The sequence below is a fragment of the Pedobacter ginsenosidimutans genome (assembly GCF_001442625.1).
Classification (GTDB): domain Bacteria; phylum Bacteroidota; class Bacteroidia; order Sphingobacteriales; family Sphingobacteriaceae; genus Pedobacter; species Pedobacter ginsenosidimutans.
On the sequence record NZ_LMZQ01000022.1, the window covers coordinates 1 to 40,734 of the forward strand.

The following is a 40,734-nucleotide window of genomic DNA, read 5'->3' on the forward strand; positions in this document are numbered from 1 at the left end:
CATACCAGATTATATAAAGCAGCCAGGATTTAAAAAACCTGGCTGCTTTTGTTTTGATAAGAAGAGGCTGGATCAAAAAGTTAAATTCTATTGGCATTGTTACGTTGAGTTTGTCGGAACGCCCTGCCAAAGCTATTTAATCTAGTCCTTCGACAGGCTCAGGATGACAACCATATTTACGAGATAGCATTTTCTTCGAATACAATGCATATCTTACCCTTATGAAACAAAGTGCCGGAATATTGCTCTTCAGAAGAAAAGATCAGCAGTTGGAATTTTTTCTGGTTCATCCGGGCGGACCGTTCTTTGCCAAAAAAGATCTCGGTTTTTGGACAGTGCCCAAAGGAGAATTAAATGAAAGTGAAGAAGCTTTAACGGCTGCAATCCGCGAATTTAAAGAGGAAACGAGTCAAAGCTTAACCGGCGATTTTATTGAATTGACTCCTATTGTACAAAAGGGAGGTAAAAAAGTGCTGTGCTGGGCATTAGAAGGAGATCTTGATCCTTCAACAATTGTTAGCAATACCTTCGAAATAGAATGGCCGCCACAATCGGGTAAAAAGCAAAGTTTCGCCGAAATAGATAAAGCGCAGTGGTTCGTTTACTCCAATGCTGTTAAATACATTAATGAAAGGCAGATCGCTTTGCTTGATGAATTAAAATCCAAACTAAGCCGTTAATTCGAAGTGTGAAATTTCCTTTTCAGCACCGTTGATGATCATCGAAATCTGATGATCACCCAGATGAAATTTACGTGTAGTAATCAACACGAATTTTTGCTTGCGGATAATGTTTACTGCTGCACCTGCAGGATAAATCCGTTCAGAAATTTTATACACTTTTTTGGTGTTTTGGCCGTTTTGCTTTTTATAGTAAATGGCGTATTCCAACCTGACTTTTTGGTCGGAAGGATTTTCGTTCAGAATAGAAAACGAAAACTCCAGACTTTCGCCAATTTTGATCTGAGGCGTTAAGATTTTGAAATCTTTTAATAAAATTCCTGCATCATCTAAGCCATAATGTTTAAGGATATCGGCATGGCCTTGTTTAAGTAATGTACGGCTGCCATGTTTAATAATGGCATCTGTTTCGGCACTCAAACCCGACCAGTTTTTAGCCACATTTAAAACAACCTGAGGATGATCTTTTGCAATATCGTTTAAGCTATTGGCAACGCTCCGCCTTACGTATTCAGACGGATCTGTTTTAAGTTTTTCCAGTATAGGTAAAATAGATGTAGGATCTTTTTTAAGAAAGGGAATAGCCATGGCCCAGGGTAAGCGCGGGCGACTGCCTTCGCTGGCGAGCCTTCTCACTTTATGGCTTTCGTGCAGCGACCATTGCTGCATCTTTAAAATCATCTCATTTTCGTATTTTAAAATGAAAGGACGAACCGCAAATTCGCAGCTTACAAACTGCGTAACAAATTCGAGTGCTTCAACGGAGCCTTCGAAATCATCAATCCCATAAGTTTCAATGTAGTCAGGAAGGAACATATAAGCCAGGCCATCTTCTCCAACACCCTGAATCCTTAATTGTGCTATTATCTTTTTAATCAGCGCTATCGTTTGAGGGTAATCTTTGGGTAAAAAACCGTGTAATACCTTCGAGGTATGTTTCATCCGCTCTTTTAGCTCTTTTGATTCAAAGTCAGTAGTGAAAATCTTTTCGATAAATTTTCCTTTGTCGAAACCTGGAACGGTAACCGTTAATGCGTGGGCTAATCTATCGTAAAATGAAGGAGAATATAGATCTTTAAGCGGGCTGGCCATATTATTGGTAATTACAGAGTGGTATTTTATTTTAATGCAGCTAATTTACTAAAAATATTAGTATTTTTTATAATACTTCTTCAAATAATTATTTCATCCTATCATTTTTACGTAGTGTTTAAGAATTTCAGCTTTTTCTTTGGCACATTTGTTTATTATAAAAATAACGAAATGAATACAACAAAAATAGGTTGGATCGGGCTAGGGAATATGGGTATCCCGATGGTAGAGCAATTGATAAAAGCAGATTATACAGTTACAGTTTATAACAGGAGCAAGGGCAAGGAAGCTTCGTTGAAAGAAATGGGTGCATCTATCGCTGAAACACCTAAAGCGCTAATTGTAGCTACTGATGTGGTAATTATTATGGTTTCTGATGATGCTGCAATAGAACATATTTTTAAGGGAGAAGAAGGTCTTTTTAGTGGAGAAACTTCCGGTAAGATCATTATCAATATGAGCACGGTTTCTCCTTCAATTTCAAAAGAAATGGCAACGCTGTGTAAAGCAAAAGGCAACCTTTATTTAGATGCACCAGTTTCAGGGAGTGTAAAGCAGGCAGAAACCGGTCAGTTGGTTATTATGGTTGGTGGTGAAGAGGCTGCTTTTAACCAGGTAAAACCTATCCTCGAAAAAATGGGCAAGCTTGCCAAACTTGTTGGCGGAAATGGTGCGGGCAACAGCGCAAAACTGGCCATCAATTCGCTTTTGGCTTTATATGCACAAGGGTTGGCCGAAACCGTTTTGTTTGCTAATGAACAAGGGATTAAAACTGGCGATTTGTTAGAATTGATCAATAATGCAGCCATTGGTAATATTTTTACCAAAATTAAAGGTGATGCTATTATTGCGGATCATTACAAAGCTGCTTTCGCCCTTAAACATATTGTAAAGGATTTGAACCTGGCAAAAGAAGAGGGTATTTCATCGCCATTGGCTAAAACAGCACTGAATACTTTCGAAGCGGCTGCTTCAAAATATGGAGAAGAGGATATTATTGCAGTTGTTAAACAGCTTAAGGGATAAAAAATTGCTGTAACAATCAATAAGGATCATAGCTGAAAATACCATTTTAAATGATGCATTTTCAGCTATTCTGATAGATTGCAATAGTAGAGCTATATTTTTAATCCGCCAAAAGTGCTGCCTAGAATAATTGCCAATACAATTAAGGTAATTACGACATAAAGTTTATCCTTTTCTAGTATAAAAGAAAACAGCGAGAATACAATGCGCATAATTGGGGTGATGATTAAAAGCAATACTCCAAACTGTATAATGGCCATTGGTTTAAACGTAAAAAGCCCCATAAAAATACCGTCGAAAGTGATGAAGTCGTTTTCTTCGCCTTTAAAGATGTGGTAATCAGGTCGGCCTTGCGCTCCACTTTGTACCAAGAAAAGTATGCCGCCCAATAAAACAACCAGGCTAGCCGTGATTACACCAAACCTCAATAGTTTGCCCACGATTTTTTCGACATCGCGGTCTTGTATAAGATGTGTTGAGATGATATTTTTCATTTGTTTTTAACTTAAAATTTGTGATGGTAACCATTGTAGATCATTTCGAGTGCAACGAAGGTGATGGCAATACAGAAAATAATCCTTAAGGTTGAAGGATTAATCTTTGTTAATAATTTTGCACCTGTAAATGCTCCTCCCAATACACCAAGTACTACCGGGAATGCAATTCCTGGATCCATATATCCGCGCTGCAGATAAACTACAGCACTAGCTGCTGCGGTAACACCAATCATAAAATTACTGGTGGTTGTACTTACTTTAAAGGGTATTTTCATTGCCGTATCCATTGCCAGTACTTTTAAAGCACCGGAGCCGATACCCAACAAGCCCGACATTACACCTGCTACCGTCATAATCGAAAAGCCTGCCCCAACGTTTTTGAGTTTATATTCAATGGTGCCAGTTTGGGTGGGGTAACTGCTATTAAGTTTCAGTATTGCAGATAACCTGCTGCCTTCGGTTAAGGCTTCCTGGTTCTTTTTTCTTAAGGTCATTGCAGCAGAAAATAGAAGTACAGTACCAAAAAGAATGGCAATGGTATTAGTTGGTGTATATATCGCAATTAACGCACCTATTACAGCGCCAACGGTGGTGGCTATTTCTAAAAACATACCCAGCCTGATGTTGGTAATACCTTCTTTAATATAAGCACTTGCCGCACCCGATGAATTGGCGATGGAAGCCAGCAGGGCAGCACCAATGGCATAACGGATATCGACATGAAAAACGAGCGTAAGCAAAGGAATTACGACTACCCCGCCACCGAGTCCGGTTAACGAGCCTACAAGGCCTGCAAGGTAGGCCCCGAGTATTAAGATCAGGGTAAAAGTTAAAATTGACATGATTTTATATTTAATGATTGTTGTTCAATATAGTTGTGGTGATTTCGCGGGCAGCATCAGCACTCCTTTTATTTATGGCATCAAATAATGACTGGTGTAAATGATGGCTCATCGCAAAATGGGCAATACCAGAAGGTGCACGTTTGGCAAAAAAATCGCGGATAATTACGGTGAAGCTTTCATAAAGATCACTTAATACACGGTTTCCGGATGCCAGTGCAATGGCGAGATGAAATTCGATATCCGCATTGGCACACGCTGTTCTCGACTCGTTTTTGATGGCCAGTTTTCGTTTTTCAAGTGCTTCGCCAATGGCTTTTAAATCGGCATCGCTTCTGTTTTGCGTAGCTAAACGCACAATTTCCTGTTCCAGCAATGCCCTAACCTGATTAATTTCTTCAAAATCGGAACTGCGTAAACGCTGCTCGATGGGCTCGGCAGGGGCGGCATTAACTTTTGTTCCGGAACCTTGCTGAACGGTGAGGATTCCTGATAAGGTTAGCGATTTTATTGCTTCCCTAATGGTAGAGCGGCCAACGCCATATAACTCCATTAGCGCAGGCTCTGATGGAATTTTTTCGCCCACTTTAAATTTTTCTTCTTTAATATCCTGACGGATTTTAACTGCTATCTGCTCGAAAAGCTTATTCTCCTGTTTCATAGTTTTGAATCTACGGTACAAACATACGATGTTTTATTTAAACATCGTATGTTTTGTGTATGATCAGCATCATTTTATTTTGAAATAGGGTTAATCTGGTACTTACTTTCTGGCCAAGTTTCAGATCGATAAGGTCAAGAAATAGGTTGTATTTAATGAAAATGCTATCAGGAGATATTATTCGTGATGATTAATGAATGATGGTATTTTAATTAGACCCGCTGTTGAATAGATGCGGTTTATATCCTGCATTATTCAACAGCATTTTTGTGATTGCCTAACAGAGAAATTGCTCTTTTTAATACGTGATCTTAGAAATTAGTAAGTACATCCTTGCTATATATAACTATTTATTTGCAAGTTTTGCTTAGGTGTTAAGCTTAAATCAATATCAAGATAGGAGAGAAGCAAGTCAGTGGGGATTTGGTCAAATAGTCCAGGATAAATACGTTTAAATAACGATATTCTGTTTTCGGTATTCTGCAGTCTAAATAAGATGTTTCTATTGTTTACATCAGATATGGCAGTTTGGAGAAAATAAACATTAAATAATGAATCAAGAACAGGATACCATGTGCAGCCTTCCTCCAGTTCAGTTTGGTCTATCAAAAAAACGATAGTATCCTTTATGGCAAAAAGATTGAAGTTCCCGTCTGTTTGTTTAAAACCATTCCGGATATACACACTACCTCTTGTGCCCAACCATATATTGGCCTGCTCTGCCTCTTCATTTACCAAATAGCCATTAACCAGGCCATCTGCTACAAGTATAATCTTACCGTTGGCAGCTGAGCTGTTTGGTTTAAAAAGCGTTTCTCCTTTGCGGATACTGAGAAAGGCCGTATGTCTGTACATAAAACGAATAGCTGCTCTATCTTTCTTCCGATCTAACAATGGAAGAAATACCTTTAAAAAATATTTGATGTAGTTTACTTCCATGTTGATTAATTAAGTTTTGAGGTTAACATATTAATTTGTTTTTTTATTAAGTAAATTGCATTTACAAACTGATCATGCCCAAAGCTCAGATTCATGCCCAAATTAATAGGGTAGGTTTCTTATCAGGTTTCAATGGCACTGCAACGTGTTGTTGGGAGGATAATCAGTTAGAAACTATCTGTCCACCCGAAGCATTAGCTTTTTAAATGCCTTCACACCATCTAAATCGATTTAGTATTTTCGTGTGCGGCTATCGCTTTAGTATTATGCTAACCCCACTTAAAATCGGCTACAACTAAATTCTATATTAAAAATTAATTTTCCTCTGATTTTGATCAAGACTTATCTTGATCTTACTCATCGCTAAAACTAGGTAGCAATGTGGGGAGAATGATAAGTTTTCAGCTGGATATTCCAGATAAGCGTATGCTAATTTTTCATCGTTTTCAAAGCATTCATATTCAGTATGATAATATTATTACCGTCTTTTTCAATTAAGCCCTCTTTGGTGAAATCTCCAAGCACCCTGCTCAGGGTTTCGGTTGCAATGCCTATCAAGGATGCCAGATCATATCTGGGAAGCATAAATCTATTATTCTCTGCAGACTCGTGGTTTAGTTTAGTCAGTTCAATAATTGCTTTTGCTATCCTCTTCCTTACAGAGTAATAGGCGATATTCAGTAACTTTTCATCACGGTTGTTCAAGCCATTGGCAAGCGCTTTAGCAAAAAAGCTGAACATGTCTGGGTAGTCTGTAATTAAAGTCTGGAGATCTGTATAAGGGATGGTCAGTATTTCAACACTATCGATGGCTTCTGCAATTTCCTTATTTTCAGTACCTAGTAGTGCGCCCTGAAGTCCGAAATATTCATGCGGGCCATAAATGCCAGTGATAAATATGTTGCCGGCAGAATCGGCTACATAGGTTTTTATCTTTCCTGATAAAATGTAATGTAATCCGAGCGATCGTCTCTCACCCCTATAATAAAGAACCTGGTTTTTTTTAAAAGATCTGGGCAAATAATCTTCAAATCTTGATCTTAACCAGGATAATTCATCGCCGCTTTTATAAATATTCTTTAATTGAGTATGCCGTTTTAAAAATAATTCATGTTGAAGCCTTTTTTTTCTGAGCCTTACCTCTACATGATTAAGCAGCTCGCCATCATCAAAAGGAGTCATGAGGTAGCCATCTGCGCCCAATTCCATCACTCTGCGGGCAAGGTCATAATCCTGATTGTTCAATACCATAATAAAACTGATGCCCGCAGTTTCCATAAATTTATTAACAACACGCAATACCCCAATTCCGTCCATTTCAGCTACATTTACCTCCGAAATAATTACATCTACCGGACTTTTTCTGATAATGTCGATCGCTTGCTTACCGCTATTTGTTGATTTTACATTGTATTTCCCGATTGTTAGTATTTCGGTGATTTTTATCCTTAGATCGAAATCCTCAAGTATAATCAAGATTTTAGATCCCTCCATTTAAATTTTATGTTTAATCCTGAAGGCAATAGTTTCCTTTAGATTGGCAAAACAGGCGTTAAACCTGATTTCCGGACCTTGTTGTTACGTTATTTAAAGCTTTTCGATAGACTAAATTATGGTCTGCGTGAAAAGAAGATAGACAATTGGAAATAATAAGGGGTAGCAAAAAACTTCAGCCGCTGGGTGGAAAAACTATCTTGACGGAAGTGAAGATAATACTGAAGGCTTTGTTAAAAAAATGATACAGTTTTTTAACAAGCATTTTTAGAAAAGGCATTTATTAAAGGTTTTTATAGGGATTAACGGACAAATATCAAATAAAAATCGTTATTATGATGGATAAAAGGCTTGATAATTGTCAAATACATGTTTGATTGTGATCAATATGGTGAAAACAACTAATTAAAAAGTCTGGTGAATGCTAAGAATTAGTTCAAATAACCGTTTTTTAGTTTTTAGGGAGGATAATACTTCTTTGTTGATTAGGTGAGTAATAAAACTCAAAAGATGTTGTATTGCCAATAAAAATAACACCGTTATCTACCGATGAGGAGTTTAAGTCTTTAAGGATATTTGTGTTTTTTTTGTTGTTTAAACAATTCTGTGCTTCCAGATCGATCCTTCCAAGTACAACAATGGTTGTGATCAGGCAGCTAGTGATGAAGAAATGAAATGACAAATAGCTGAACTGAAACATCCTAACATGAAAAAGAATAATCCATAACAACAATAAAAGAAAAAGGGTGATGCCGAGCAACACCATTAAGAGCTTGGTATCCTGAAAGCTAATGAGGAATGGTAAAAACGTAAATGGCAATACGCCGATCAGAAAGGCAAAATTTCTGGTAAATAGCTGGTTGGTTATATCGTAGATCCAGTAGTGAATGATAAAACCTGTGGTAATGATAAACGGTAAAAAGATTAAAAAAGCGCATTTTTCCCAATACGAAAGCCCTCTTTGTGATAATAAGAGGTCGGCAACGCCATCAAGGTTTAAGATCTCGATATTAAACCTGATAAAAAAATAATATTCACCAAAGATGGCCAAGAACACAAGGTAAATCACTGATAATATCAAATATTTGATGAACAGAATATAAATGGAATTTATTTTATCTGTCATCTTAATTTTTATAAGCGATAAAATGTAACCATAAAACAAAAATATGCGACATAGGATAGATTTTGATTTCCAAATTTGCTGAAGCATTACCTTATTTCCATTGATAAGAATTAATGCGATTAATGATTGTTGTCAAAGCACCTTCTATTCCTGAGTTACTTATACTTCTAGATCCGGTTGGATTAATAAAATTGCCTGATTCTAAAGATTTAATACCTGCATGTCTAGTCTTTAAATAACAAATAATTTTTAATTCGTTAAAAATCAACACTTTAATTATTTTTTTAAAAAATAATAAACATAATATTTGTATCGTACGAAAACAATCGTACCTTTAGGGTATGAAAAGTAATCAAACTGAGAATAATCTGCCCGAACCTACCAAAGCTGAATTAGAAATTCTTCAGGTATTATGGGAATTCGGGCCATCTACAGTTCGGTTTGTAAACGATAAATTGAACGAACAACGGGAGGTGAATTATACCTCAACTTTAAAGCAGATGCAGATCTTAACCGAAAAAGGAATATTAAAACGTGATGAAAGCCAAATGAAGCACATTTATATTCCTGTTGAGGCTGAAGAGAAAACCAAAGTGCAGTTGTTAGACCGTTTTGTAAATACCTTATATAAAGGATCTGCTTCGCAGTTAATGATGCAGCTTCTGGGTAACGAAAAAACCTCTAAACAGGAAATAGAAGAGATTAAGCGGCTATTGGATAGCATGGAATAATTAATAATAACAGATTCTAAAGAACCACAGTGATGGAATTTAAGTTAATTAACCTTTTACCTGAAAATTGGCTTCATGCCCTCGGTGCTACTTTGTTCCATTCGCTATGGCTTGGGGTAATATTGGCCTTGCTTGCTGGTTTGGTTATGTTTACTACCCGAAAAGCAAGTGCGGCAATGCGCTATAATCTACTCACTGTATGTTTAGCGTTGTTTGTTGTGGCCATATTCTTCACCTTTTACAAAGAACTGCAAAAGCCTATAGGTTCTATAACTGATCAGGTTGTAATTAATCTCCCTGGTGGGACCACCGATCAGCCCGTAATTGCAAACGTTCAGCATGATGTGTATTCGGGAATGAACAAAATTCTTTCTTTATGGAATGCATATGCTTATCAGATTGTACTGATCTGGTTTTTGATTATATGTGCGAAAAGCATTCAGTTAATGGTAGGTTTAAATGGTGTATATCATTTGCGTAAACATAAAACCTATGCTGCAGGTAAACAGTGGGATGAAAAGTTAGCTATGCTAGCCAAAAAACTAGGTTTAAATCAATCGGTTAAAATTATGCAGTCGGGTATTGCGCAGGCGCCAATGGTTGTGGGGCATTTTAAACCCTTAATCCTGATTCCATTAGGTTTGCTTACAGGTTTGTCAAATACAGAAGTTGAGGCTATTCTTTCTCACGAACTGGCGCATATTAAACGTAAAGATTACCTGGTAAACCTATTACAAAGTTTTATCGAAATCGTTTTCTTCTTTAACCCAGCGGTACTTTGGGTATCACAATTAATAAAAACAGAACGCGAACATTGCTGTGATGATTTGGCCATTACCTGTGTAAGCGATCGCAAAAACTACGTTCAGGCCCTCGTATTCTGTCAGGAGTTTAAGCAGCGTGCACCTGCTTACGCCATGGCGATAACGGGTAAGAAAGGTAGCCTGCTGCATAGAGCAAGCAGGATGTTATTCAATACCAATTCAACTTTAAACAAAATGGAAAAGACAATATTAACCATCGCCCTGGTATCGGTTGTGGTTTGCAGTGCCGCCTTTAAAAGCGTAGGCAGTGCAAAAACAGTTACCAGAAAAAAAATATCTACTTCAATACAAGTTTTACAGGATACAGCTAAAAAGTCTAAGCTTGTTGAAGGAAAATCTGCCGATCAATTAGAAAAGGAAATCAATTCGAAAATGGATCGTCAATTGAAACAGTTAAACGAAAAAAGCAAAAGCCGCGAAACAGCAGAAGATGTAAAAGCGAGAATTGCTGATCAGCATGCCAGAAAAGACGATGCTGGAAAGGCGGTAGCGGATGAGAGAATGCGGGAAGAAGACGCCAAAGCTAGAATAGCCGATGAAAAACTCCGTATCGCCGATGAGAAATTAGCTAAAGAAGATGCTAAATTAGCTAAGGAAGACGCAAAATGGGCAAAAGAAGATGCCAAGTGGACAAAGGGAGTTGATAAATGGGCAAAGGAAGACGCTAAATGGGTTCAAGAGAATAAAGGTGGCGATGGTCCACGTGTACCAAGAGCACCACGTCCGCCGCGCCCGCCTAGAGCACCAAGGGCACCTCGTGCAGCGTATGCTGTACCGCCAGCACCACCGTTGCCTTCAATTCCGTCAGCTCCAACCAATCCACCAGCTCCACCTACGCCTCCAACGCCCCCTGTATATAACCCAAAAACAAGTACCAGAATAGGTGTGCAGCGTACGGTTACCTCGAAAACCGTAACCAATGGTGATGGACACGATTATACCAACGAAATCAATCAGGAATTGATGAAAGACGGCATTATTAACAGCACCAATAAATTATCGTACAAGCTCAATAAAGACGATTTAATTGTAAACGGCGTTAAGCAAAATGCTGATGTGCAGAAGAAATACAAGCAAAGGTTTTTGAAGAACGAAAATCATTCGCTGATGTATAATTTCCTGATCGAAAACAACAAAAACTAAGTTCTAAAAGCGCTAACCCAATTCACATCATGAAATTTAAGCTCATGGCTTTTTTAGCCGTATGGATGAATATTGCCCTTACCTTTGCTCAAGCTCAAACTCCTCAATCCAGAATTTATGGTCGTGTATTGGATGCCGATGGAAAAAATATAGAATTTGCCACAGCTGCACTGCTTAAAGATTCGGCGTTGCTTAAAACGACTTTCACCGAAAAGGATGGACTGTTTAGTTTTGATAAGCTCAGTTATGGAAAATACCTCATCAAGGTATCGGTTGTAGGTTCGCCGATTTATCAAACCGATACCTTGGTTTTAACCGCCAATCGCGCTGTTATCAATTTGGCCGACATCAAGATCAAAGCTGGAGCGACCAATTTGAAAGAGGTAAATATTTCGGGCCAAAAGGCTTTCGTAGAGCGGAAAATAGACCGTACTGTTGTCAATGTTGATGCTCTGATCTCGAATGCGGGTACAACCGCAATGGATGTGCTAAGTAAATCGCCTGGTGTAAATGTAGATCAGAATGGAGTAATCTCGCTCAAAGGCAAGAGTGGTGTGGCTATTTTCATTGATGATAAACCAACCTATTTATCGGGCGCCGACCTGGATAATTACCTGCGTTCGTTACCTTCCTCTTCGCTTGACCAGATTGAACTGATGACCAATCCACCAGCTAAATATGATGCTGCAGGAAACGGAGGGGTAATTAATATCAAAACCAAGAAAACCAAAATCGCTGGGTTTAACGGAGGGATTAACCTGAGTTTGAACCAGGGGGAGTTAAGTCGCTCGAACAACAGTTTCAACTTTAATTACCGCAAGGATAAGATTAACGTTTTTGGTAACCTGAGCTACAACCTTAACAACAGTTTTACCGATCTCGATCTGAACCGGAAATATAAAAATGACGATGGTAGTGCCAAATCCTACTTTAATCAGAATTCTTATTTCCGCAGGCACGGCAATACTTTTAATTTAAAAACCGGACTTGATTATTATGCTTCTGAGAAAACCACATGGGGTATTGTACTTACCGGAATGAACCGGATTTCCAAACAGGTAAACAACAATACCAGTAATCTGTCCAATGCTTCTATGCAGTTAGACTCGGTAATCAGGGCTGAAAATATCGATCAGATCAAATATCAGAATGCGGGTGTAAATTTAAATTACAGGCACAAATTTAAGCAGGCAGGACGAGAATTGACCTTTGATGCGGATTATCTGCTTTATCGAAATCAAACCGATCAAACTTATTACAACTTCAGTTATCTGCCCAGTGGAGCCTTAAAATACCAGGATATTTTAACAGGTAACCTGCCTTCAAATATTGATATCTATACCGCTAAAGCTGATTATTCACATCCACTGGAAAATAAGTGGAAGCTGGATGCAGGAGTTAAAACCGCTTATACCAAAACCGATAACATTGCCGATTACTTTAATACCGCAAACGGGAAAACCAGTGCCGATTATGAAAAGAGCAATCACTTTTTATATGAGGAGAATATCAATGCGGTTTATCTGAATATGAGCAGGGAAGGGAAGCGGTTTTCGCTCCAGGCTGGCTTAAGGTATGAAAACACGGTTTCTAACGGGCACCAATTAGGCAATCTGATCAAACCCGATTCGAGTTTTAAAAGAACCTATAACAGTTTATTTCCAACGCTTTACTTCTCCTATAAACTCGATACTGCCGGAAACAATCAACTTGGACTGAACTATGGGAGAAGGATCGATCGTCCGTATTATCAGGACCTCAATCCATTCTTTTCTCCTTTGGATAAGTTTACTTATTATGTTGGCAATCCTTTTTTAAAACCTTCTTTTACGCAAAGTATCGAACTGTCGCATACTTATAAAAGTAAGATTACCACAACTTTTGGTTACAGTTGGGTGCGGGACGAGGTGAACGAAACCATCGAAATTTTAAATGGCACCTATTACAGCAGGCCAGCAAATGTGGGCAAAACAAGAGTGGCCAATGTTTCGGTAAATGCAGAGATCGACCTCACGAAATGGGCAAAATTAAATGCCTATATGGAGTTTGCTAAAATAGTTTCAAAAACCGATTTCTATACCGGTTTTTTGGTTACCAATGGCAGTTACTTTAGAACAAACCCGAATGTGCAATTTAAAATCAGCCCTACGTGGAATGCTGAGGTAAATATGAGTTACCAGAGTAAGTTGTCAAATGTTCAGTTTTTACTGGGTTCGGTGCATGAGTTTGGTGCAGCAGTACAGAAAAAGCTCTCTGCAAAAAGCACTTTGAAATTAACTGCAAATGATATTTTCAGAGACCGGATATTTAATGGCGTAATTAACAATCTTGCTGCAACTGAAGCCAATTGGAAAAACAAGCAAGATTCGAGAAACTTTGTTTTGAGTTATAGTTATCGTCTTGGTAAAGCTTTTTCTTCGCCGGCTAAACACGAATCTTCTGGTGCAGATGCAGAAAAGAATAGGGTGAAGAATTAATGGAACAATTCGTCATCCCAACTGAAAGCGAAGCGAAATGGAGGGATCTATAGCGTTGACCATTTTTTTTGGAAAGCAGTGTCTGTAGTGCTTCGGTTCCGCTAGTCCCGCCCTTTGCTTAATTCCGTGAAGGACGAAATAACGCTGTCGGTCGGGTTTGATTTACCTTGGATAGCAGTACTATTTAGGCCTCCTAAACCCGACCGGAGCCGGATTGTTTTAATCCTAAAAGCTCATGCAATTGCTTTCCAAAAAATAATACAAGGGATAGGTCGTCATTGCTGATTGGAGCAAGTGTAATGGAGAATAAGCGTTTGATAAGAGTGGTCAACTTACCAACGATATGGCTATTAAAAGTTTACAACTCTATTTTCCCCTTACACAAACTGATTAAGCACTAACACCCCAACAAGCCCTAGAACAGAAACCAGGCTTTCCATCATGGTCCAGGTGCTAAAAGTTTCTTTTAGGCTGAGGTTAAAATATTCTTTAAACATCCAGAAACCTGTGTCGTTTACATGAGAAAACATTAAACTCCCTGCACCGACCGATAATACCATTAATTCTGGAGGTGTTCCGGGCCCTATTAAAGGGAGTACCATACCTGAAGCGGTTAGCGCGGCCACTGTTGCTGATCCCAGGGTTACCCTAAGCGATGCGGTGATTAACCATGTGAGTAATAATGGCGATAAATTTAGACCACCAGTAAGCTGTTTTACGGTTTCGCCCATACCACTATCAATCAGAATCTGTTTAAAGGCGCCTCCTGCTGCAATAATGAGAATAATCATGGCAATACTTTTAACACCCTCGGCGCACGATTCCATTGCTTTTGTAATGGAAGTTTTCTGAACCGCTAAAGCAATAATAACCGAAATTAATAAGGCAGCAGTAGGATCGGCTAAAAATATAAACAGCGGCTTGCCGATATAATCTATTTTGAAGCTGCTTCCTATGGTTCCGGCGATGATTAAAAATACCGGGAGCAATGCAGTAATGAAACTCCTTGAAGCAGAAGGAAGGTTTTCTTCTTCGTCGATGCTAAAGTGCTGAACAGTTACCGATTGATCGCGTTTGAGAATCAATCGTGGAAAATAGATTCCGGCAATAACCGCAATAGGTACGCTTAAAGTTAAACCGTAAATTAATGTTTTACCAATATCGGCATGGAAAATGCCAGCTAAAGCAACGGGACCAGGGTGGGGCGGTAAAAAACCATGTGTTACCGAAAGAGCTGTGGCCATCGGGATGCCGATGTATAATTTTGATAATCCTGTTGTGGCTGAAATGGCAAAAACCAAAGGGATTAATACCACAAAGCCTGCATTGTAAAACAAAGGAATCCCCACCAATAAACCAGTTAACAGTACGGCCCATTGAATATTCTTTTTGCCAAAAGCTCCAATTAATATGAAAACAATCTTTTTTGCCGATCCGCTATCTTCAATTAATTTGCCCATCATCGCACCGAGTGCCAAAACCATTACCATACTGCCCAGCGTGCTACCTATACCATTGCTGATAGAGGTCATTACCTTTGTGGCAGGCATGCCCAATAAAAGGCCTGTAATAATTGCCACAGCAATTAGGGCAATCATTGGGTTGATCTTTTTCAAGATTAGCACGAAAAGCAACAGGATGCCGAAGAGTAGAATAAATAATGACATTTGGTTAGGGTTTAGGTAATGTGATTAAATGTAGCTTTTACCACAGATGCACGCAGATAAACACTGATTTTAATAATTATCTGTGTCTATCCTTTTTATCTCCCGAAAGTCGGGACAGGTCGTGGTTAATTTTTCATTTTTAGCGCTTTTTACTTTTTAACGGTAATGGTTCTGCCGGTAACGAGATGAAACTCATAAACCCGGTACAGGCCATCATCACTAATTTCTATATTTTCAACGAGGCCGGTTTTGCTAAAGGTATCGGTTACCATATCGCCGATTTTCACATCCTGAAGAATATCGCTTGGTGTATCACTGTTTAATCTGATCATGATGTAAAAGTATTATAATTTGCCAAAAGCTGCATAAAAGAAAAACTTAACAGGAACTGCCTGATTAAAATCAAATTCAGAACCTATAATCATTTAGACCAGCGTATTAAATTTTGATTCGATGTGGTTTCTTGCCTCTTTTTGAAATTCTTCGGGCGTTTGGCCTGTCTGTTTTTTAAAGAAACGGCTAAAATAAGGCCGGTCTGAAAAACCCAGTTCGTATGCAATTTCTTTGATGGTATGTGCACTATGGATGATTTTCCTTTTTGCCTCCAGGATGATGCGATCGTGGATGATCTGCATTCCTGTTTTGTTTAGTTTTTCTTTTAAAATCTGATTTAACCTTTTGGAACTGATGCCGATTTTACCGGCATAGAAATCGGTGTTCCTAACCTGCTGGTAATTGCTTTCGAGTAACATCAAAAATTCGTAGACTCTTTTTTGCTGTACATCATGGCTGGTAAATTCGTGTTCTTTTACCTGGATCAGTTTTAATAAAAATACCTTCAGCAGTGCTTTGGTAATGATAAAAGTATTGCCTGCCTTCTGGTATTCATCCTCAATTAATTTGTAAATATTGCTGAGCTCAGCAGCCGTTTCCTGATTTAGCCTTAAACAGGAAAATTCGCCCTGAACATTAAAGATCTTAAACAGATCGAGGAGGAATTCTTTTTCTTCCCCTTCGAGAACAGATCTTTTAAAAGAGATTAATACACCATTTTTACCGGCTTTGTTAAGCTGGTGCACACGGTAGGGTGGGATGAGGTAAATCCAGTCTCCTTTACTGTCGAATTCTGATGCTTGCAGTGCGTGTAAGGGTTCTTCATTTTTTAACCAAACGATTTCGAAGAACTCTTTTCTGCCCGGATCATTAAGATAGCTAGGCGGGCAATTGCTCAGATCGCGGATATAGATAATGGATTTTTCCAGATGTGTTGCTTCGGGTAATAAACTCATGATGGTTAAAGTTAAACACTTAATTTTTTATCGGTTGGATTAACAGATAATTCTGGTGGACTATTCGGAAACAGTGCTTTTAATATGGCTAATGGATGACTTTTGCCGTGATATGTTTCCTGATTGTCCCATATAAGTGGCTAAATGTATAACCATGCTTGTAAAGAGCTGTCATACCTTTGGGCAAATAAACAGCGCGTGTAAAATGGATTTGAAAGCACCAGTAGAAAATACAGATAGCCAGTTAGCGATAGATAGCCTTGATAACCAGCAGCTGGCCTGGGATCTGCAAATGAACCTGGATAAGATTATTGAGGAGAATACCCGATTGGCCAGACAGATGGAATTAGACCAGTTGATCCCTTTTGTATATCACATTCAGCAGGCAAAACGGATTTTTATTACTGCGGCAGGCCGTTCGGGTTTTGCCATGCAATCGGCAGCAATGCGTTTAATGCATCTTGGACTTACTGTTTATTATGTCGGCGATACCATAAGTCCGGCAATTGAAGCCGGCGATTTATTAATTGCTGCCTCGGGTTCAGGATCAACCGGATCGATTGTAAGGGCGGCAGAAAAATCAAAAGCGGTAGGTGCGGAAGTTGTAGCCATTACTACAAATGCCGGATCGTTATTGGCAAAACTGGCCAGCCATGTGGTACTGGTACCGGCAGCAGAAAAAGAAGACCACAGTGCAAAAATATCTACCCAGTATGCAGGAAGCCTGTTCGAGCAGTTTTTGCTTTTACTTAACGATGCCGTTTTTCAATCGCTTTGGAAACTGAGCGGGCAAGCAGCAGAAACATTATGGAAGAGACACGCCAATCTTGAATAACAATTAATTATAATATAAATAAAATAGAATCATGGCAAAATTACAAGTAGCAATAGATTTATTAACAACTGAAGAAGCCTTAGCATTGGCAGCAAAAGTAGCCCCATACGTAGATATTATTGAATTGGGCACTCCGCTGATCAAGAATATGGGTTCTACAGTAATTACCGCAATGAAAGCTGCACACCCTGATAAACTGGTTTTTGCAGATTTAAAAACCGCAGACGCGGGCGAATTAGAGGCTGATATCGCATTTAAAGCAGGAGCTGATTTGGTTACCGTAATGGGGGCTGCAGGAAATGCAACGATTATTGGTGCTGTTAAAGCTGCAAAAGCGCATGGAAAAGGAGTAGTGGTAGATACCATTGGTTATCCTGACCGCGTTAAAAGAGCACAAGAGGTTACTGCATTAGGTGTTGAATTTGTAGAACTACACGCAGGTTTAGATGAACAGTGGACGGCCGGTTATTCTATTCAAGTGCTTATTGATGAGGCTGCAAGAGCTGGAGTTCCGGTTTCTATTGCTGGTGGGGTAAATATTGATAACGTTTCTGCAGTTATACAGGCAGGTGCTATAGTTGCCGTTGCAGGTGCTGCAATTTATGGTGCTGAAGATCCTGCTGCTGCGGCAAAAGCGCTTCGCGAAGCAATTGATGCTGCATAGTTATTAGTGGATAATCTGTTAGCATAGGCCCTTGGTTTATGCTAACAGATTATATTTTACTATACTAATGATAGGGTCTATTTATTAGATTGCCCTACCATAAGTTAACTCTCCGTTCTCAATATCTTTAATGGTGGTTGGTTCAGGATGCTTCTTGTGCTTAGTACACCCGTAATTACCACGAGTAGTACAATTGAGGCGAATAACAATAAGGTTGGTACAAATGGAGGCACAAAGGCTGCATCGAAAGTGAATTTAGCCAATGCCCAGCTTCCGCTGATGGCTAAAATTAATCCGGCACCTGCGGCAAAAGCACCTAAAAAGAAATATTCAATTGCGTTTATTGCTAAAATCTGCTTTCGGCTAGCACCCATGGTCCGCAACAAAATACTTTCTTTTATCCGCTGGTTTTTACTGGTTAATACCGAAGATATTAAAACAATCCAACCGGTAACCATGCTAAAGCCAGCCATGAACTGAATCACAAAACCGATTTTGCTTAATAGCTCATCTAAGAGTTTTAATACCAGATCTAAATCGATGACCGAAACATTTGGAAATTTTTGCACCACTTCTCCCTGAAAACGGGCTGAAACTTCGCCCGATGGTACCCTGGTCATCAACACATGAAACTGTGGTGCTTCTTCTAATACGCCTGCCGGAAAAACAACCCTGAAATTGGTCTGCATCCTGCTCCAGTTTACTTCCCTCAAACTTCCAACAACCGTTGGGATCATCATACCCTGCACATTAAAAAGGATTTTATCATTTAGCTCAACATGAATCTGCTGGGCATAACGCTGATCCAGTGAAATATAAACCGTTTCATTTGGTTTTATTTTTCCGGTCCATTTGCCTGCTGTAATTTTCTCTGCTGCAGTTAAAGTATCCTGGTAGGTAGCCCTGATTTCGTTGCGATAAGCCCTTCTGTTATTGGTATCTGCACTGGCTTTCTTCCCGTTAATTTCTTCAATGCGCATGGTAATTACAGGCACCCGGTTCATTAGCGGTAATTTGAAAGCTTTGGTTAAACTGTCTAATCCTTCTTTTTGCGTGTTCTGGATATCGAACATCACCATATTGGGCTGGTTAGCGCCTGATGAAAGCGTAACGCGACTCATTAATATCCCCTGAACAAAAAACAGGGTACAGATAAATGCAGTTGATAAGCCTATAGAAACGGTAAGCATCAGGGTTTGGTTATTTGGCCGGTAAAGGTTAGCAAAACCCTGTCGCCATAAATAACTGGATGAATTGGGCAAGAGTTTTCTCACCAGGAACATCAACAGTTTAGACAGTATGATCAACAGCACAAAAGCAATGGCAATACTTGCAGTAAAAGCCAGCGTTTGTATCCATGTTTTCATCTGCAAGTGCGTAAAAGCCGTAATAAAAACCGCCATAAGCAGATACACCAACCAGGTTAGCGGATCTCTTTTTCCAGTTGCTTTTTCGAAAGATATGCGGATGGCATTTAATGGCGAAATTCTTCTAACGGATAGGAGTGAGGGAAGGGCAAAGAGGATCGAGATGATCAGGCCAAGTAACAGCCCCTGACCAACAGCGGGCCACGAAACCTGCATGGTGATCTCCACAGGTAAAAAATCTTTTAGTACCAGTGGAAGCAAAAATTGTATACCCGTGCCTAAGGCTGCGCCTAAAACAGCGGCAATTAAGCCAATAAAAAAGACCTGGATAAGGTAAATTAAAAATGCATGACGCGATTTTAGCCCTAAACACCTCAGCGTAGCAATCGCGCTTAACTTTTCCTGGATATACACATGGATAGCGCTACCTACACCAACACAACCCAGCAGCAAAGCAATAAAACCCGAAAGGGCAAGAAAACGGTTTACATCTTTAAATGATCTTCCGGTCTGTTCTTTTCTCGATTCAACCGTATCGGCATCGAAACCTTCTTTTTCTAATTTGCTATCCTGCTTTTTTACCCATTCATCTATTTTGGAAGGATCATTGTACCTGAAATAAAATTTATTGTTGATCCGGCTTCCGGTTTTAATCAGATTTGTTTTATCGAGGGTTTTTAGTGGAATATAAACCGTAGGGGCAATACTTGCACCAATACCGGTTTGGCCCGGGGCTTTGGTTAAAGTGCCCAGTATGTTGAAATTGAGATCGCCGATTTTTACCGAATCGCCAACTTTAGCATTAAACTGCAGCATCAGAGTTTGATCTACCAATGCATTTCTTCCCGATTGAAAATGTTTTGCTGCGGCTAAAGGAATGCTCTCTATTGCACCATAATAGGGGTAATTCCCTTCCAGTGCTTTCATCTGTACCAAACGGCTGCCCCCACCTTTCTGGAAATAGATCATCGAAGCAAAGGTTTTCTCCTGCGATCGTTCATCGCCTAGTGTATCGAGCATTTTTTGCATCGCTTTGCTTACACCTTTCCGGCTATCTAAAACCAGATCGGCTCCTGTAAGTTCTTTTGCCTGTGCATCGATATCCTTTTGCAGGTTATCTTTAAACGAATAAACTGCAACGAGGGCTGCAATGCCCAAAACAATGGATGAGATAAAGAGCAATAAACGCGCACGGTTTTTCCTGCTATCACGCCAGGCCATTTTAAACAGCCATGAAAACTTAATGGATTGTTTTGGGAGGCTATTAGGCATAAGTAGGATTTTCGTCTGAAATGATTACACCGCCTTTAATTTTAATGCTCCTTGCTGTTCTGGCAGCCAATTCAAGATCGTGTGTTACGATGATCAGTGTGGTTCCGGCATCTTTATTTAAATCAAAAAGCAATTTGATCACTTTTTCACTGGTTTCTGCATCAAGGTTTCCGGTGGGTTCATCTGCAAAAAGAATAGCAGGTTGGTTCGAAAATGCCCTTGCCAGCGAAACGCGCTGTTGCTCACCACCTGATAATTGTACAGGATAGTGATGCGAACGGTCGGCAAGGCCAACTTTATCCAGCAGTTCCAGCGCATGCGCACGGATGTTTTTTGCTCCTCTCAATTCTAAAGGTACCATTACATTTTCGAGTGCAGTTAGAGTGGGCAACAGTTGAAAGTTCTGAAAAATGAAACCCACATATTGATTTCTGATCGCTGCCCTTTCATCTTCATTCAATTTCTCTAAGGCAATGCCATTCAGTTCAACCGTTCCGCTACTGGCCCTGTCCAATCCGGCACATAAACCAAGTAAGGTTGTTTTTCCGCTTCCTGAAGGACCTGTTATGGCTACCGTTGAGCCAGCTGTTATCGAAAAATTAATGTTATCCAAAACGGTGAGTTCCCGTCCGGCACTTTGATAAATTTTGCTTACATTTCGGATGTTCAATATGCTTTCCAATAGCTGAATTTTTAGGGTTTGCGTATAGATTGTGGCCAAACATAACGAGGCAATGCCTGTTAAGATAATGGTTTAAACAATAATTAGATATAGATTACTTAGATATGTTACGAAAACGATTAATGGGGCTATTTGTTTTGAGCCTTGTACTACTAAGCTGCGGAAACCGCGAAAATAAAAGCAATACCGATAAAACTTTAGATTCGACTGACCAAAAAACGGCTACCGTGCCTTCTGAGCAGAAGAATATCCTCTTTTTTGGGACCAGTTTAACCGCAGGTTATGGGCTAGATCCAACTGAAGCTTACCCGGCATTGATCCAAAATCGGATCGATTCTTTACAAATGCCTTACAAAGTAATTAATGGTGGTTTAAGTGGCGAAACATCTGCCGGTGGAAAAGGACGGATTGATTGGTTACTTAAACAACGTGTGGATGTTTTTGTACTCGAACTTGGCGCTAATGATGGACTGCGTGGGTTGCCTGTATCGCAAACGATTAAAAACCTTCAGGCGATTATTGATCGGGTAAAAGCTAAATACCCTGATGCTAAAATGGTATTGGCGGGGATGCAGGTGCCGCCAAATATGGGGGCCAAATATGCTGCCGACTTTAAAAACATGTTTCCTGATCTGGCAAAGAAAAACCAAATGGCCCTGATCCCCTTTTTATTGGATAAGGTAGGTGGTGTTCCGACATTAAACCAGGCCGATGGTATACATCCAACTGCCGAAGGAGATAAGATTCTTACCGAAAACGTATGGGTAGTATTGAAGGATTTGTTGTAGTTTATACAGTTTTAACCACAGTTAATCTGAACAATTAATTCCATTCTCTATCTTACATTTCCAATCTTTTAACCACAGAGGTCGCAAAGAAAAGGCACAGAGGAAATTAAGATCCTGAGATAAACTACCGTTGGTAAACGCTGATAGAAAAATCGTCATCTCGACCGAAGCAACGCGGAGCGGAGCGATCTTTGAACCATGTTCCCGAAAGGTTAAGATTTCTCCTCCGAAGGAGTTTCTTTGGAATGCTGCAGTCGAAAGCTTTTGCTTTAATCTTTAATAATTATATCCGACTTGATGCGAGACTGAAATGTCAAGCCTTAACTACCTGCGGTGAGCTCGCTTAAGGCTCGGTTTACTTCGTAGCTTTCCGCTGCGCTACAGGTCAGGGTGACGATTTTATAAGACGACAAATAAACAACTACATTTTTTTCACTCTTGCCTGAAACTTTTTAGCGTTCCATCATTGTTAAACTGAATATCGTAGCGCACGCGGCTGCCGTTAATGGTTGATGGGAACCAACGCATGCCATCATCCCAAATTGAAATATAGGCTGAGGTGGTGGGTTTTGCACCTTCAACCTGAGCGGCTCTATCGTTATAAATCTGCATTACTTTTTGTGCATCTGCAAAATTTATTCTACTTAAAGGAAAGGTCCTGCGCTCGATATTTCTGGCCTGTATAGGTTTTGGTTCAGACCAATAACCATCTTTGTATTGGTATGCATCTACATATTTAGGGTTTTCGGGATGCTGTAAGGCGAGTTTAATGGAACCATCTTCATAAAAGTGTACAGATTCATATATCAGAATTTCTCTATCACGGTATTGTGGCAGCTGCCTTAGTTTCTCTTCTGCCTTTGCTAATTGTGAAGCACTTAACATTCCTTTCCTGGCTTTAGCTGTTGGTTTTTCTGTATTGCTGTTTTTTGACCCTGGCTGAGGCAGGTTCATATCCTTTAAAAATTCATTTACCCTTTTTTGAATTTCCTTGCTACCTGCTGGCGTTTGCTTTTGTTTCAACAATTCCAGATCATGAAAAAGTTCTTTTGCCTTGTCCTGAAGTTCTGGTGTTTTAACCGTATCGCCGTTTATCACTATAAATTTCTCCTGATGATGTGTAGAAGTTCTCGTCGTTGTTTTGGTGGTCCCGGTATGTTCTCCATCTGATCCAATATCGTTTTCTTTGTTATATTTTCTAACCAAAGAATCGTTTGGATGAAAGGTTTCATCTACACTTTTTGTGACCTGTTTGCAGCTCAAACACAAGAGGCAAGACATTATGATCAGGCTGGAAATGTTGTTTAAGTTTTTCATCAGAATTCTCCTTTAACTTCGTTCAGGTCTTTTTCAAGGGCAATTTTCTGTGGATTTTCTTTGAGGTAAAAAATGGATACATGTTCCTGTTTGGTTATGTCCAGATCGAGCAGGTCAACAATCTTTTTTAGGTTTGCCTTATGTTTTTGGTTGTATTGATCGGTAAATTCCAGCTCAAAATTAATCATTGGCTGTTCATTAATAAAGGTTCCGGTCTGGCTGACCTTAATCAACCTGGCAGTTGTCCGGATACCTTTAAATTTGATCAGGAACAATTCATTTGGCTTACCCAAAAGTTTGCTGTTGATAATGGCGCCTAAAATCCGGTAAAAAAGAAGTGCTGCGGGGCAAACCAATAACGGATGGCCTATGCTCATAAAACGCCAGCCCATGCCTTCGCTTTCTGAGTAATAAGAATAAACAAAATAGCCGGCAATGATACAGGTAAAAGCGAGCCAACCCAAGTTAACCAACGCTACTATGGTTTTGTTTATGCTCACTTCTGTACTGGTGAAAATGAGATAAGGGACTTTGTTTGCCTCCTTATCCAACAGTATGCCCACGGTTTTACCAACCTCATAGCGGCGTTCGTAAGGTTTTGAATCATTTATTGTGGTTTTTTGCCTGATTTCACTACCTGACAGGTTTTTAAACTGAAGTGTGAGTTCATAGGTATCATAAGCCGCGTTAGGTTTTGATACTTTTGCAGCCTCTATAATTTTGGCCTCACGCGGCTCACCGGTATTTTTGAGTTTTTCTATGTTGCGCTTTATCGAAAAAGTACGGATTACCCATTTGCGGTAATAGCCTATTAAGAGAATAATCCACAATAATATAGAAACCGCTACCAGACTTAACGATAGCCATGGGTTTCTTTCCATCAGGTTTGGCATGTTGTGGCTCTTAATGTTGTAATATAACAACATCGGGAAAGGAATGGCAAAAAACAACATGTAAAGTATCCAGAATATCGAAAGTCCTTTTCTCATGGTTATCTGGTTGAGGTTTTGATTGATTGAATTATTGAGCAACTGGATAAATAACTACTAAAAAGGCATCTTTTCTACTGCAATGTTATTGTCCTTAGCGTACTTGTCGGCAAGTTTCCACAACTTATTGTATTTCTCAATAAATGCGTCATAGGGCTTGGTATCGAGTTCAGTTAAGGCCTCGTTAATGTTTTCCTCGGGCTCATGTTTATCTATCATTTTGGCTATTTTGAGATGTTTCTCCTTGTAACTCGTTAAAACATAGTTATGCAGTATTATTGAAGCATCCAGCATAGGTTTTGTTTCTGGAGTTGGCCGCAGTTTTTTTACTTTCTCTAAATTCTTTTCGGCCCTGGCAATCGAATTTTTCAGGTATTCTTCGCAACCGGTAACTTTGCCAGGACCAGATACGTTTTTAATGTATTCTTGATAGCCTTCAAAATAATAAGTGCCAAAACGCGATATATCATTGGCATTTAAGGCTGCCTGGTCAAAATATTCTTCGGGGGTATTTACGGTAAGGTTGCATGCGGTGATGGTCGAGACCATCACCATTAGCATGACATTTTTGATGTTGAGGCGCATAAACTTCTTTTTAGTATTTACCAACAAATGAAGATTTGTCTTCGAACCATTTACCAATAAGCGGAACAGGCTTTAATGCACCATTGGCCGCATTGATAATACCCATAATCCAAAGAATGATAAATGCATAACCAACAAATCCCAAGAAAGATAAACTAGGTACTATACTGGCAACGATGGTAAATGCTATGTTGAAAATGATACTTACAATAGCCAGACCTAGCGACTGTCTTAAGTGATATTTAAGCAAGGTGTCAGCTTTATCTTTTCCCATAAAATAAGCTACTAACCAACCGATAAGGGTGATGTAAGAAATGATTGAAAGGGTTTTGTTGTCCATGATTTCTGTTTTTTAGATTAAAAAATTATTTAGGTCAAATTTGGGGTTAATCATCATTCTTTAAAAGAACTTGCCGCCTACAGAACATCTACTGTATTTTTTAAAAGCGTCTACAATACATCTACAGATATTTTTAAGTTATTGTTAGTTAGTGTTTTACGTTTTTTGGTTGTTTTCAGCTTTTGTCTACAACTTTACCCAAGCTCCAATCTTTATGCTAATTTTACGATATGAAGCATCTGGTTTTTAAAAACATATTACTCTTGATTTGGATCGTTATAGGTTGTTATACGGCCCAGGCGCAAAGCTTATTGGATAGTACAGCGCTCGATAATTTAAGTGACAAGGATAAACCAGCCCTGCTTACACAGTTGGCAGAAAGATATAGGACTAATGCAAACTATGGAGCCGCAACTGTAAAGGCACAACAAAGTGTAAGTTTGGCAATAAAACTCAAAAACTTTACCGAAGCCACAAAAGCATATGCCATGCTGGTTAATGTTTATGCAAATACGAAGCAGTTTGCTTTGTTGAAAAAAACGAATGATACCACTTTATCTGTTGGGCAACAGGCAAAACAGCCTATTGCCCTGGCTTATGCTTATTACGCGCAAGCTTTATTTTACAATGCTATCGACAATAACGAATTGGTAACTAAGTATTGCCAGATGGGGCTTAAAATGTTGGAGAAAAAATACGATCCTTATCTTACTGCTAAAATATATTACCAGTTATATGCACTGAATACGAGGTGGGACAATGTGAAAAATGTAAATAGATATGCTCAAAAGGCCACTGAAAGTGCACTTAAAACTACCGACTATAACCTATTGAGTAACTGTTATATTGCACTGTCTGTAGCTGCTGATTACAATTTTGCAGCAACTAAAAGAGAATTACAGCGGGATAGCATTATTTACTACTTAAATAAAGTACAAGATCTTTATAAACAGTACCCTCAATACGTTGCCAGAAAAACATACGCTATGGCTTGTATTAATAGTGCAGATTATTATTTGAAATACTTTCCTGATACGGATCAGGCTGCGAAAACAAATGCCATTCGGTATGCAAGCATGGCCAATGAAGTAATGAGAGGAGTGCTAAATGGAGAAGAGGTTAGGGCGAGCAGTTTGGGTATTTTGAGCGAATATGCCAAAAGAGATAAAAATACGGCCATGACTGAAGGGTATTTACAGGAGGCTTACAGTATGATGAAAGACCAGCAAGCACCATATTATTACACGCTGATCAATATTGTAACAGCATTATCCAGCTTTTATGAGCAAAATGGCAATTACGGAAAGGCACTTGAGTTTCAGAAAAAGGCAACAGCATACAATAGCAAACTTTTTGATCAGAAGCAGGCCTTAAATGCTCAAAAACTAGAAGTACAGTACGAAACTGAAAAAAAAAACAATGAGGTGAAGCTGTTAAAACAGAGCGAAAAATATGCCCAGCAGCAAAAGTACCTGTACATTGGTATTGCGATTGCTTCGCTGTTGGGGCTAATATTCATGTTCAGGTCTTACCATTTCAGGTTAAGATATTCGTTACAGCGCGAAAAACAGCTGCATTTGGAAAAACAGGATGCTGAATTGCAGATGAAATTCGAAAAAGAAGAGCAGGCAAGGTTGAAAGCTGAACAGCAATTATTGGAAAGTCAACAACAGCAGTTACAGAAAGAAGTAATGGCCAGTCAATTGCAGCTGGAACATAAAAAAGAGATGCTTTTTCAGATCAAAGAAAAATTTAATGACAACCATCAACTGAATATTAATAAAATCTGGAATGAAGAACTGCTTTTGGATAACGATTTTGAGGAAGCAAAATTTCAGATCCAACAGGTGCACCCGGAATTTTTCTCTCTGTTAAATCAAAGAGCGCAACAAAAACTCACTGCACTCGATCTGAAACTCTGCGCTTATCTGCATTTGAAGATGGATACCAAGAAAATTGCTCAACTGATGCATATCGAAGCCAAAAGTGTGCGCATGAGCCGCTACCGCGTTAAACAAAAACTGGGGCTTGACAAAGAAGAGGATTTGAATTTATTTTTGCAGAAAATGGCCTAAAGCTTATGGTTTTCTAAGTGTTTATTAGGGCGAAAAACAGGTTAGTGCAAATGGTTAAGCAAATTGAACTGTTGTTGTACTTTGGCCAATACCTGTTCTTTTTTACTGATTATTTTGCGCATCTCCAGCTTGTTCCTTAATAATTGCCCTTGTTGGTGTATTGCGGCATCCCGTATTTTTTCAGTATTTGTTTTATCTTGGCTGATCTGTTGCTGGGCAATAACTAAGCGGTCAAAAATTTCGGATTCTTTAACAGCCTTATAATAGTTGCTTGTTGCCGATTTTAGTTCGTTGCCATATTTAACATCTCCTGTTTCCAGTGCATTTATTTCACTGATGATTTTATCGAATGCCTGTTCCGCTTCGGTTATTGCCTTCTGGGCGCATTTAAAATCGCCATCAATCAGGCACTTCAGTTTCTGTTCATTAGGGCCGTTTTTGCCCAGCAGGATATTGAAAACAACCCGTTCCTTTTGCTCCAGGACTGTTTTTAAATGAACTGCTTTTTTAGACTGGCAAGAGGAAACAATCAAAATCAACATGACTAAAAGGATATTTCTTGGTATCATAACAGTTTATACTGGATTTCTAAATTATTTTCTGGTCAGATCTGTAATCAACAGCGGATTGTCCTTTTTCAGTTTTTCGATCAGTTCTTGTACAGCACCTATTGTAGGGCTTTTTTTCAAATCTTCTACTTCTGCATCGGTAATGCCCACCAATTGTAAAAAGCTTACTTCGCCATGAGGGGTGTCTATTTTTCCCAGTTCGGGATCTAAGGCAAAAACAAAGCCTGTTATTTCTGTTTCTGTATTTAATCTTATTGGCCCATTTGCGGGGATAAAATGATTTTCTTCAAACCATTTACCGCTCGAAAATACGTAGCGAGCCAGGTTGTTCATTACGTTTATGGCCCAAATGGGATCATTTTCATCATCTTTAAAAGGCGCCAATCTAAATGTAAACTCAAAGCCCCATTTGCTAAATTCGCCGCCAGCTTTCTCTTCGTTAAAATACAGTTCGCTCATGCCATAACTGATCATGTGCCGATGAAAAGTTTGGTGCCTGCTGTCATAAATGCTGGCACCATCTATCGGGTCTGTTCCACCGGCTGCATAATGGATTCCGCATAATGGCGGGTAATGACGTGCTTCCGTATTACCATATATCTTCTCCAATTGATCATCTATTGCCTGCCATCCAGGTGTATCGTCTGCAGTAAACTGTTGTTTGTAAATTTCGGGGTTCATCATAATTTTTTACATTTTAGGTGATGTATTTGCTTTTCAAAGATTTTGCCAATTATTCCTGTAACAATTGTTAGGAGATTATCATAACACGTTTTTCTGCTGTTGGCCGCTGCTTATTGAGAAAATATCGTAGTGCCATCAATAGCCAGCGTTTTCACATAGAAGCTCATCTGTGGAGAGGTGCTGCCGCTGGTAACATAAAAACTTTCAGACGAAGCCGCAAGCTCTCCATCTGTAAATGTCATCTTGCGTGGGTTTTTTATGTCGTTAATCGTAACCATGGTAATCACGCCCGATGTATTTTTAAGTAGCCCTGCCATCCATTTAAGTAAAAATTCGTCAGGGATCTGACCGAGTTCTATACTAATGCTACAATTGCCATTATTAATTAATTTACTTTCATCCTGGTTATAAAAAGGATTGTTTAATGAATAATTAGCACCATAAAGCTTATAGCTATGGCTGGTATTGGTGGTCTTATCCGTTAATTTTAATTCAATTTCTGCCTTCGCCTCATTTTGTGCAAATGCATTAAAACTGCATAATAGTAATAATATGATTAGGATTTTGTTATACCATTTGGTTTTCATAAGGGTTGTTATTAGGTTAATGTTAAGAAGCGAAATTGAATTTTCCTTCGAATATTTTTCCGATGAGTGGAACAGGTTTTTCCAGCTCGTTGCTGGCCGCTATAATACCAAGCAATAACAATACAAACGGAATTAATAAAATGAGATAAAAAATAGCGCCTAAAGATGGAATAATCGCTAAAATAACACTGCTCAAAATGCTTAAAAGAATAGACGTGATGATCAGTCCGAGCGATTGCCCGAGGTGATAATTAACCAGTTTGCTTTTTTCTGCTGATTTTTTAAACTCCAGGTAAGAAATGATCCAACCGATTAATGTAATGTAGGCTACAATAGCCATTGTTTTCTGTTTCATGTAATTAAATTTTTTGGTGAATTGAATAACTCAAAGTTATGGGCGTTTAAACCGTCAGCCAAGAAAAGGCAGGCTACACAGCAACTACCTGTTTTTAAAATAGCGTCTACAAGGAGACTACAAAAGCCGTTTAAACCGCTATATCCCATTTATTTGTTGTAATTCTGCTTTTGCAAAAGTGTTTCTTTCCTATTTTTGAATATGCAGCTACCACTGAAAACTTTATTAAGCCTCTTTATTTGTCTTTTCCTTTTTTTTAAAAGTGCAGAGGCCCAAAAAATCTATCTCGATTCCTTAAACCATTTGCTTGTACAAAAAGGTACAACCAAAGAGCTGCGTGTAAATATATTGTGCAAGCTGGCTAAGGCCAATTTTGAAAAGAATCTTCCACTATCTTTCCAATTGGCCGATCAGGCCCTTCGGGTTAGTGCGGAACTAAAGGATGGGAAAAGTAAAGCGATGGCCTATGCCACCCTGGTACATTTATATGTTTGGAAAAAAGACATGAAAAATGCTTATCAAAGCCTTGATAGCGCCATGTACTATGCAAAGAAAACGAAAGATAGGGTTACCTTAGGTTTTGTCTGGTTTAGAAATGGGTGGTTAGACCTTATTAATGATGAGAATGATAAATCCATCACCAAAATGTTTAAAGCACTCGATTTTTTTAAGGGAGAAAATGCTTACGAATATGAGAGTACCATATATCATTACCTGGCCAGCTTTTATGGATATGGGAACAACCCATCTAAACAACAAAAATATGCCGATCTATGTTATCTAACGGCAGTAAAAAGCCAGCAAGTGGATCTGTTGAATAACGCTTATTTTACTCTAGGACAAACCTTTTTTGATCGCTTTAAGCTAGATACCACAAAACGTAATCTGCTGGATTCGACTTTAAAGGTTTACAAAAAATCGCTTTGGCTCTCTAAAAAACAAGAAGGACGTTTGCTTGTATACAGCAATACTGCCGCAGTAGCGCTAAATACTGCCAATACCTATTTTCAGTACTTTCCGGCAAGCTATCGCGATAGCGCCGAAAAATATGTGGATGAGGCGATTGAAATTGCCACAAAAACGAATTTACAGGAGATTTTATTAAATTGTTATGGGTTAAAAAGTGAATATTACCTACGGGATGGCAATTATGACCAGGCTGAAAAAATATTATTAACTGGTTTGGGCAAAACAGAAGATGGAGTGGTTAAAATGCCACTCACAAAGTCCAGAATATTTCAGGGACTCTCCAATATTGCTGAGAAAAAAGGAGATAATGCAGCAGCATTAAATTATCTCAAAGAATATGTGTCGAATTATAAAAAAGCTTTCGACGAAGAGAAAATAAATAACACAGTTAGGATTGAGGCACAATATCAGTCTGAAAAAAAAGAACAGGAAATTGCATATCTCCATCAACAAAGTGCTTACACGAAAAAATTAAATGTTTTCTACATCATTTTGGGGCTTACCGGGATAGTAGCCTTACTTTTCCTGTTAATCTCCTACAACTATAAACTCAAAGCCTCGGTCAGGAAACAGGAATTGATTGATCAGCAAAAGGATGCTGCAGAACTAAAAGCACAATTAAAAGAAGCCGAAGCTTTGCAGTTAAAGGCCGAGCAAGCATTACTTAAAGAACGGCAGGAACGGTTGGAAAAAGAGGTATTAGCCGGTAATTTGCAGATTGAAGAAAAAAATGAGCTGCTGGAACTCATATCGGGCAAGGTAAATAGTGAGAGCCATCTTTCACTTGATGAACAGATTAAACGGATTGTGAATCAACAGAAAAGGATGGATAAAGAGTTTGAAGAATATAAAATAGATTTTTTTGACGCCAATCCTGCTTTTTTTGAACGCCTGCAAGAGAAAGCAAACCATACATTAACCCGGCTCGATTTAAAATACTGTTCATATATGTTGATGGGTTTGACCAATAAAGAGGTTTCCATCCGTTTGGGCATCGAACCCAAGAGCGTGCGCATGAGCCGCTACCGGATTAAACAAAAACTGGGCTTGGGAAAAGACGAAGATCTTAACCTGTTTCTTCAGCATTTAGGTCATTAATAGTGCTTTTGGTAATATAGTTGTTTCGCGCTGTGGAGAATCGGAAATATATGGTATGTAAAGAACTTTGACTGTATTAAACGCTTTCCATACGATAATCCTTCCAAGCAACATGCCCAATATCATTATTAAGCCCTCTGTGCAGGTAAATACAATTAACCACAGATGAAGGTCCGATCTTCAGGAGATAAAAAGAATGCACACAGATATAAAAATCCGTGTGCATCTGTGTTTAAAAACCCCGATCTTAAAATTAGTTCTTTACCAATGTGGGTTTAGGCTGGTAATAAAATTCTTCTTCTTCAAAAGTATCTTCATCTCTCTTTTCTGTATGATTAGCAGGTATAATTTCATCTACTCTCACCATAGGGCCGTTTTTAGCCAACTCACTACCAGCAACTTTCGACTTAAAAATAGGCCATAACAATTGTGCATACCATTGATCGCCTTCGTAATGCGAAATGCCATAAGCCTTAGGGTACTTGCGGGTAATTAAAGCTGTCCCAAAAATAATGTCCCATAAGAAAAACATATTGCCAAAGTTGCCCTTGTAATAACCTACGCCATCATCTGTTGTGGCCGCATGGTGCGCATGGTGGGTAGCTGGTGTAGAAATTGTTCTTTCGAGTACCCAGGCCAGTGGATGTAGTATTTTGTATTTGTAAAAAGGTTTATCCCACGGAATGCTCGAGTGAGCCAGGGTGGTAATGGTACCTTTAATTCCTCTTACCACAATGGCAGGTATGCCAAGTCCTAAATATACCAGGGCTGTGGTTAAGTAGGTTTGTGAAAAAAACAGGGTATAAATGGCATTCTGTCTGCTGGCCATGGCCATCCCCATATATGATGCAGAATGGTGGGTACGGTGAAAACGCCATAACCACGGAATTTCATGGTGCAGCCTGTGGTACCAATACTGGGTAAGATCATCGGCAATGGCAATAATGATGCAGCCCCAAAAGAAAGGAACCCACTCAAAGGTATTCTTCAGGCCAGGCAGTACGGCTGGTAAAAATTTTAGACCATAGTAGGCCACAACCGGCCTGATTACCAATCTTGGCAGGGTAAAGCAGGCAATGTCAACAAAACGTTCGTTTTTTGGCCACTTACCTTTATATAGTCCAAAAGAGAATTCGAGTACGCCAATAAAGAATACTAAAAAGGGAAAACCGAAACCGTTCAGGTTTTCTATGATGTTTTTGATAAAATTAATCACTGGTTCCATTGCTTGATGAATTTTTAGGGTTTACAGATTTAGTTTTTTCAGGTTTGTGCTGTTGTTTTAACCAGGGCCTATCGCCGGTAATGTAAAACGTAACGAACATTAACACAATGGGCAATACATAGATGAAGAGGCTTAATACCGCATTTCTAATGATTTTTTGTCGGGTTTTTTCTTCGATTTTCATGATTCATAGGATTTTAGTTTTTGTTAATGGTTTGTGGTGCTGGCTTATCGCCAAGTAAACGCTGGGTAAGGTAGAGGCCACCAAAAATGATGATAAAGGGGATCAGGGTTACAATAATGCCCACCAATATCTTTTTCCCTAAGATGCTAAAGTCTGATACTGTCATTTTTTTTCTTTTTTAAATTAATAATTAATTATATCCGGGATTTTGTGTGAGTAGCGTGTTGAGTTCTCTTTCGGTTTGAGGGATAGGAAACAGGATGTTTTTTGAGGAAACAGCCGATTTTTCGGGAATTTTTTTAAGGGCATCTACATAAATATTACCGCCCTGTCTTACCAGATCGAACCAGCGATGGCCTTCCTGGATAAATTCTTTTCTACGCTCTAAGAAAACAGAGTCTCTAAATGCATCTGCAGATAAACCAGGCGTTAAATCTGCAATTTTTGCCCTTGCCCTTACTTTGTTAATGGCATTGTAAGCCTCGGCGTTTGGCCCGCTGATGTTGTTTACCACTTCTGCGTAAAGCAGCAATATATCTGCATACCTGATTACAGGATAGTTTACCCCGCTCTGTGCCTGGGTATTTAAGGGGCTTAAGGTATAATCAACAAATTTGTTGAAATACGGCGTATAGGCATTTTTAAAGACTACATATTTGCCTGTTGCCGCATTGTAAACAGAATCGTAAAAAGTGGTTTCGCGCCTGGTATCTGCAGGAGAAAAAAGTTCGTAAACACTTTTGTTGGCAGGTACATCAATGGGGAAAGTTCCGGTATTAAATGAGGTAAAACTCTGACTGAGATTTTGTACAACATTTTTTGCCCCCAGGTTACTTTCAAACTGTACAGAGAAAATGTGCTCGATGCCGTTCTTGGTTGCTTTTTGAAAAACATCTTTATAATTCGGAAACAGCGCATAACCGTAACCACCGTTTATTATGGTATTGAGTTCGGTAAGGGCTTTGGGCCATAATTTCTGCGTAACATATACCTTTGCCAGCAGTGAGTGGGCTGCGCCCGATGTTGCTCTGCCTAAATCGGCTGTGCCATAGTTTTTTGGTAAACTGGTGGCATCTGTTAAATCGGCAATAATCTGCTGGTAAACTGCTGCAATAGCACTTCTCTTAACCAATAAATCTTCAATGTTTACACTTTTAGGTTCGTGCAGTACCAATGGTACATCGCCGTATAACCTCACCAGGTTAAAGTAAAGCAAGCCCCTTATAAATTTGGCTTCGCGCACCAGTCTGTTTTTTAAAACGGTATCTGCTGAAACATTGGGTACATTATCAATCGCAATATTGGCCTTATTGATGCCGAAGTACAATTGTTGCCATACTTTTTGTATCCGGCTGTTAGAAGGGATATAGGTTGATACACCCAAAGCCCGCACATCCGGGTTGGTATTACTCGGACTAAAAATCTGGTTATCACTTGCATTTTCTACCAATAGGTTTAACTGGCGGCCATATAAAGGGAAATCGCCGTTCGGATCGCTGTTTAAAGAACTATAAACAGCATTAACTGAAGAAATGGCATCAGATTGTGTTTTAAAAAACTGCGAACTTACAATAACCGAACTCGGGTTTTCTTCAAGTTTTTTGCAGGCTGTAGCCGTAAATATTATGATTGTTAATAACCAGATTATAGGATGGGTGATTGTTTTTTTCATCTGTATATTAATTTTATAAAGTGATAGATAGGCCAGCTAAAAAGGTTCTGGTGGCCGGGTATGTTCCAAAATCGATTCCCTGTTTGGTATTGTCATTGTCGTAAAAATTTACCTCAGGATCTAAACCCGTGTATTTTGTAACGGTGAACAGATTTTGAGCAGACACATAAAACCTTAAATTTTTAAGCTTGATTTTATTTGCCCATTCTGTTTTAAAGGTGTAGCCCAATGAAACGTTTTTAAGCTTTAGGTATGAGGCATCTTCAATTAAGCGGTCGGTTACCTGTGGTACAGGCGAGTTGGTGGCGCGTGCAACAGTCGCATCCTGATGTTGTGGTGTCCAACGGTCTAACAAGGTTGCCGATGCGTTTTGGGTAAGGGTAGGGCGCTCTAAACTTTGCTGAAGCAAGTTAAATACCCTGTTACCATAAGAACCCTGAAAAAATATCGACAGGTCTATTCCCTTGTAATTAAAAGTATTGTTTAAACTGCCTGTAAACTTTGGCTGTGCACTGCCCAGGCTATGTTTGTCGGTAGTGGTAACAATACCATCCCCGTTGCTATCTACATATTTTGTATCGCCAGCCTGCTGCGGTACACCTCCCAACAGTGGTGTGCCATTAGTAAGATCGGCTGTTTTTAAAAGTCCGTTCGTATCATAACCCCAAAAAGTACCAACCGGCAAGCCAACCTGTACAATTACGGGCGACACCTGTCCTGTTGGCGCAACGGGGAAAAAGCTTTTTACATTTTCTCCCAGACTTAGCACCTTGTTGCGATTGGCACTAAAAATCAATGTGCTTTTCCAGTTAAAAGCGGGTGTTTTTATATTTTCGCTATTCACAGAAAACTCAATACCACGGTTAGATACACTTCCGATATTTTTTAGCGCGCTTGCATAGCCGGTGTATAATGGCAATGGCACATTAAGCAATAAATCGGTTGTTTTTTTGTAATAAGCATCAAAGGCAATGGTTATCCTGTTGTTTACAAAGCCCAGGTCTAAACCTGCATTATACTGTGTAGTGGTTTCCCATTTTAGATCGGGATTGGCAATTTGTACAGGCGATATGCCGGTAACCAGTTTCCCACCAAGGTAATAGTTGGTTGGCGACAATGACGAGAGCGAACTGTATGGCGGTATTTCCGAATTACCTGTTTGGCCTGCACTTAAGCGAATTTTCAGGCTGTTCACTATATTTTGGAGCGGTTTAAAAAATTCTTCATCGTTAACATTCCACGAAACACCTACAGAAGAAAAGAATCCCCATTTATTTTCTTTACCAAGTTTGGAAGAACCATCGGCCCTTTCTGATAAGGTAATATTGTAGCGATGCAGGTAAGAATAGTTAATACGTGCAAGAACCGAGTTAAGGCTCGAACTGCGGGCAGCTGAGTTGGGCAGGTTGGCAATACCAGCATAAGATAAATTATCAAACGTGGTTAAATCGTTGGGAAACTGTTGTGCAGATGTGGTAAAAGATTTGCCATTTTCGTATTGTGTACTGTAACCCACAAGTGCATTGAGGAAGTGTTTATCCCCGAAAGTATGGTTATATGTAAGGGTATTTTCGTTCAGCCAGCTTAGTGCATTGCCCGAACCCAGGGAAGCATAACCTTTGGTAGCATAGCCTGTAGATCCTCCTGCGGGCGAGGCCGTAAAAGAAGGGGCATAATATTGCTGATTGGTGTTCAGGATATCTACCCCTGCGGTAACTTTAAGTATTAGATCTTTTAAAATTTTATACTCGGCTGCAGTATTACCCAATATCCGGTTTAGGGTATTTTGGTTTATAGTGGCCGCTATATCCTGTAGGGGATTGGTTGGCGTTGCATTTAAGGGATTACTGATATTATAGCTACCGTCGGCATTTTTAATTGTTGCAATAGGGCTGGTAAGGATTAAACTTGCATAGGCATTACTAAAGTTGATGCTGTTGTATGCACTGCCCGGTAATTTGTGCTCTATAGATCTGCTCCCGAAAAAATTGGCTGTAACCTTAAATTTTTCTGAAATGTCTTTCTCGTAATTAATCCTTGCTGAATATCTTTTATATCCTGAATTTGATATTACACCATCCTGATTAAAGTAATTGCCCGAAATTAGGTACCTCGATTTTTCATCCCCCCCTGAAACAGAAAGCTCTTGATTAAAGATTGGTGAGTTACTTAAAGCCGAACCTTGCCAATCTGATCCTGAGCCAAATGCTGCTATCTGTGCATCGTTATAAGTTTTCGGCACACCATCACTTGTATTTACATCGTTTATTAACGTAGCCCATTGTGCTCCATTTAGTAAATTGAGCTTTCTTGCTACTGTTTGCGTGCCGTAATAGGCATTATAATTTACGTTGTTTACACCTTTCTTTCCTTTTTTTGTGGTGATGATAATTACCCCATTGGCTCCTCTCGATCCGTAAATGGCTGTTGCCGATGCATCCTTTAGCACTTCTACCGATTCGATGTCACTTGGATTAATGGTAGAGAGTGCGTTTGAACTGGTGCCAATGGAACCAACGTTAGCATTGTCGTTATTGTTGTATACAATAAAACCATCTATAACGTAGAGCGGTGCATTACCAAATGAGATGGAATTACCGCCCCTGATCCTCACCGTTGCTGTACCGCCCGGTTGCCCGGAGTTTTGTGTTACGCCGATACCAGAAACACCGCCTTGTAGCATGTTATCGAAACTTGCAGCAGGCTGTGCCAGCAGGTTTTTGGAAACTGAGCCTACCGATCCGGTAACATCGCTTTTTTTCTGGCTGCCATACCCCATTACAACAACATCGTTCAGGCTGCTCGCTTTTTCTGCTAATAGAATGGTAATCGGACTTCCATCAACCACAATCTCTTTGGTTTGATAACCGATAAAACTTATTATAAGGGTATAGGGGAATTTTTGTCCGGTGCGGAATGAAAAGCTTCCATCGGGTGCGCTGGTTACGGCATGTGTAGTTCCTTTTATAGCTAAAACTACATTCCCGATAGGCTGTTTAGTTATCGAATCTTTTACTGATCCTATTAAGGTTGAGTTAATGATTGGGGTACTTTCATGCTGTGCGCTTGCATTTTTGGTAAACATGGCAATTGCAAGAAATACCATCAGCCTGGCGGCTATTTTTTTTCTATGGATAGATTTTTCCATATATTTATACAGTTTTATTTAATGATTTGAATTGTTAGTAAAACTTGATAACCAGAAGTGATTGGCGTTACACTGGTTATCGAATAATATCCGGCAGGGCTTCCCTGTCGGTTTTGTTTTTTATAATAGACACTATTTCATTTTGTAAGCTGTTTAGAAAAGGCTACACTTCTGCAGTTAGCCTTAGGCCAGTAATTATTTATAAAAATTGGGGGTGAGGAGCGCTGCTGTATTAGCAACAACAGGAAAGGCACATTCGCATGGAAACAAATTGTAAATGGTGCATTGTACTTTTTAATTTATCGTTAATATAATTAACATCATTTTGACAAATATATATAAAATTATTATAAAGACTACAAAAACTATAGAATTTATAGTTTTTATAAAAAAAGCCATTCATACCTTAAATAAAATTTAAGGCTTCACCAAATAAAGATCAGTAAGGAGCTTATTCTAAGTTTTTTAATCGTGGTGTTGAGGAGGATATTCTAACTTCTTTATGCTCTTTAGGAGAGGAGAGCCTGTAAAACAGCAGCCAATAAGTGATGGCCATAATCAACATACCTAAGAGCGCACTGATTATATCATTCCTTTTCATACTTGTTTCGCTACAAAAAAAATGCCGATGCGCCGATATCAACCTTAATAATTGTTTTCTTCTTCTTTTTTATTGATTTTTTAATTTTTTAAGAACAATATTACAAGTCTGATTTTCGGAAATAAGGGCTTTGGCTACAGTGTAAGCAAAAAACGCCACTAATAACAATGAGATTATACTTGGAGGCACTTAAAATTTATTTTTTTGGTAATGTGTTGGGGTTATTGTCATTTTGACTTATATTTTCTGTCCTAAATAATGGTGCCTGATAATCTTTAGGCAAGTAATTTGGCTAACCTAAGCTAAATGTAGCCAGATGATGTCCAATTGTGGATTATTGATTTTAAACTGTAAAACATATCTTAAAAAAAGAGTATGGAGGGCTTACAGTTTTGTCTTTGGAATATATAAATCTGGGAAGGCTTGGCCACCAAAGATTAATATTAAAATCTAACTAAAATTAATTAACAAATGAAACTTATCAGGAAATTACCTTCTAGGCGTTTATTCCGTATATCTGAATAACCTGATAAAATGAGACTGATTGTTGAAAATAAGCATGTCACAATGCAAAACGCTGGCTTAACAGCCTTTTGCATTTAAAGGCAGATCATATTTAACCAATTATCTATTATCTATGAAAACAAAAATGAATCTATTCACACTTTGCGCGGTAACTGTCATTTGCGGATGCAGTAAGCCAACCGTCACTGAAGATCCCGCAGATTTGAGTGCTGGTCTGGTGCCCGGAAAACAAATGGTAGCCGCTGCGCTAGGGCGGGTAAGCACGGTTGTACACCCAGGGATGCTTCATTCTGCGGCTGATTTTGCCCGAATGACTAACAAGGTAAATGCAGGGGCGCAACCCTGGCTGGATGGCTGGAATAAACTTGTAGCCAATGGTCGTTCTGCAGCCACCTATGTTCCGCGGCCGGTTGATACAATTGTGCGTGGAAGAGCAGCAAGCGGAAGGGCTGAAAATTATATCCTGGCCTGTCAGGATGCTGCAGCTGCCTATCAGAATGCACTACGTTGGAAAATTAAGGGCGATGCTGCCTGTGGTGCAAATGCCATAGCGATTATGAATGCCTGGGCTGTTAAATGCAGGTATATTGATGGGGACAGCAATAAACAGCTGGCGGCTGGACTGCAAGGTTATCAATGGGCAAATGCTGCGGAAATTATGCGTGGTTTCAGCGGTTGGTCTGCAGCAGATTTTACTGCTTTTAAAAATTTTATGCTGAATGTATACTATCCCGTGTCGAGCGATTTTCTGAATAGACATAACAATACCTGTGGTACACATTACTGGTTTAACTGGGATATGTCTAACTTATGCACGGTGTTGGCCATAGGCATTCTCTGCGATGATGTGGCCAAGATTAATTATGCAATAGATTATTATCAGCATAGTGGAACCGGCACCGCCTTTATCGGAAGAGTGACTACCGCCACCTATCCCAATGGTATGGACCAGGGCCAGGAGGCCGGGAGAGATCAGGGGCATGCTACGATGGAGGTTCCTCTTTTCGGTACCTTTTGCCAAATGTTATATAACCAGGGCCAAAACTTTTTCGATTATAACCCATGGAGCCATGTTAACCCGCCCCTTTTAGGAGTTAGTGAATATATAGCGGCCTATAACATCAATACAACCAATACCGTTCCGTTTACAACTTATAACAACTGCGAAAATTCAAATCATACGGTTATTTCAAGCGCTGGCCGAGGCACCATACGCCCGGGATGGGAACTGATTTACAATTATTATGTGAAGGTAAAAGGAAAACCAGCTGTGTATACTACCCAATTTGCCGCAAAAGTACGGCCTGAGGGCGGTGGTGGAGATTATGGACCAAATAGTGGCAGTTATGATCAACTTGGCTTCGGAACTTTGACTTTTTCCCGTTGATAGGCAATTGCTTAATATTTCAAGACAAAGACTTTATCGATTCCTGTCAGAACTTTTGAAATTGTTTCAATTTTTCCTTTACTAGCGCAAGTCTTTAGTGGAGAGGCAGCTGGGTAGATGACTTGTGCATTCACTATATTTAACTAGCTGGGATTTTTTTAGAGATTAATGTATTGATTTAATGAAAGCCCAAGTCAGGCTTTTACTAAGGCCGTGGGCGCTAAGACTTGCGCTAGATGGGAGTTAGATAGTTTTTCCGAAGTGATTGCATCAAAGCACAAGTCGAGCCTTTGCTCAGGCTGGGGCACTAAGACTTGCGCTAGATGGG

36 protein-coding genes are annotated in these 40,734 nt (G+C 39.3%); 11 read left to right on the top strand and 25 right to left on the bottom strand.

The window, feature by feature from the left end; translation table 11 throughout:
• The first annotated feature begins 221 nt into the window (after positions 1-221).
• A complete protein-coding gene (locus tag ASU31_RS20445; RefSeq protein ID WP_057934131.1) occupies positions 222-680 on the top strand; it encodes an NUDIX hydrolase in 459 nt (152 codons plus the stop codon).
• Here the strand turns inward: ASU31_RS20445 and ASU31_RS20450 are convergent.
• A complete protein-coding gene (locus tag ASU31_RS20450; protein WP_057934132.1) occupies positions 669-1,772 on the bottom strand; it encodes a DNA alkylation repair protein in 1,104 nt (367 codons plus the stop codon). The genes ASU31_RS20445 and ASU31_RS20450 overlap by 12 nt on opposite strands.
• Positions 1,773-1,943: 171 nt before the next feature.
• Between ASU31_RS20450 and ASU31_RS20455 the strand changes: the two genes are divergently transcribed.
• On the top strand, positions 1,944-2,798 hold the full coding sequence (locus ASU31_RS20455) for an NAD(P)-dependent oxidoreductase (protein WP_057934158.1): 855 nt from the start codon (positions 1,944-1,946) through the stop codon (positions 2,796-2,798).
• Between the two features lie 92 nt (positions 2,799-2,890).
• On the opposite strand, the gene ASU31_RS20460 is transcribed toward ASU31_RS20455, so the two are convergent.
• The 6 genes from ASU31_RS20460 to ASU31_RS20485 form a co-directional block, all read right to left on the bottom strand.
• A complete protein-coding gene (locus ASU31_RS20460) occupies positions 2,891-3,292 on the bottom strand; it encodes a DUF1634 domain-containing protein (protein WP_057934133.1) in 402 nt (133 codons plus the stop codon).
• An 11-nt stretch (positions 3,293-3,303) separates the two neighbouring features.
• Positions 3,304-4,137 (bottom strand): sulfite exporter TauE/SafE family protein, encoded by an 834-nt coding sequence (locus tag ASU31_RS20465; protein WP_057934134.1) that lies wholly within the window; start codon positions 4,135-4,137, stop codon positions 3,304-3,306.
• 10 nt (positions 4,138-4,147) lie between these two features.
• The gene (locus ASU31_RS20470; RefSeq protein ID WP_057934135.1) at positions 4,148-4,798 is read right to left on the bottom strand and encodes a FadR/GntR family transcriptional regulator; all 651 of its coding nucleotides are present in this window, start codon (positions 4,796-4,798) and stop codon (positions 4,148-4,150) included.
• A gap of 336 nt (positions 4,799-5,134) precedes the next feature.
• Positions 5,135-5,737, bottom strand: a complete 603-nt coding sequence (locus ASU31_RS20475; protein WP_057934136.1) for a cyclic nucleotide-binding domain-containing protein — start codon at positions 5,735-5,737, stop codon at positions 5,135-5,137.
• A 429-nt stretch (positions 5,738-6,166) separates the two neighbouring features.
• A complete protein-coding gene (locus ASU31_RS20480) occupies positions 6,167-7,231 on the bottom strand; it encodes a response regulator (protein WP_057934137.1) in 1,065 nt (354 codons plus the stop codon).
• 451 nt (positions 7,232-7,682) lie between these two features.
• On the bottom strand, positions 7,683-8,357 hold the full coding sequence (locus tag ASU31_RS20485) for a hypothetical protein (protein WP_057934138.1): 675 nt from the start codon (positions 8,355-8,357) through the stop codon (positions 7,683-7,685).
• A 341-nt stretch (positions 8,358-8,698) separates the two neighbouring features.
• Here ASU31_RS20485 and ASU31_RS20490 point away from each other — a divergent pair, with 341 nt between their 5' ends.
• Genes ASU31_RS20490 through ASU31_RS20500 form a run of 3 tightly spaced genes read left to right on the top strand, consistent with a single transcriptional unit; the run spans position 8,699 to position 13,532 of the window.
• Positions 8,699-9,088: a BlaI/MecI/CopY family transcriptional regulator gene (locus tag ASU31_RS20490; RefSeq protein WP_029275844.1), complete on the top strand. Its 390-nt coding sequence runs from the start codon at positions 8,699-8,701 to the stop codon at positions 9,086-9,088.
• A gap of 32 nt (positions 9,089-9,120) precedes the next feature.
• The gene (locus ASU31_RS20495; protein ID WP_057934139.1) at positions 9,121-11,055 is read left to right on the top strand and encodes a M56 family metallopeptidase; all 1,935 of its coding nucleotides are present in this window, start codon (positions 9,121-9,123) and stop codon (positions 11,053-11,055) included.
• A 29-nt stretch (positions 11,056-11,084) separates the two neighbouring features.
• Positions 11,085-13,532, top strand: coding sequence for a TonB-dependent receptor (locus ASU31_RS20500; RefSeq protein ID WP_057934140.1), 2,448 nt, complete (start codon positions 11,085-11,087; stop codon positions 13,530-13,532).
• A gap of 377 nt (positions 13,533-13,909) precedes the next feature.
• Here the strand turns inward: ASU31_RS20500 and ASU31_RS20505 are convergent, their stop codons facing one another.
• The 3 genes from ASU31_RS20505 to ASU31_RS20515 all read right to left on the bottom strand — a co-directional run bounded on the left by ASU31_RS20505 (position 13,910) and on the right by ASU31_RS20515 (position 16,488).
• A complete protein-coding gene (locus ASU31_RS20505; protein WP_057934141.1) occupies positions 13,910-15,199 on the bottom strand; it encodes a gluconate:H+ symporter in 1,290 nt (429 codons plus the stop codon).
• A gap of 149 nt (positions 15,200-15,348) precedes the next feature.
• Entirely contained in the window at positions 15,349-15,531 is a 183-nt protein-coding gene (locus ASU31_RS20510) for a hypothetical protein (RefSeq protein WP_057934142.1), read from the bottom strand.
• A gap of 93 nt (positions 15,532-15,624) precedes the next feature.
• Positions 15,625-16,488 carry a helix-turn-helix domain-containing protein gene (locus ASU31_RS20515; protein ID WP_057934143.1) on the bottom strand — a complete coding sequence of 288 codons (864 nt, stop codon included), beginning with the start codon at positions 16,486-16,488 and terminating at the stop codon, positions 15,625-15,627.
• 205 nt (positions 16,489-16,693) lie between these two features.
• Here ASU31_RS20515 and hxlB point away from each other — a divergent pair, with 205 nt between their 5' ends.
• Both hxlB and hxlA read left to right on the top strand, forming a co-directional pair.
• Complete coding sequence (gene hxlB / locus ASU31_RS20520; RefSeq protein WP_083505461.1) at positions 16,694-17,323, top strand: 6-phospho-3-hexuloisomerase; 630 nt, start codon at positions 16,694-16,696, stop codon at positions 17,321-17,323.
• Positions 17,324-17,354: 31 nt separating this feature from the next.
• Entirely contained in the window at positions 17,355-17,987 is a 633-nt protein-coding gene (hxlA, locus tag ASU31_RS20525; protein WP_057934144.1) for a 3-hexulose-6-phosphate synthase, read from the top strand.
• A 104-nt stretch (positions 17,988-18,091) separates the two neighbouring features.
• Here the strand turns inward: hxlA and ASU31_RS20530 are convergent, their stop codons facing one another.
• Together ASU31_RS20530 and ASU31_RS20535 are read right to left on the bottom strand one after the other, a co-directional pair.
• Positions 18,092-20,626, bottom strand: a complete 2,535-nt coding sequence (locus tag ASU31_RS20530; protein ID WP_057934145.1) for an ABC transporter permease — start codon at positions 20,624-20,626, stop codon at positions 18,092-18,094.
• Positions 20,619-21,308 (bottom strand): ABC transporter ATP-binding protein, encoded by a 690-nt coding sequence (locus ASU31_RS20535; protein ID WP_057934160.1) that lies wholly within the window; start codon positions 21,306-21,308, stop codon positions 20,619-20,621. The genes ASU31_RS20530 and ASU31_RS20535 overlap by 8 nt, the downstream gene beginning before the upstream one ends.
• Before the next feature lie 104 nt (positions 21,309-21,412).
• Between ASU31_RS20535 and ASU31_RS20540 the strand changes: the two genes are divergently transcribed.
• The gene (locus ASU31_RS20540; RefSeq protein WP_057934146.1) at positions 21,413-22,096 is read left to right on the top strand and encodes an arylesterase; all 684 of its coding nucleotides are present in this window, start codon (positions 21,413-21,415) and stop codon (positions 22,094-22,096) included.
• Positions 22,097-22,528: 432 nt separating this feature from the next.
• Here the strand turns inward: ASU31_RS20540 and ASU31_RS20545 are convergent, their stop codons facing one another.
• The 4 genes from ASU31_RS20545 to ASU31_RS20560 are packed head-to-tail and all read right to left on the bottom strand — an operon-like array spanning position 22,529 to position 25,327.
• Positions 22,529-23,413 (bottom strand): hypothetical protein, encoded by an 885-nt coding sequence (locus tag ASU31_RS20545; RefSeq protein WP_057934147.1) that lies wholly within the window; start codon positions 23,411-23,413, stop codon positions 22,529-22,531.
• On the bottom strand, positions 23,413-24,402 hold the full coding sequence (locus ASU31_RS20550; RefSeq protein WP_057934161.1) for a hypothetical protein: 990 nt from the start codon (positions 24,400-24,402) through the stop codon (positions 23,413-23,415). The genes ASU31_RS20545 and ASU31_RS20550 overlap by 1 nt, the downstream gene beginning before the upstream one ends.
• 57 nt (positions 24,403-24,459) lie before the next feature.
• Positions 24,460-24,987 carry a hypothetical protein gene (locus tag ASU31_RS20555; protein WP_057934148.1) on the bottom strand — a complete coding sequence of 176 codons (528 nt, stop codon included), beginning with the start codon at positions 24,985-24,987 and terminating at the stop codon, positions 24,460-24,462.
• Between the two features lie 10 nt (positions 24,988-24,997).
• Positions 24,998-25,327: a DUF4870 domain-containing protein gene (locus ASU31_RS20560; RefSeq protein ID WP_057934149.1), complete on the bottom strand. Its 330-nt coding sequence runs from the start codon at positions 25,325-25,327 to the stop codon at positions 24,998-25,000.
• Positions 25,328-25,590: 263 nt separating this feature from the next.
• On the opposite strand from ASU31_RS20560, the gene ASU31_RS20565 reads away from it, so the two are divergent.
• Complete coding sequence (locus ASU31_RS20565; RefSeq protein WP_209435027.1) at positions 25,591-27,402, top strand: hypothetical protein; 1,812 nt, start codon at positions 25,591-25,593, stop codon at positions 27,400-27,402.
• A gap of 41 nt (positions 27,403-27,443) precedes the next feature.
• Here the strand turns inward: ASU31_RS20565 and ASU31_RS20570 are convergent, their stop codons facing one another.
• The 4 genes from ASU31_RS20570 to ASU31_RS20585 all read right to left on the bottom strand — a co-directional run bounded on the left by ASU31_RS20570 (position 27,444) and on the right by ASU31_RS20585 (position 29,597).
• Complete coding sequence (locus ASU31_RS20570) at positions 27,444-27,971, bottom strand: hypothetical protein (protein ID WP_157258157.1); 528 nt, start codon at positions 27,969-27,971, stop codon at positions 27,444-27,446.
• A gap of 24 nt (positions 27,972-27,995) precedes the next feature.
• Positions 27,996-28,655, bottom strand: coding sequence for a suppressor of fused domain protein (locus ASU31_RS20575; RefSeq protein ID WP_245224574.1), 660 nt, complete (start codon positions 28,653-28,655; stop codon positions 27,996-27,998).
• A 110-nt stretch (positions 28,656-28,765) separates the two neighbouring features.
• Positions 28,766-29,242 (bottom strand): type VI secretion system tube protein TssD, encoded by a 477-nt coding sequence (gene tssD, locus ASU31_RS20580; protein ID WP_057934152.1) that lies wholly within the window; start codon positions 29,240-29,242, stop codon positions 28,766-28,768.
• A 22-nt stretch (positions 29,243-29,264) separates the two neighbouring features.
• The gene (locus ASU31_RS20585) at positions 29,265-29,597 is read right to left on the bottom strand and encodes a magnetosome magnetite crystal formation protein family (RefSeq protein ID WP_057934153.1); all 333 of its coding nucleotides are present in this window, start codon (positions 29,595-29,597) and stop codon (positions 29,265-29,267) included.
• Between the two features lie 303 nt (positions 29,598-29,900).
• On the opposite strand from ASU31_RS20585, the gene ASU31_RS20590 reads away from it, so the two are divergent.
• Positions 29,901-31,664, top strand: coding sequence for a helix-turn-helix transcriptional regulator (locus ASU31_RS20590; RefSeq protein WP_245224575.1), 1,764 nt, complete (start codon positions 29,901-29,903; stop codon positions 31,662-31,664).
• A 253-nt stretch (positions 31,665-31,917) separates the two neighbouring features.
• On the opposite strand, the gene ASU31_RS20595 is transcribed toward ASU31_RS20590, so the two are convergent.
• The 5 genes from ASU31_RS20595 to ASU31_RS20610 are packed head-to-tail and all read right to left on the bottom strand — an operon-like array spanning position 31,918 to position 37,893.
• Positions 31,918-32,889: a sterol desaturase family protein gene (locus tag ASU31_RS20595; RefSeq protein ID WP_245224576.1), complete on the bottom strand. Its 972-nt coding sequence runs from the start codon at positions 32,887-32,889 to the stop codon at positions 31,918-31,920.
• On the bottom strand, positions 32,873-33,073 hold the full coding sequence (locus ASU31_RS20600) for a hypothetical protein (protein ID WP_057934155.1): 201 nt from the start codon (positions 33,071-33,073) through the stop codon (positions 32,873-32,875). Before ASU31_RS20600 ends, ASU31_RS20595 begins: the two co-directional genes overlap by 17 nt.
• Positions 33,074-33,086: 13 nt before the next feature.
• Positions 33,087-33,239: a hypothetical protein gene (locus ASU31_RS27750; RefSeq protein ID WP_167346220.1), complete on the bottom strand. Its 153-nt coding sequence runs from the start codon at positions 33,237-33,239 to the stop codon at positions 33,087-33,089.
• A gap of 24 nt (positions 33,240-33,263) precedes the next feature.
• Positions 33,264-34,745, bottom strand: coding sequence for a RagB/SusD family nutrient uptake outer membrane protein (locus ASU31_RS20605; protein WP_057934156.1), 1,482 nt, complete (start codon positions 34,743-34,745; stop codon positions 33,264-33,266).
• A gap of 13 nt (positions 34,746-34,758) precedes the next feature.
• Complete coding sequence (locus tag ASU31_RS20610) at positions 34,759-37,893, bottom strand: SusC/RagA family TonB-linked outer membrane protein (RefSeq protein WP_057934157.1); 3,135 nt, start codon at positions 37,891-37,893, stop codon at positions 34,759-34,761.
• Between the two features lie 1,238 nt (positions 37,894-39,131).
• On the opposite strand from ASU31_RS20610, the gene ASU31_RS20615 reads away from it, so the two are divergent.
• On the top strand, positions 39,132-40,406 hold the full coding sequence (locus ASU31_RS20615) for an alginate lyase family protein (protein ID WP_209435028.1): 1,275 nt from the start codon (positions 39,132-39,134) through the stop codon (positions 40,404-40,406).
• Positions 40,407-40,734: the final 328 nt, after the last annotated feature.

Bases quoted from the DNA above. Each gene is read 5' to 3' on its own strand.
- ASU31_RS20455 (WP_057934158.1), top strand. From the start codon at position 1,944: ATGAATACAACAAAAATAGGTTGGATCGGGCTAGGGAATATGGGTATC.
- ASU31_RS20600 (WP_057934155.1), bottom strand. From the start codon at position 33,073: ATGAAAATCGAAGAAAAAACCCGACAAAAAATCATTAGAAATGCGGTA.
- ASU31_RS20465 (WP_057934134.1), bottom strand. From the start codon at position 4,137: ATGTCAATTTTAACTTTTACCCTGATCTTAATACTCGGGGCCTACCTT.
- ASU31_RS20555 (WP_057934148.1), bottom strand. From the start codon at position 24,987: ATGCGCCTCAACATCAAAAATGTCATGCTAATGGTGATGGTCTCGACC.
- ASU31_RS20570 (WP_157258157.1), bottom strand. From the start codon at position 27,971: ATGATACCAAGAAATATCCTTTTAGTCATGTTGATTTTGATTGTTTCC.
- ASU31_RS20460 (WP_057934133.1), bottom strand. From the start codon at position 3,292: ATGAAAAATATCATCTCAACACATCTTATACAAGACCGCGATGTCGAA.
- ASU31_RS20530 (WP_057934145.1), bottom strand. From the start codon at position 20,626: ATGCCTAATAGCCTCCCAAAACAATCCATTAAGTTTTCATGGCTGTTT.
- ASU31_RS27750 (WP_167346220.1), bottom strand. From the start codon at position 33,239: ATGACAGTATCAGACTTTAGCATCTTAGGGAAAAAGATATTGGTGGGC.
- ASU31_RS20475 (WP_057934136.1), bottom strand. From the start codon at position 5,737: ATGGAAGTAAACTACATCAAATATTTTTTAAAGGTATTTCTTCCATTG.
- ASU31_RS20470 (WP_057934135.1), bottom strand. From the start codon at position 4,798: ATGAAACAGGAGAATAAGCTTTTCGAGCAGATAGCAGTTAAAATCCGT.
- ASU31_RS20615 (WP_209435028.1), top strand. From the start codon at position 39,132: ATGAAAACAAAAATGAATCTATTCACACTTTGCGCGGTAACTGTCATT.
- ASU31_RS20550 (WP_057934161.1), bottom strand. From the start codon at position 24,402: ATGAGAAAAGGACTTTCGATATTCTGGATACTTTACATGTTGTTTTTT.
- ASU31_RS20515 (WP_057934143.1), bottom strand. From the start codon at position 16,488: ATGAGTTTATTACCCGAAGCAACACATCTGGAAAAATCCATTATCTAT.
- ASU31_RS20575 (WP_245224574.1), bottom strand. From the start codon at position 28,655: ATGATGAACCCCGAAATTTACAAACAACAGTTTACTGCAGACGATACA.
- ASU31_RS20610 (WP_057934157.1), bottom strand. From the start codon at position 37,893: ATGGAAAAATCTATCCATAGAAAAAAAATAGCCGCCAGGCTGATGGTA.
- ASU31_RS20560 (WP_057934149.1), bottom strand. From the start codon at position 25,327: ATGGACAACAAAACCCTTTCAATCATTTCTTACATCACCCTTATCGGT.
- ASU31_RS20445 (WP_057934131.1), top strand. From the start codon at position 222: ATGAAACAAAGTGCCGGAATATTGCTCTTCAGAAGAAAAGATCAGCAG.
- tssD (WP_057934152.1), bottom strand. From the start codon at position 29,242: ATGAAAACCAAATGGTATAACAAAATCCTAATCATATTATTACTATTA.
- ASU31_RS20540 (WP_057934146.1), top strand. From the start codon at position 21,413: ATGTTACGAAAACGATTAATGGGGCTATTTGTTTTGAGCCTTGTACTA.
- ASU31_RS20585 (WP_057934153.1), bottom strand. From the start codon at position 29,597: ATGAAACAGAAAACAATGGCTATTGTAGCCTACATTACATTAATCGGT.
- ASU31_RS20595 (WP_245224576.1), bottom strand. From the start codon at position 32,889: ATGGAACCAGTGATTAATTTTATCAAAAACATCATAGAAAACCTGAAC.
- ASU31_RS20495 (WP_057934139.1), top strand. From the start codon at position 9,121: ATGGAATTTAAGTTAATTAACCTTTTACCTGAAAATTGGCTTCATGCC.
- ASU31_RS20510 (WP_057934142.1), bottom strand. From the start codon at position 15,531: ATGATCAGATTAAACAGTGATACACCAAGCGATATTCTTCAGGATGTG.
- ASU31_RS20500 (WP_057934140.1), top strand. From the start codon at position 11,085: ATGAAATTTAAGCTCATGGCTTTTTTAGCCGTATGGATGAATATTGCC.
- ASU31_RS20480 (WP_057934137.1), bottom strand. From the start codon at position 7,231: ATGGAGGGATCTAAAATCTTGATTATACTTGAGGATTTCGATCTAAGG.
- ASU31_RS20485 (WP_057934138.1), bottom strand. From the start codon at position 8,357: ATGACAGATAAAATAAATTCCATTTATATTCTGTTCATCAAATATTTG.
- hxlB (WP_083505461.1), top strand. From the start codon at position 16,694: ATGGATTTGAAAGCACCAGTAGAAAATACAGATAGCCAGTTAGCGATA.
- hxlA (WP_057934144.1), top strand. From the start codon at position 17,355: ATGGCAAAATTACAAGTAGCAATAGATTTATTAACAACTGAAGAAGCC.
- ASU31_RS20450 (WP_057934132.1), bottom strand. From the start codon at position 1,772: ATGGCCAGCCCGCTTAAAGATCTATATTCTCCTTCATTTTACGATAGA.
- ASU31_RS20490 (WP_029275844.1), top strand. From the start codon at position 8,699: ATGAAAAGTAATCAAACTGAGAATAATCTGCCCGAACCTACCAAAGCT.
- ASU31_RS20605 (WP_057934156.1), bottom strand. From the start codon at position 34,745: ATGAAAAAAACAATCACCCATCCTATAATCTGGTTATTAACAATCATA.
- ASU31_RS20545 (WP_057934147.1), bottom strand. From the start codon at position 23,413: ATGAAAAACTTAAACAACATTTCCAGCCTGATCATAATGTCTTGCCTC.
- ASU31_RS20505 (WP_057934141.1), bottom strand. From the start codon at position 15,199: ATGTCATTATTTATTCTACTCTTCGGCATCCTGTTGCTTTTCGTGCTA.